This window comes from Gulosibacter sp. 10, assembly GCF_900163695.1.
Lineage (GTDB): Bacteria > Actinomycetota > Actinomycetes > Actinomycetales > Microbacteriaceae > Gulosibacter.
Genome location: NZ_FUIC01000045.1, coordinates 56,952 through 114,622, shown reverse-complemented (window position 1 = coordinate 114,622; position 57,671 = coordinate 56,952). Strand labels below are relative to the sequence as shown.

42 protein-coding genes and 2 pseudogenes (2 of these 44 cut by a window edge) are annotated in these 57,671 nt (G+C 70.0%); 32 read left to right on the top strand and 12 right to left on the bottom strand.

Going from position 1 to position 57,671, the window contains the following annotated elements:
• Together FM112_RS17735 and FM112_RS15220 are read right to left on the bottom strand one after the other, a co-directional pair.
• Window positions 1–512, bottom strand: the 5' end (the start) of a protein-coding gene (locus FM112_RS17735; RefSeq protein ID WP_087009122.1) for an aldo/keto reductase. It extends 1,618 nt beyond the left edge of the window; 512 of the gene's 2,130 nt are visible here — the first part of the coding sequence; it begins with the start codon at window positions 510–512; its stop codon lies beyond the left edge, outside the window.
• 1 nt (window position 513) lies between these two features.
• On the bottom strand, window positions 514–2,061 hold the full coding sequence (locus tag FM112_RS15220) for a Mur ligase family protein (protein WP_176386864.1): 1,548 nt from the start codon (window positions 2,059–2,061) through the stop codon (window positions 514–516).
• A 271-nt stretch (window positions 2,062–2,332) separates the two neighbouring features.
• Here FM112_RS15220 and nrdH point away from each other — a divergent pair, with 271 nt between their 5' ends.
• The 11 genes and pseudogenes from nrdH to FM112_RS17325 all read left to right on the top strand — a co-directional run bounded on the left by nrdH (window position 2,333) and on the right by FM112_RS17325 (window position 13,697).
• Window positions 2,333–2,569, top strand: a complete 237-nt coding sequence (gene nrdH, locus FM112_RS15215; protein WP_087009118.1) for a glutaredoxin-like protein NrdH — start codon at window positions 2,333–2,335, stop codon at window positions 2,567–2,569.
• Window positions 2,570–2,584: 15 nt separating this feature from the next.
• A complete protein-coding gene (gene nrdI / locus FM112_RS15210) occupies window positions 2,585–3,004 on the top strand; it encodes a class Ib ribonucleoside-diphosphate reductase assembly flavoprotein NrdI (RefSeq protein ID WP_087009115.1) in 420 nt (139 codons plus the stop codon).
• Window positions 3,001–5,139: a class 1b ribonucleoside-diphosphate reductase subunit alpha gene (nrdE, locus tag FM112_RS15205; protein WP_254910537.1), complete on the top strand. Its 2,139-nt coding sequence runs from the start codon at window positions 3,001–3,003 to the stop codon at window positions 5,137–5,139. The genes nrdI and nrdE overlap by 4 nt, the downstream gene beginning before the upstream one ends.
• A 103-nt stretch (window positions 5,140–5,242) precedes the next feature.
• On the top strand, window positions 5,243–6,229 hold the full coding sequence (gene nrdF / locus FM112_RS15200; RefSeq protein WP_087009149.1) for a class 1b ribonucleoside-diphosphate reductase subunit beta: 987 nt from the start codon (window positions 5,243–5,245) through the stop codon (window positions 6,227–6,229).
• Window positions 6,230–6,594: 365 nt separating this feature from the next.
• Complete coding sequence (locus tag FM112_RS17630) at window positions 6,595–7,134, top strand: hypothetical protein (protein ID WP_254910533.1); 540 nt, start codon at window positions 6,595–6,597, stop codon at window positions 7,132–7,134.
• An 8-nt stretch (window positions 7,135–7,142) separates the two neighbouring features.
• Window positions 7,143–7,913, top strand: coding sequence for a tyrosine-type recombinase/integrase (locus tag FM112_RS17625; RefSeq protein ID WP_254910536.1), 771 nt, complete (start codon window positions 7,143–7,145; stop codon window positions 7,911–7,913).
• Between the two features lie 574 nt (window positions 7,914–8,487).
• On the top strand, window positions 8,488–8,778 hold the full coding sequence (locus FM112_RS16995; RefSeq protein ID WP_140400721.1) for a DoxX family protein: 291 nt from the start codon (window positions 8,488–8,490) through the stop codon (window positions 8,776–8,778).
• 24 nt (window positions 8,779–8,802) lie between these two features.
• Window positions 8,803–10,096 (top strand): annotated as a pseudogene (locus tag FM112_RS15185) (IS256 family transposase).
• A 225-nt stretch (window positions 10,097–10,321) separates the two neighbouring features.
• Window positions 10,322–11,294: pseudogene (locus FM112_RS15180) on the top strand (IS481 family transposase).
• Between the two features lie 141 nt (window positions 11,295–11,435).
• The gene (locus tag FM112_RS16990; RefSeq protein ID WP_140400720.1) at window positions 11,436–12,452 is read left to right on the top strand and encodes a hypothetical protein; all 1,017 of its coding nucleotides are present in this window, start codon (window positions 11,436–11,438) and stop codon (window positions 12,450–12,452) included.
• Between the two features lie 1,083 nt (window positions 12,453–13,535).
• Entirely contained in the window at window positions 13,536–13,697 is a 162-nt protein-coding gene (locus FM112_RS17325; RefSeq protein WP_176386863.1) for a hypothetical protein, read from the top strand.
• Window positions 13,698–13,810: 113 nt separating this feature from the next.
• On the opposite strand, the gene FM112_RS15175 is transcribed toward FM112_RS17325, so the two are convergent.
• Window positions 13,811–14,107, bottom strand: coding sequence for a DUF1540 domain-containing protein (locus tag FM112_RS15175; protein WP_087009108.1), 297 nt, complete (start codon window positions 14,105–14,107; stop codon window positions 13,811–13,813).
• Window positions 14,108–14,547: 440 nt separating this feature from the next.
• On the opposite strand from FM112_RS15175, the gene FM112_RS15170 reads away from it, so the two are divergent.
• The 3 genes from FM112_RS15170 to FM112_RS15160 all read left to right on the top strand — a co-directional run bounded on the left by FM112_RS15170 (window position 14,548) and on the right by FM112_RS15160 (window position 18,346).
• A complete protein-coding gene (locus FM112_RS15170; protein ID WP_087009106.1) occupies window positions 14,548–16,830 on the top strand; it encodes an ABC transporter permease subunit in 2,283 nt (760 codons plus the stop codon).
• 9 nt (window positions 16,831–16,839) lie between these two features.
• Window positions 16,840–17,619, top strand: a complete 780-nt coding sequence (locus tag FM112_RS15165) for an amino acid ABC transporter ATP-binding protein (protein WP_176386862.1) — start codon at window positions 16,840–16,842, stop codon at window positions 17,617–17,619.
• 94 nt (window positions 17,620–17,713) lie between these two features.
• Window positions 17,714–18,346, top strand: a complete 633-nt coding sequence (locus FM112_RS15160) for a bifunctional 2-polyprenyl-6-hydroxyphenol methylase/3-demethylubiquinol 3-O-methyltransferase UbiG (protein WP_087009100.1) — start codon at window positions 17,714–17,716, stop codon at window positions 18,344–18,346.
• Between the two features lie 9 nt (window positions 18,347–18,355).
• Here FM112_RS15160 and hrpA read toward each other — a convergent pair whose 3' ends face one another.
• Window positions 18,356–22,255: an ATP-dependent RNA helicase HrpA gene (hrpA, locus tag FM112_RS15155; RefSeq protein WP_087009098.1), complete on the bottom strand. Its 3,900-nt coding sequence runs from the start codon at window positions 22,253–22,255 to the stop codon at window positions 18,356–18,358.
• Between the two features lie 39 nt (window positions 22,256–22,294).
• Here hrpA and FM112_RS15150 point away from each other — a divergent pair, with 39 nt between their 5' ends.
• The 9 genes from FM112_RS15150 to FM112_RS15110 all read left to right on the top strand — a co-directional run bounded on the left by FM112_RS15150 (window position 22,295) and on the right by FM112_RS15110 (window position 34,887).
• On the top strand, window positions 22,295–23,974 hold the full coding sequence (locus FM112_RS15150) for a dolichyl-phosphate-mannose--protein mannosyltransferase (protein ID WP_176386861.1): 1,680 nt from the start codon (window positions 22,295–22,297) through the stop codon (window positions 23,972–23,974).
• A 3-nt stretch (window positions 23,975–23,977) separates the two neighbouring features.
• Entirely contained in the window at window positions 23,978–24,796 is an 819-nt protein-coding gene (rsmI, locus tag FM112_RS15145; RefSeq protein WP_087009094.1) for a 16S rRNA (cytidine(1402)-2'-O)-methyltransferase, read from the top strand.
• Window positions 24,797–24,831: 35 nt separating this feature from the next.
• On the top strand, window positions 24,832–26,391 hold the full coding sequence (gene metG / locus FM112_RS15140) for a methionine--tRNA ligase (protein WP_087009092.1): 1,560 nt from the start codon (window positions 24,832–24,834) through the stop codon (window positions 26,389–26,391).
• 10 nt (window positions 26,392–26,401) lie between these two features.
• Window positions 26,402–27,346 carry a TatD family hydrolase gene (locus FM112_RS15135; RefSeq protein WP_087009090.1) on the top strand — a complete coding sequence of 315 codons (945 nt, stop codon included), beginning with the start codon at window positions 26,402–26,404 and terminating at the stop codon, window positions 27,344–27,346.
• On the top strand, window positions 27,339–28,193 hold the full coding sequence (rsmA, locus tag FM112_RS15130) for a 16S rRNA (adenine(1518)-N(6)/adenine(1519)-N(6))-dimethyltransferase RsmA (RefSeq protein WP_254910532.1): 855 nt from the start codon (window positions 27,339–27,341) through the stop codon (window positions 28,191–28,193). Before FM112_RS15135 ends, rsmA begins: the two co-directional genes overlap by 8 nt.
• A gap of 9 nt (window positions 28,194–28,202) precedes the next feature.
• On the top strand, window positions 28,203–29,138 hold the full coding sequence (locus tag FM112_RS15125; protein ID WP_087009086.1) for a 4-(cytidine 5'-diphospho)-2-C-methyl-D-erythritol kinase: 936 nt from the start codon (window positions 28,203–28,205) through the stop codon (window positions 29,136–29,138).
• A gap of 100 nt (window positions 29,139–29,238) precedes the next feature.
• Entirely contained in the window at window positions 29,239–31,095 is a 1,857-nt protein-coding gene (locus tag FM112_RS15120) for a GTP-binding protein (RefSeq protein WP_087009084.1), read from the top strand.
• A 79-nt stretch (window positions 31,096–31,174) separates the two neighbouring features.
• Complete coding sequence (locus tag FM112_RS15115) at window positions 31,175–33,430, top strand: Hsp70 family protein (RefSeq protein ID WP_087009082.1); 2,256 nt, start codon at window positions 31,175–31,177, stop codon at window positions 33,428–33,430.
• Window positions 33,427–34,887, top strand: a complete 1,461-nt coding sequence (locus tag FM112_RS15110; protein WP_087009080.1) for a dynamin family protein — start codon at window positions 33,427–33,429, stop codon at window positions 34,885–34,887. Before FM112_RS15115 ends, FM112_RS15110 begins: the two co-directional genes overlap by 4 nt.
• Before the next feature lie 9 nt (window positions 34,888–34,896).
• Here FM112_RS15110 and FM112_RS15105 read toward each other — a convergent pair whose 3' ends face one another.
• Window positions 34,897–35,565, bottom strand: a complete 669-nt coding sequence (locus tag FM112_RS15105) for a CPBP family intramembrane glutamic endopeptidase (RefSeq protein WP_176386860.1) — start codon at window positions 35,563–35,565, stop codon at window positions 34,897–34,899.
• Between the two features lie 73 nt (window positions 35,566–35,638).
• Here FM112_RS15105 and FM112_RS15100 point away from each other — a divergent pair, with 73 nt between their 5' ends.
• On the top strand, window positions 35,639–36,229 hold the full coding sequence (locus FM112_RS15100; protein ID WP_176386859.1) for a TetR/AcrR family transcriptional regulator: 591 nt from the start codon (window positions 35,639–35,641) through the stop codon (window positions 36,227–36,229).
• A gap of 34 nt (window positions 36,230–36,263) precedes the next feature.
• On the opposite strand, the gene FM112_RS15095 is transcribed toward FM112_RS15100, so the two are convergent.
• From FM112_RS15095 to FM112_RS15075, 5 genes are all read right to left on the bottom strand, one after another.
• Complete coding sequence (locus FM112_RS15095) at window positions 36,264–37,484, bottom strand: App1 family protein (RefSeq protein WP_254910531.1); 1,221 nt, start codon at window positions 37,482–37,484, stop codon at window positions 36,264–36,266.
• Window positions 37,485–37,530: 46 nt separating this feature from the next.
• Window positions 37,531–38,178, bottom strand: a complete 648-nt coding sequence (locus FM112_RS15090; protein ID WP_254910530.1) for a DedA family protein — start codon at window positions 38,176–38,178, stop codon at window positions 37,531–37,533.
• Complete coding sequence (cydC, locus tag FM112_RS15085) at window positions 38,175–41,909, bottom strand: thiol reductant ABC exporter subunit CydC (RefSeq protein ID WP_176386858.1); 3,735 nt, start codon at window positions 41,907–41,909, stop codon at window positions 38,175–38,177. Before cydC ends, FM112_RS15090 begins: the two co-directional genes overlap by 4 nt.
• A gap of 95 nt (window positions 41,910–42,004) precedes the next feature.
• Window positions 42,005–43,057 (bottom strand): cytochrome d ubiquinol oxidase subunit II, encoded by a 1,053-nt coding sequence (gene cydB / locus FM112_RS15080; RefSeq protein WP_087009071.1) that lies wholly within the window; start codon window positions 43,055–43,057, stop codon window positions 42,005–42,007.
• Between the two features lie 25 nt (window positions 43,058–43,082).
• Window positions 43,083–44,669 (bottom strand): cytochrome ubiquinol oxidase subunit I, encoded by a 1,587-nt coding sequence (locus FM112_RS15075; RefSeq protein ID WP_254910529.1) that lies wholly within the window; start codon window positions 44,667–44,669, stop codon window positions 43,083–43,085.
• Between the two features lie 209 nt (window positions 44,670–44,878).
• Here FM112_RS15075 and FM112_RS15070 point away from each other — a divergent pair, with 209 nt between their 5' ends.
• The 8 genes from FM112_RS15070 (at window position 44,879) to holA (ending at window position 55,945) form a co-directional block, all read left to right on the top strand.
• Window positions 44,879–45,244 (top strand): BlaI/MecI/CopY family transcriptional regulator, encoded by a 366-nt coding sequence (locus FM112_RS15070; protein WP_087009070.1) that lies wholly within the window; start codon window positions 44,879–44,881, stop codon window positions 45,242–45,244.
• A 62-nt stretch (window positions 45,245–45,306) separates the two neighbouring features.
• The gene (locus FM112_RS15065; RefSeq protein ID WP_087009067.1) at window positions 45,307–46,260 is read left to right on the top strand and encodes a M56 family metallopeptidase; all 954 of its coding nucleotides are present in this window, start codon (window positions 45,307–45,309) and stop codon (window positions 46,258–46,260) included.
• A 197-nt stretch (window positions 46,261–46,457) separates the two neighbouring features.
• Complete coding sequence (gene leuS / locus FM112_RS15060; protein WP_087009065.1) at window positions 46,458–48,971, top strand: leucine--tRNA ligase; 2,514 nt, start codon at window positions 46,458–46,460, stop codon at window positions 48,969–48,971.
• A 141-nt stretch (window positions 48,972–49,112) separates the two neighbouring features.
• Window positions 49,113–50,429: an MFS transporter gene (locus FM112_RS17320; protein WP_176386857.1), complete on the top strand. Its 1,317-nt coding sequence runs from the start codon at window positions 49,113–49,115 to the stop codon at window positions 50,427–50,429.
• Window positions 50,426–51,730, top strand: coding sequence for an MFS transporter (locus tag FM112_RS15055; protein ID WP_176386856.1), 1,305 nt, complete (start codon window positions 50,426–50,428; stop codon window positions 51,728–51,730). The genes FM112_RS17320 and FM112_RS15055 overlap by 4 nt, the downstream gene beginning before the upstream one ends.
• Window positions 51,731–51,872: 142 nt before the next feature.
• The gene (locus tag FM112_RS15050; protein WP_254910528.1) at window positions 51,873–52,568 is read left to right on the top strand and encodes a helix-hairpin-helix domain-containing protein; all 696 of its coding nucleotides are present in this window, start codon (window positions 51,873–51,875) and stop codon (window positions 52,566–52,568) included.
• A gap of 9 nt (window positions 52,569–52,577) precedes the next feature.
• On the top strand, window positions 52,578–54,908 hold the full coding sequence (locus tag FM112_RS15045) for a ComEC/Rec2 family competence protein (protein ID WP_087009060.1): 2,331 nt from the start codon (window positions 52,578–52,580) through the stop codon (window positions 54,906–54,908).
• Window positions 54,909–54,916: 8 nt separating this feature from the next.
• Complete coding sequence (gene holA / locus FM112_RS15040; RefSeq protein WP_087009058.1) at window positions 54,917–55,945, top strand: DNA polymerase III subunit delta; 1,029 nt, start codon at window positions 54,917–54,919, stop codon at window positions 55,943–55,945.
• 168 nt (window positions 55,946–56,113) lie between these two features.
• On the opposite strand, the gene rpsT is transcribed toward holA, so the two are convergent.
• The gene (gene rpsT, locus FM112_RS15035; RefSeq protein ID WP_087009056.1) at window positions 56,114–56,380 is read right to left on the bottom strand and encodes a 30S ribosomal protein S20; all 267 of its coding nucleotides are present in this window, start codon (window positions 56,378–56,380) and stop codon (window positions 56,114–56,116) included.
• 147 nt (window positions 56,381–56,527) lie between these two features.
• A protein-coding gene (locus FM112_RS15030; protein WP_087009053.1) for a PTS ascorbate transporter subunit IIC crosses the window boundary here: on the bottom strand, window positions 56,528–57,671 show its 3' portion. Its footprint extends 365 nt past the window's final position; 1,144 of the gene's 1,509 nt are visible here — the last part of the coding sequence; the start codon falls outside the window, past its right edge — the gene reads right to left on this strand; its stop codon occupies window positions 56,528–56,530.

The window sequence follows — 57,671 nt, the reverse complement described above, 5'->3', positions numbered from 1 at the left end:
GCGAGGATGCCCGCGGTCGTGTCCCACAGCGCCGCGATGGCGACCGTGGCGAGCGGGCCGAGGATCCAGATGACCTCCTGGAACGTGGCGTCGAAGGAGAACACCGAGCGCAGCTGCCGACCGGAGGCGACCTTCGGGTAGATCGTGCGCACCGCGGGCGGGATCGCCGGCACGGTGAGGCCCGCCAGGAAGGCGAGCGCCGCGGTCGGGGCCATCGGCAGGCGCAGCAGCGCGAGGGCCACGAGCGCGACGGTGCACACGAGCATGGTCGGCACGAGGATCCCCCGCATGCCCGCCCGGCTCATGAGCCGGCCGCCGAGCGGGGCGGAGATGCCCTGCCCGATGCCGTAGGCCGCGATGACCGCGCCGGCCGCGGTGTAGCTCCCGAGGGTCTGCTCGACGTGCACGAGCAGACCGATCGAGAGCATGCCCGCGGGGAAGCGGGCGCACACCTGCGAGAAGAGCAGCCGGGCGACGTTCGGCTTGCGGATCGCCTCGAAGTAGTCCGCCAATCTAGCGCGTGCTCCAACCGTGCTTCGCGAGCGCGGCGCGCGCCGCGTCCTTGACCGAATAGGGGATGAGCCTGCCGCGGACCTCGACGTCCTGCCGGTGGCCGTGGCCGCCCACGAAGATGATGTCGCCCTCCTCGGCCAGAGACACGGCCTTGTCGATGCCCTCCGCCGAGTCGGGGATCTCGTAGTGCTCGAGGCCCGGGAACTCGTCCTCGAGGGTGCGCACGAGCGTGGCGCGGATGGCGGCGGGGTCCTCGAACCGGGGGTTGTAGTCGGTCACGACCACCACGTCGGCGAGGGCGGCGGAGCGGGCCATGTCGGGGCGCTTGGTCGCGTCGCGGTCGCCGTCCGCGCCGAACACCATGAACAGGCGCCCCTTCGTGAACCCGCGCAGCGTGGTGAGCACGGTGCGGAAGGAGGCGGGGGTGTGGCCGTAGTCCACGTAGATGCGCGGACCCTCGCCGCCGGGGTTCACCGGGTCGAGACGGCCGGGGAGGCGCGCCTCGAGCCCGCCGCGCCCGGCCAGCGCGGCGTCGATGCGGTCGAGGTCGTAGCCGATCTCGGTGAGCGCCACGATCGACAGGGCGGTGTCGAGCGCGACGAACCAGCCCGGCTGGTTCACTGCGCTCGAGAGGCTCCGCCCGTCGCGCGCCGTGAGGTCGAACTCGGTGCGATCCAGGCCGACCTCGCGGGTGGCGAGGTGCCAGTCGGCGTCGGCCCCGGGGTCGGTCGAGACGGTGGTCATCGGCACCGCGGCCTCGGCCGCGAGCCGGCGGCCCCACTCGTCGTCGATCAGGGTCACGCCCCGGCGCGAGCGCTCCGGCGTGAACAGCGGCAGCTTGGCGGCGAAGTAGTTGTCGAGCGTGCCGTAGTCGTCGAGGTGGTCCTGGGTGAGGTTGGTGAAGACGGCGACGTCGAACAGGAGCCCGTCGACGCGGTGATGCGTGATCGCCTGCGCCGAGACCTCGAGCGAGGCGGCCTCGACCCGCTCCTCGCGCATCCGGGCGACGAGGCCGTGGAGGTAGTCCGCCTCCGGCGTGGTCAGCCGGCCGCTCAGGCGCGTCTCCACCGCGTGCTCGCCGACGCGCCGCTCGACCGTGCCGGAGAGGCCGTCGCGCACGCCGAGGGCCTCGAAGAGGGCGTGCAGGAGGTAGGTCGTCGTGGTCTTGCCGTTGGTGCCGGTGACCGCGATGAGGCGGGGGTCTCCCGGCTCGGTGCCGTAGACGAAGGCCGCGGCGCGGCCCAGCACCTCGCGGGGCGCGGGGTGGACGACGGTCGGCAGGCCGGCCGCGCGCGTGCGCTCGGCGCCGGCCTCGTCGGTGAGCGCGGCGACGGCGCCGCGCTCGGCGGCAGCGGCGGCGTGCGCCGCGCCGTGGGTCCGGGCTCCGGGGAGCGCGACGAAGAGGCTTCCGGGAACCGCCATGTCGGTGGCGCTGGTTACGCTCGTCACCCGGACGTCGGCGGTGTCGGACGCCACGCCGAGCGCCGCCGCGAGATCCGACAGGAGGCAACCGTCGTGGGCGACCGGTTCCGCGAGATTCTGTGACATGGAGTCCTTCCTTGAGAGGGGGGCGAACCTGGGGATCGCCCTGTGGAGTACTTGTGAACCGTAGTGGAGAACGCCAGCGTAACCCCGGATTTCTGCGGTCGTGCGTGTGGAGAACCAGGGAGTCGTCATGTGGAGAACTACACGCTTGTAATACCGGATCTAGTGGTTTAGGCTCTCACCAGCACTACATCTTGTGGTCGCCTCGCGACTGGCCTTCCTCCGGAGTAGTGCTATTTTGTCCCTTTCCATCCTTCCGTATGAGGCGTATCGCATGACTATTTCCGTTTACAGCAAGCCCTCCTGCGTGCAGTGCACCGCGACCTACCGCGCACTCGACAAGCAGGGTATCGAGTACGAGGTCTTCGACGTCTCGGTCGATGAGAAGGCGCTCGCCGCGGTGAAGGAACTGGGCTACATGCAGGCCCCGGTCGTCGTCACGGAGGACGACCACTGGTCGGGCTTCCGCCCCGACAAGATCTCGGAGCTCGCGCTCGTCAAGAGCGCCTAGCGCGGCGGGGGTGTCGTGACACGGCTCATCTACTTCTCGAGTGTGTCCGGCAACACGCACCGATTCATCGGGAAGCTCGGTCGTGAAGCCCGGCGCATCCCCCTCTACACGCAGGAAGACACGGTCAGGGCCGAGGAGCCCTTCGTGCTCGTCCTCCCGACCTACGGCGGCGGCACCCACGGCGGCGCCGTCCCCAAGCAGGTCATCAAATTTCTCAACGTGCCCGAGAACCGGGCGCTCATCCGAGGCGTGATCGTGGGCGGCAACACCAATTTCGGCGCCGCGTACGGACTTGCGGGCGACGTGGTCGCCCGCAAGTGCGGCGTCCCCGTCCTCTACCGCTTCGAGCTCTTCGGCACCCCCGAAGACGTCCAACGCGTCAACCAAGGATTGGATCAGTTTTGGCAACAGCAGCAGACGGCCGCGACTCCGTGATCGTGCAGGAGCGGAAGAAGGGGCAGAGCTCCGGGCTCGACTACCACGCGCTCAACGCGATGCTGAACCTGTACGACGCCGAGGGCCGCATCCAGTTCGACAAGGACCGCGAAGCCGCTCGCGAGTACTTCCTGCAGCACATCAACCAGAACACGGTGTTCTTCCACGACCTCGAGGAGCGCCTGACCTACCTCGTGGACAACGAGTACTACGAGGCCGAGGTGCTCGAGCAGTACTCGATGGAGTTCATCGGCGCGCTGCGGGACCGCGCCTTCAAGGCGAAGTTCCGCTTCCCGACCTTCCTCGGCGCGTTCAAGTTCTACACCTCGTACGCGCTCAAGACCTTCGACGGCAAGCGCTACCTCGAGCGGTTCGAGGACCGGGTGCTCATGGTGGCCCTCGGCCTCGCGCGCGGCGACGAGCAGCTCGCGACCGAGCTGGTGGACGAGATGATCGCGGGCCGCTTCCAGCCCGCGACCCCGACCTTCCTCAACGTGGGCAAGAAGCAGCGCGGCGAGTTCGTGAGCTGCTTCCTGCTGCGCATCGAGGACAACATGGAGTCGATCGGCCGGTCGATCAACTCGGCGCTGCAGCTCTCGAAGCGCGGCGGCGGCGTGGCCTTCAACCTCTCGAACGTGCGCGAGGCCGGCGCGCCGATCAAGCAGATCGAGAACCAGTCGAGCGGCATCATCCCCATCATGAAGCTGCTCGAGGACTCGTTCAGCTACGCGAACCAGCTCGGCGCGCGTCAGGGCGCGGGCGCGGTCTACCTCAACGCCCACCACCCCGACATCCTCCGCTTCCTCGACACCAAGCGCGAGAACGCCGACGAGAAGATCCGCATCAAGACCCTCTCCCTCGGCGTGGTCATCCCGGACATCACCTTCCACCTCGCCAAGCGCAAGGAGCCGATGTACCTCTTCTCGCCGTACGACGTGGAGCGCGTCTACGGCAAGCCCTTCGGCGACATCTCGGTGACGGACAAGTACCAGGAGATGGTCGACGACCCGCGCATCAGCAAGACGAAGATCGACGCGCGCGAGTTCTTCCAGACGCTCGCCGAGATCCAGTTCGAGTCGGGCTACCCGTACATCATGTACGAGGACACCGTGAACCGCGCGAACCCGATCGCCGGCCGGGTCAACATGTCGAACCTCTGCAGCGAGATCCTGCAGGTGAACACGCCCTCCACCTACAACGACGACCTCTCCTACGACGAGGTCGGCGAGGACATCTCCTGCAACCTCGGCTCGATGAACATCGCGCTGGCGATGGACTCGGACGACCTCGGCAAGGCCGTGGAGACCGCGATCCGGGGGCTCACGGCGGTGAGCGACATGTCGAGCATCGACTCGGTGCCCTCGATCCGCTACGGCAACAGCCGCTCGCACGCGATCGGCCTCGGGCAGATGAACCTCCACGGCTACCTCGGCCGCGAGCACGTGCACTACGGCTCCGAGGAGGGCATCGACTTCACGAACATCTACTTCTACACGGTGGTGTACCACGCGGTGCGCGCCTCGATGAACCTCGCCCGCGAGCGCGGCGTGCGCTTCGCCGGCTTCGAGGAGTCGAAGTACGCGAGCGGGGAGTACTTCGACAAGTACACCGAGCAGGAGTGGGCGCCGCAGACCGAGCGCGTGCGCGAGCTCTTCGAGGGCCACCGCATCCCCACGCGGGAGGACTGGCTCGCGCTGAAGGCCGACGTGCAGCAGCACGGCATGTACAACCGCAACCTGCAGGCCGTGCCGCCGACCGGGTCCATCTCCTACATCAACAACTCGACCTCCTCGATCCACCCGATCGCCTCCAAGGTCGAGATCCGCAAGGAGGGCAAGATCGGCCGGGTCTACTACCCGGCGCCGTTCATGGACAACGACAACCTCGAGTACTTCGAGGACGCGTACGAGATCGGCTACGAGAAGATCATCGACACGTACGCCGCCGCGACGCAGCACGTCGACCAGGGCCTGTCGCTCACGCTGTTCTTCAAGGACACCGCGACGACCCGCGACATCAACCGCGCGCAGATCTACGCGTGGCGCAAGGGCATCAAGACCCTGTACTACATTCGACTGCGTCAGCTCGCGCTCGAGGGAACCGAGATCGAGGGGTGCGTCAGCTGCATGCTGTAGCCCGATGACCGCGCGGTGCCGTCCCGGACGGCACCGCGCGGTCATGTCACGCACGAAGACCGTGTCACGCACGAAGAAACCGGAAGGGAACCGCACCGCCATGATGACCGAGCAGTCGAAGCGCGACCAGCACGCGCAGTACATCGACGCGATCAACTGGAACCGAATCCAGGACGACAAGGACCTGGAGGTGTGGAACCGGCTCACGAACAACTTCTGGCTGCCCGAGAAGGTGCCGCTGTCGAACGACATCCAGTCGTGGAACACGCTCACGGAGGAGGAGCAGACCGTGACGATGCGCGTGTTCACGGGTCTCACGCTGCTCGACACCATCCAGGGCACCGTCGGCGCCGTCACGATGATCCCGGACGCCACCACGCTGCACGAGGAGGCGGTCTACACCAACATCGCCTTCATGGAGTCGGTGCACGCCAAGAGCTACTCCTCGATCTTCTCCACGCTCGCGAACACCCCGCAGATCGACGAGGCCTTCCGCTGGGCCCGGGAGAACGAGAACCTGCAGAACAAGGCGAAGATCATCGTCGACTACTACAACGGCGACGACCCGCTCAAGCGCAAGGTGGCCTCGACCATCCTCGAGTCCTTCCTCTTCTACTCGGGCTTCTACCTGCCGATGTACTGGTCGGCCCACGCGAAGCTCACGAACACGGCCGACCTCATCCGCCTCATCATCCGCGACGAGGCCGTGCACGGCTACTACATCGGCTACAAGTACCAGCGCGCGCTCGAGCGGATCAGCGACCCCGAGCGCAAGGCCGAGCTCAAGGACTGGACGTTCTCGCTGCTGCTCGACCTCTACGACAACGAGGTGCAGTTCACCCACGACCTCTACGACGGCGTGGGCTGGTCGGAGGACGTCAAGAAGTTCCTCCACTACAACGCGAACAAGGCGCTCATGAATCTCGGGTACGAGGCGATGTTCCCCTCGAGCGTGACCGACGTGAACCCCGCGATCCTCGCGGCGCTCTCGCCCGGCTCCGACGAGAACCACGACTTCTTCTCGGGCTCCGGATCGTCCTACGTCATCGGCGTGGCCGAGAACACCGAGGACGAGGACTGGGAGTTCTAAGACCCCAGAGCTTGCTCGAGGCCCGAAAGGGCTGATGGGAGGCCCGGACCTGCAGGTTTCTGCAGGTCCGGGCCTCTTTTCGTGCCTCCATCCGAAGGACAGAGGAGAGCACAGATGAACATCAGCACCCGTTCGGTATGGCACGGGGGTGGCACGAGCACACCTTCCAGCCAAGCGCGGGGTGGCTCGCAGCCCGAAATTTGGGGGCAGCGCGACACCGGCTGCGTCCCACAGCGTGCCATTCGGCTCGCGTCGAGGCCCGTAAAAGGCCAGGTGAGAGGCAGGTTCGATGGGATTGCACGACCTAGTGGCACGGAGTGGCACGACGGTCCGCGTGAGTCCAATCGCGGCACCTGGAGGACACGATGAGCACCACGAAGAAGCGTGAAACGGCGGCAAAGCGCGAGACCTGGGGAAGCCTTCGGAAGCTCCCGTCAGGACGGTGGCAGGCACGCTACCCGGCCCCCGGCGGGCAGATGCACTCGGCCCGCACGGAGGACGACAAGCCGTTGACGTTCCTCACCAAGACAGACGCCCGCACATGGCTCGCTGGCACGCATACGAAAATCGCGCGTGGAGAATGGGAGTCAGCCTCGACCATCGCGTCTCGCCGTCGAGCAGAGGCGGAAGCCGAGGAAGCGAGGTCGATCGGTTTCGCTGAGTACGCCGAGCGCTGGATTGATTTCGTGCGCGTCGAACCGACCCGCGGCGGAAAGAAGCGAGCGATCGCCACGGTGCGTTCTTACAAGAGCAAGGTCATCGGATACCTGATTCCAGAGTTCGGCGACACGGAGATCCGACACATTGACGTGGCTCGCATTCGGATCATGACCCATCGTCTGGATCAGATTCCGGCGCCGCTGATCCGAAGTCGAAGTTCAACGGCATCACCCGTCCGGTCCTGATCGTGCTCATGATGATCCTGCGACAGGCAGCTCGAGACGGGATCATTCCGGCGGCACCTCCCATTTCGATCCCCAAGCAGGAATCGGTACGGCACGATCACGACCACGACCAGAAGATGACGTTGCAAATCCTGAACAGGTCGAAGCACTCTGCGCGGCGACGCCGGATCTGTACTCGATCATGGTCCTGCTGGCCGCCTGGTGTCAGCTGCGCCGAGGCGAGTGAGTGCCTCGGACTGCAGCGCCGGGACATCCAGTGGCACGACGACGGCACTGCCACTCTGCATGTGCGCCGGCAGTTCAACGCGAACACGGGCGAGATGTCGGGCCCGAAGAGCGAAGCTGGAAAGCGAACGCTGAGCGTTCCCCGGGTCATGGTGGAGCGTCTCAAGGATCATCTGCGAGATAACGTCGCGCCCGAGGCGAAGGCTCCAGTCGTTCCCTCCAGCATCCGTGGCAGCGTGCCCCTGTCTCGCACAAAGTGGGGACACCTCTGGGGTGATTCCCGCGATGCCGTCAAGAGCACGCCGCTGGGTTTCCGGTTCCATGATCTTCGACACACAGGCCTGACCCTATTTGCGCAGGAAGGCGCAACGTTGGCCGAGTTGATGCGTCGCGGGGGTCACGCTGACATGCAGGTCGTGATCTGCTATCAGCATTCCACGATGACCCGAGACCGCGAGTTGGCCAACCGGATGAGTGACCGTGTCAAGGCACAGCTCGACAACAAGACTAGTGAGTCAGCAGAGTCTTCACCGGACACCGATGGACACCTATGAAGGGAGAGGAACCTGCTGGCTGAAAGGACAGGTCATGGACGTTCGGAGTCGATCAGAATCATCGGGACCCGACTTGGTGTCGATTGCGGAAGCGGCGGATCAGTTCGGCGTCTCGGTCAAGACGCTGCGGCGTAGGATCTCATATGGCTCAATTCACCGATATCGCGTAGGGCGTCTCATCAGTGTCGATATGAAGGAGCTGCGTGAACGGCTACTGGTTGAAATGCCGACGGTGAGATGATTCCACAATTAGTGGCGCGCAGGAGGCATTCCCACCTCTCATTAACAATCCCTTCTACCGCTGATGGAAGGCGCTGGGGGACAGCCGCAGAGAAGCCGGACGTCCCCCGGTTGCATCCCCTAGTCTTCGTTGTAGATTTCGAGCAGCGCGGTCGATGATTCCTGGCTGGGCCCCTCACGGAAGGCGCAGGAGAACGAGGTCACTGTTCCCGATCGGGGCCGGATTCCTTACACCGCGTTCGACGCCTACACCACCGCCCACTGATTCCACGTCGACGAGCCAAAGTATGGCGGCGACGGTCACGTTCTCCTCCCGGTGGCCATCATAGGGCGCATGAACAGTCACCGCATCACCTACCAACTGGCCCGGACCGTGCCCTTCGCAGACACAGCTCTCAAAGGACTCACCGTTGCGTACGTTCTCACCAACAGTTTCGAGGTTATCGCCAAGGTCCAGAAAGAGCGATTCGTCCTCGATAATGCGGAACAGGCCGGAGTCCCGGAAACGACAATCCCGTACCTGGCCGTGATTGAGGATGCCGGCACAGCCGGGCTCGTCCTCGGTCTGACCGGTTGGTGCCGCGTAGGGTTCGCAGGCGGGGACTGTCAGAAAAACGGTGTGTGAGGGTTCGGCTTGATCCGAAAGGAGATGGCCGTGGCTGACACGGCCGAACTATTGGAAAACGAGATCATTGATCCTGTGACCGGGGAGATCATCGATCAGAAGGAACTCGCGGAGCGGCTGCTCCAGCAAGCGAAAGAACAGGGCGTGAGTCTCGTCGGGCCTGGTGGCTTGCTGAGCCAACTCACGAAGAACGTCTTGGAGACCGCTCTGGACGCGGAACTGGCCGAGCATCTCGGCCACGAGCCTGGTGGGATCCCGATCGGCGAGAACATACGCAACGGGACTCGAACGAAGACGGTGCTGACCGAGATCGGCCCGGTCGAGATCGAGGTCCCCAGAGACCGTGACGGCTCGTTCGAACCGGTGATCGTTCCGAAACGGAAGCGTCGCCTGGACGGGGTCGATCAGATCGTTCTGTCGCTCACGGCTCGGGGGGCTCACGACTGGTGAGGTCGCGGCGCACTTCGACGAGGTCTACGGGGCGAAGGTTTCTAGAGACACGATCAGCCGGATCACCGAGAAAGTCACCGGAGAGCTGGCTGAATGGGCGAGCAGGCCGCTAGATGCGATCTATCCGGTGATCTTCGTCGACGCGATCGTGGTGAAAGTTCGTGACGGGCAGGTGCGGAACACCCCGTTCTATGTCGTGATGGGCGTCACCGTGAACGGGGAACGCGACATCCTCGGGATCTGGGCCGGGGACGGCGCGGAAGGCGCGAGGTTCTGGTTGCAGGTATTCACCGAGCTGAAGAACCGCGGTGTTGAGGACGTGCTCATTGCGGTCTGCGACGGGATCAAGGGACTGACCGAGGCGATCAACACCACCTGGGAACAGACCGTCGTGCAGCAATGCATCGTCCACCTCATCCGCAACTCGTTCCGTTACGCCGGCCGGCAGCATCGGGATGCGATCGTGAAGTCCCTCAAACCGGTCTACACGGCTCCGTCCGAGCAGTCGGCAAAGGATCGGTTCGCCGAGTTCGCCGCCGAGTGGGGCGACCGGTATCCCGCGATCGTGCAGCTCTGGAAGAGCAGCTGGGCGGAGTTCGTGCCGTTCCTCGAGTACGACGGCGAGATCCGGCGGGTGATCTGCACGACGAACGCGATCGAGTCGATCAACGCCCGCTACCGCAGGGCCGTGAGGGCGCGCGGGCATTTCCCGAACGAGCAAGCCGCTCTGAATTGCCTGTACCTCGTGACGCGATCGCTTGACCCGACCGGCGGGGGCAGGGCACGCTGGGTGATGAGGTGGAAGCCCGCGCTGAACGCGTTCGCGATCACCTTCGCCGGACGGTTCGAAAGAACCACCCACTCATGAAAACCGCCGGACCCTCACACACCGTTAATCAGACAGACCCGCAGGCGCGATCACTTTGGACGAGTCCGTTGCTCGGAATCACCACTACAGCCGCGCTGCCTCGGGTCGTTGCTGGCCACGTTTGTACCTGGCCAGGACGTGGGTAGCAGTGCGCCTGCTTGAACAAACGAGAACCTCCGGATGGGATGTGGCTTGTCTAAGGCCCACTCCGAACTTGAGGTTCTCGTGCCCCACGGTAATGCCCGTACTACGGTCCATGTCCGGCTACTGATTGTCCAGCGGCATCGAGCTGGCTGGCCCCAAGCTCATATCGCTGCGGCGGGAGATGGGAGTCTCTGGCAAGTGTGTGAAGACCTGGCTCGACCGGTTTGCCACCGAGGACCTGGCTGGTCTGCAGGACCGGTCCTCGCGCCCACACCCGAGTCCGACACGGACCGACGCCGCGACCGAAACCGCAGTCATCGAACTGCGCACGAGGGAACGGATCGGCCCCGATGAGATCGGCCAGCGGCTCGGTGTCCCTGCCCGGACCATCTCCCGGGTGCTGGCCCGTCAAGGCCTGCCCAGGCTCGCCTCGCTGGACCCGATCACCGGTGAGGTCATCCGAGCCTCGAAGGCGACTACCGTGCGCTACGAGCACCCGCATCCGGGCTCGTTGGTCCACATGGACGTCAAGAAGTTCGGCCGGATTCCTGACGGTGGAGGCTGGAAGGCCCACGACCGCGCCACCGGTTCGATCCAGCGGGATCGCTCGGCCCGGGCGGGGTTCGACTACGTCCACTCATTAGTCGATGATCACTCCCGCCTCGCCTACTCAGAGGTCCTCCCCGATGAGAGGGGCCCGACCTGCGCAGGCTTCCTCGAACGAGCCCTGGTCTACTTCGCCGTCCGTGGCATCACACGAATTGAACGGCTGATGACCCACAACGCCTGGGCCTACAAGTGGTCACTGCGGCAGGTCTGCGAGGACTATGGCCAGATCAAACAGGTCTTCATCAAGCCCCACTGCCCCTGGCAGAACGGCAAGGTGGAGAAGTTCAACCGGACCCTGCTCACCGAGTGGGCCCACCGCCAGGCGTTCATCACCAACGACGCCCGCACCGCCACCCTTGCGCCCCTGCTCGAGCACTACAACAATCAACGACGCCACTCAGTACTCGGAGGACGCCCACCGATCAGCCGACTGCTACCAACGTGATGGCCAGGTACATCTAGACCAGTTCCAGCAATGCAACTATTGTCGGACGAGGCCGGTCCACTTCGATGGGCGGCCGATGACTGGCCTCCACGTTTGCGTCAGTTGTTCCGCGAGCGCTAGCAGATAGGATTAGAGGAAGACATGACAGGAATGGTTACCTTTCAACTATCCCCCCTCCATACTTATCAGCGTAGACTCGGAAATGAAGAGATCGATCGCGCAAGCAGCGATGCGCACCTCTATGTGATCAGCAGGCGACGGCGCACTGTCGTTTCGAAAGGCGGGGCTTTTAGTCCGAGTGCACTTATTGCTCAAACCCACGCGGGGGCGTCAGGTAGAGAGCTTAAGTTTATCGTCAATGATATCCGCGATGCCGAAGTGTTTGACAATGGATCCTATTGGAGTGGATATTATCGCGGTGCGCGGGTTCATGGCGAGGCCTGGCATCTCGCTGCGATGGCTTCGCATCGCAAGATTGAGGTCTCCGCACAGGAGGTGCTTTATGTCGGGCAGGCGTTTGGAACGGAGGGGAGTAGGAATGCATCAATTCGCGCCAAGTCGCATAGCATGCTTATTCGGGCATACGAAGAGAATTACGCGTCAGATTGGGATGTCTTCTTCACTCCCATTGTGGTGGAGCAGACGAGTGTCTCGAATGATGATCACATTACTCTTGATGATGGGAACTGGAAATGGGTCGACGAGTTTTGCGAGTTATTTAGCCCTGATGGGAGGCGAACGAACGGGCTTTCGGTCGATATTCTCGAGCACATGCTAATTGCCTATTTTGAACCGACCATGAACACCAAATTGCTTAAGTGGACCGCAACCAAGGCGAATCGCACCCTCAAGGAACTTGGTCTCCGCCTGCTTTCCGTGCAGTTTTATTCCCTTCATGAGTTGTCGGCGTTCTTCTCTAAGAAAAGGCATCCATCTCTATCGCATGCCATAGCGGCCGAAATTCCAGGATCTATACATGGAGGAGGATTTACGCTCGGGGAATATTCCGATTTGCAAACCCGTCCACAATCTTTCACCAATATTGTTGGAAAGTCGATGAACTCCATCGCTGAAATGGCGAGCAATTCGCCAGCAATATTGCGGATTTTCGGAGAGGCCCGCCCTCCACTTAATCCAGATTTTAGCGCATGGAGATGATGTGAGTCGTCCGTGAATTTCTCTACATCGAATTTTAAGAAGCTAATGCCGACATGAGGGCGTAGCAGGGTTATGTCTTGACGAGGAGGATTCGGTAGAGTTTAACTATTTGGCGTTGCTACTAATTTTCGGATCTGCGGCGACCGCGAGTTTGGTATTCTCGATGATGTTGCCCGGGACGTAGCGGACCTGCCTCGCGAGCGCCCCGGGAGGCGCGGTCACGCTTCATCGCACAGGTGAAGACGTCTGGGTCCCGGTAGCGAGGTCGATGTCCGAGTCGCAGCGTCGCCTCGTGCTCGATCGGAGCGGGAGCGTGGGCGGTCTCGCTGGCGAAGCTGCGGGCGGCAACGGCCTCCAATGCTCGTGCGCCATTCCGTCAGGTGCCAGCAATCACCGTCAGGGCACCCGCATGCTTGTAATACTCCAACATATCGGGAGCGTCTCCGTGCACAATGTGGGCTTGCGAGGAATGGCGCACGAACGCCGGAGGGTCGATGTTGCGCCGCCTCCATCCTCCACAAAAGTGGTGGCGGCATCCGTGGGCACGTCAGAAGCGGAGCGCTCGAGTGTTCTCTGGACCGCTAGGACCCCCGTCATATCTCTCGGTGATGCCGTGCTCACCCAAGGCATCGAAGATGTGCCGGAGGAAGAGAGGTGTGCGGATTGTCGACAGAGTGGGGCGACTCGGCGACATTCGAGCCGAACGCCCGACCCAGTGTCATTTACTCGCGCTCGCCGTCGCCGCCATTAAGCCCCCGATGTACTGGCGGTAGACTAGGACTGTGCGATAGTAGCGATCTGGCTGGCGAGACCGGCTTCGATCGCGGGTAGCACGAGCGGCCGTCCGAGCTGGAGGGACCACAGGATTTTCCGCCTCTCATCAGGGAGGACGAGGACTGGGAGTTCTAGAGCCGGAGCTCTTCGAGGTCCGACCCGTACGGGGCGGATAGCCCGCGCATCCGCGTATCCGGATTCGCGCGGCTATCCGCCCCGTTCGTCGTCGACCCGGACCGGCCGGATGTCCTCCCGAACCCACCCGAAAGGGTGAGGGGGCGATCCTCGCCGGTGAATAGGCTTCACGATATGAACGCTTTCCTGATCATCCTCATCGTCATCGCCATCGTGATCGCCATCGTCGGCAGTCTGGTGGAGGCGGTGAACTTCCTCATCTGGGTCGGGATCGCGCTGCTGGTGCTCGCGGTGATCGCGTGGCTCCTGCGCACCATCACGGGACGGAAGCGCTAGCCCCGGACGACCGCGTCGGAGGGCGCGCACCGGCTCCATCGGAACGACACACCGGAGACGAAGGCGGGGCGCCCCGGCAATGCCGGGGCGCCCCGCCTTCCTCGTCGACGCCCCTAGGCGGCGATCTCCGCCGAGACCTCGAAGTTCGAGCACTCGGCGCTGTTGCCGCGCACCGAGATGGTGGCCGCGGTGCACATGAGGTTCTTGTTGTGGACGCATTCGGTCATCTGGCACGCGCCGACGTGGGCGTCCGCGGTGGGGAGGCCACCGTCCGCGTCCAGGGAGATGAAGGTGCCGCATGCGGCGCGGTTGCCGTCGCGGCTCATCGTGATCGCCGGAGCCGTGCAACCGTTGTGGTTGAAGGCGCAGGCGGTTGCGTCGCAGGAGCTGATCGTCGTGAGTTCGTTCATGATCTCGCCTTTCTTCTCGAGTGGGGTACTCGCCGTTACACCTATGACGATAGGGCACTTGACAACGTTGCGATAGCAAGGTAAGGCTCCCCTCGCAAGCCGTTCGGCCTGTCGTATAGCGGGATGCGGAGACCTGAAGTACGGCTTGCCTCACCGGATTCGGGGGTCCGCACGGCGAGGCGCGCCGACGCGGGCGGAACGCCGGGCGCACGGCGTCTCCGAACGCGGTCGCACCTCCGGAGGAAGACCGTTCGAACGCCCTCGGCGCCGCTCCGGACCGCTCCGATCGGAGAACGGGCGCAACAGGGATGCAACGATTGCGTTGCAAGCCAGGGGTCGAGCACGGGCGAACCGTTGCGAAGTCGACCGTTTCGCGTAAGTTGTTAGGCGTTGCTGTGAATTCGCAGCCATTCGATGGTCAACGACGACAAGAGGACTCAATGACTCTCATCCGACAATCCGCGAGCTGGTGGCGCGAGAACCGGACCTCCGCGCTCGCGAGCATCACCGCGCTGCTCATCCTGCTGTTCACGATCGGCGGCGCCGTCGGCGCGGCCAACGCGCTCGCGAAGCCGAAGACGGTCGAAGGCGAGACCTTCACCATCGCGACCGATACGACCTGGGCGCCCTTCGAGTTCGAACGGGACGGCGAGCTCCGAGGCATCGACATCGACCTCATCAACGCCATCGCCGAGGACCAGGGCTTCAACGTCGAGATCGACGTGCTCGGATTCGACGGCGCGCTCTCCGCGGTCCAGGCCGGACAGGCCGACGCGGTCATGGCGGGCATGTCGATCACGCCCGAGCGCGAAGAGGTCTTCGACTTCTCGAACCCGTACTTCGATTCGGGCATCCAGATGGCCGTGGCCGAGAACGACGACTCCATCCAGGGGTACGAGGACCTCGAGGGCCAGACGGTCTCCGCGAAGACCGGCACCGAGGGCTACGCCTTCGCCGAGGAGCTCGGGCAGGAGTACGGCTTCACCGTCACCGGCTTCCAGGACGCCGCCGACGCCTACAGCGACGTGACCTCCGGCAACTCGGTGGCCGTGTTCGACGACTACCCGATCCTCGCCTACGGCATCGCGACCGGCAACGTCGACCTCAAGACGGTCACCGAGCAGGAGAAGGCGTCGAGCTACGGCATGGGCGTCAAGAAGGGCGAGAACGCCGAACTGCTCCAGGCCTTCAACGAAGGCCTCAAGAACCTCATCGCGGACGGGACCTATCAGGCCATCCTCGACGACTACCTCGGCGACGACGCACCCGAGGCCGAGACGATCGGCAGCGGGCAGGCCGCCCTCGGCAACGAGGAACTCGACCTCGGCGAGCCGGGCGAGCTGCCCGAGCACCCGAACTTCGCCACCGACACCCCGAAGACGAACGGCACGTTCGTGATCGCGACCGACACGACCTTCGCACCGTTCATCTATCAGGAGGGCGGCAAGAACGTCGGCATCGACATGGACCTCATCCAGGCGATCGCCGCGAACCAGGGCTTCGAGATCGAGGTGCAGACGCTCGGCTTCGACGCGGCGCTGCAGGCGGTCCAATCCGGGCAGGCCGACGGCGTGATCGCAGGCATGGGCATCACGGACGAGCGCGCCGAGGTCTTCGACTTCTCCGACCCGTACTTCGAGTCCGGCACCCAGATGGCCGTGGCCGAGAACAGCGACATCACCTCCTACGAGGACCTCGCCGGGCAGTCCGTGGCCGTGAAGACGGGCACGACCGGCTCCGACTTCGCGCAGGAGCTGAGCCAGGAGATCGGCTTCGAGGTCAACTCGTTCCAGGACTCGGCGGACATGTACAACGACGTGGCGACCGGCAACTCGGTGGCGGCGTTCGAAGACGCCCCCGTGCTGCAGTTCGGCATCGCCTCGGGCAACGTGCCGCTCAAGATCGTCACCGAGCCGGAGCCCGGCGCCGACTACGGCTTCGCGGTCCTCAAGGGCCAGAACGCCGAGCTCCTCGAGATGTTCAACGAGGGACTGAAGAACGCGCAGGACAGCGGCGTCTACCAGATGATCGTCGACCGCTACCTCTCGATCGAGGAGGGCGAGGGCTCCGGCACCACGTTCTTCGACCTGCTCGGCGCATCCATGCCGGCCCTCATGCAGGGTCTGCTGCTGACGCTGCTGGCCACCGCGCTCGCGATCTTCTTCGCGATGGTGCTCGGCATCATCTTCGGCATCCTCAAACTCTCCGGCAATATCTTCCTGCGGATGCTGGCGGGCGCCTACGTCAACATCTTCCGCGGCACACCGGTGCTGGTGCAGGCATTCTTCTTCTACTTCGGCGTGCCGGCGGTGACCGGGCAGCCGCTCGACGCGCTGACCGCAGGCGTGATCACGCTCTCGCTCAACGCGGGCGCGTACATCACCGAGGTCGTGCGAGGCGGCGTGCAGTCGGTGGATCCTGGGCAGATGGAGGCCTCCCGCTCGCTCGGCCTCGGCTGGGGCGCGTCCATGCGCCGCGTCGTGATGCCGCAGGCGTTCAAGATCATGACGCCCAACCTCATCAACCAGTTCATCATCACGCTGAAGGACACCTCGCTGCTCTCGGTGCTCGGCTTCGCCGAGCTCACCTACCAGGGCCGCATCGTGATCGCCTCGACGTTCCGCTCCTTCGAGATCTGGATCGTCGTCGGCCTCATGTACTTCATCGTGATCTGGCTGCTCACGCTGCTGTCCAACTGGTTCGACCGGAAGTTCAACAAGTAGGGGATGACGATGACGAACAACGATCCTGCATTCACGCGCCCGGTCGCCACGGTGGACGGCGACCCCATCGTGGTCAAGGACCTGCACAAGTCCTTCGGCAAGAACCACGTGCTCACCGGCATCGACCTCACCGTCGCGAACGGCGAGGTCGTCGCCGTGATCGGGCCCTCGGGCTCCGGAAAGTCGACGCTGCTGCGCTGCCTCAACCGCCTCGAGGAGGTGACCGACGGCGAGGTGTTCATCGTCGGCGAGAACATCGCCACGGCGAAGGGCAAGGACCTCGACACCGTGCGCCAGCGCGTCGGCATGGTGTTCCAGCACTTCAACCTGTTCCCGCACATGACGGCGCTCGAGAACGTGGCGCTCGCGCCCACCGAGCTCAAGAAGCTCAGCAGGTCGGAGGCGCGCAAGCGCGCGACCGAGCTGCTCGAGCGGGTCGGGCTCGGCGACAAGGCGGATGCGCGGCCGGCCTCGCTGTCCGGCGGGCAGAAGCAGCGCGTGGCCATCGCCCGCGCGCTCGCGATGAGCCCCGAGATCATGCTCTTCGACGAGGCGACCAGCGCGCTGGACCCGGAGATGGTCGGCGAGGTGCTGCAGGTGATCCGCGATCTCGCCGCCTCGGGCATGACGATGGTGCTGGTCACCCACGAGATGGGCTTCGCGCGCGAGGTCGCCGACCGCGTCGTGTTCATGGCCGACGGCAAGGTCGTCGAGTCGGGGCCGCCCTCCGACCTCTTCGACAGCCCGAAGGAGTCGCGCACGAAGGACTTCCTCTCGAAGGTCCTCTGACGGCCCCTGCCGCACGACGAGCGAGCCGCGTCCCATGCCGGGGCGCGGCTCGCCCGCGCTGCGCGAGCAGGCCGGCACTGGAATACTGGTGGGCATGACCGCTCCACAGGAAAACGTGTGGCTCGCCGCGCTGCGCACCAACCCCGACCACTCCCGCAACTACGCCGAGCGCTGGCGCGCCTTCGAGGAGCAGGGCCGCGACATCTACGGCGAGGCTCGGCTCATCGACGCGATGGCGGAGCGGGGGAGCCGCATCCTCGACGCCGGCTGCGGCACCGGACGCATCGGCGGCTGGCTCGCCGACCGGGGCCACCGGGTGGTCGGCATCGACCTCGACGAGCACCTCATCGAGGTCGCGCGCGAGGCGCATCCCGGGGCGGAGTGGGTGGTCGGGAACCTCGCCACGACGAGCCTTGACGACGAGACCGGCGATCTCGCGGAGTTCGACCTCATCGTCTCGGCGGGCAACGTCATGACCTTCCTCGCGGAGGAGGAGCGCCTCCCTGCGCTGCAGCGGATGCGCGCGCACCTGGCGCCCACCGGCCGGCTGGTCGCGGGCTTCGGCGCCGGCCGGGGCTACGACTTCGTCGACTTCGGCGCGGACGCGTTCAGGGCCGGGTTCGCCCTCGAGCAGCACTACTCGACGTGGCAGCTGCACCCGCCCGCGGACGATTTCATCGTGGCGGTGCTCGCCCCGATCCCCGCCCCGCTCGAGCAGGACGAGTAGCGCGCCGGATCAGCCGGGCAGCGCCGCGCGGATACGCTTGAGCGACACGGACTGCGCGGTGCCGAGCTGCTGGGCGAACAGGCTCACGCGGAACTCCTCGAGCAGCCAGCGCACCTGCACGAGCCCGGGGTCGTCGTCGGGCCCCGCCGGGATCGTGCCGCCCGCGGCGGCGTAGAGCTCCAGGGCGCGCTCGAGCTCGAGCATGCCGGCGCGCTCCTTGGCCGCGTTCACCGTGAGCCGCTCGAGGCGGTAGGACACGGCGCGGAGATAGCGCGGCAGATGCCGCAGCCGCTCCATCCCCGTGCGCGAGACGAATCCGTCGAAGACGAGTCCCTCGAGCTGCGCCCGCGCGTCCGTGAGCGAGCCGAGGTGCGCGAGCGCGTTCACCGCCTTCACCGAGGCGAGCGCCGCGCGGTGCGCCGCGAGCACTTCGGCGACGAGCTTCACCGCGTCGAACATCGAGTCGACGAGCGAGGCGTTGAACGCGTCCCGCAGCGCCGAGAACCGGGCGCGGGTGCGCACGGGCTCCTCGGGCATCGCGTCGGAGGCCAGCGCGGCGAGCACGTCGGCCAGCAGCGCGTCCGTCGACCGGTAGGGGCTCGCGGCGAGCGAGAGCTTCTCGGCCGCGGTGAGGTGCTCCTGCACGTAGCCGGCCGGGGTCGGCACCGACCTCGCGAGCAGCGCGGCCACCGCGCGGCCGTGCTCGCGACGCTGGTCGGCGCCGGTGGTGGAGAGGGTCAGGTCGATCGGAGATGCAGCGGGCTTCGAGGGATCGCGGAGCTGCAGCGTGGGCCACGCGCGGATGACGCCGTGCCTGCGCTTGATCTCGAAGGACTCCGGCAGCTCGTCGGCGGGCCACTCCCGCACGTCCTTCCGGTCGAACCGCGAGTCGGCGACGGGGCCGTCCTGCGCCGGCTCGGCGGGCGCGCCCCCTCCGCCCCGTCGCGGCGCCGCCCCCGCATCCGCGCCCGTGGCGTGCACGAGCGAGGCCTCGGAGGCGCGCTTGAGCCGCTGCTGCAGCGCGATGAGGTCGCTGCCGGCCGCGAGCTCGCGGCCGCGGTCGTCGACCACGCGGAATCGCATCATCAGGTGCGCGGGGATCTTCGCGAGGTCGAACTCGTCGACGTCGAAGCGGATGCCCGCGGCGCGCTGCATGTGCCCGCGCAGCACCTCCACGAGCGGCGCGGGCACGTGCGCCCCGCGATCCGGGCGCGCCTCGGCGATCGAGCCGCCGCCCTCGACGCCGGCGTCCTCGGCGAGCAGGCGCGAGGCCCAGTCGGCGGCGGGCACGAAGTTGCGGCGGATGACCTTGGGCAGGGAGCGGAGCAGCGCGGTGACGAGCTCCGCCCGCATGCCGGGCACGAGCCAGTCGAAGCCGTCCGGCGTCAGCATCGCGAGCAGGGGGAGCGGTACCGCGGCGGTGACGCCGTCCTCGGGCGAATCCGGGTCGAAGCGGTAGCGGAGCTTGACCTGCTGCTCGCCTTGGCGCCAGACCTGGGGGAAGGCCTCCGCGTCCGTCTCCTCGGCGTCCTCGCCGAGCAGGTCCGCGCGCGTGAGCGTGAGCAGGTCGGGGTCGCGCTTCGAGGCCTCGCGCCACCAGCGGTCGAACACGGGCTGCGAGACGACCTCGTCGGGGATGCGCTCGGCGAAGAACTCGACGAGGGCCTCGTCGTCCTCGACCAGCCCGCGCCGGCGGGTGCGCTCCTCGAGCTCCTCGATCTCGCGGCGCAGGGCGCGGTTCTTGCGGTCGAAGGGGTACCGGGCGTTCCAATCGCCCTCGACGAGCGCGTGGCGGATGAAGAGGTCGCGGCTCCACGCCGGATCGATCTTCGCGAAGCCGACGCGGCGGTCGCGCACGAGCGGCACCCCGTAGAGCGTGACGGTCTCGCGCGCCACCGCCTGCCCCTGCTTGCGCTCCCAGTGCGGCTCGTGGTGCTGCCGCTTCACGAGATCGCCGGCGAGCCGCTCCGCCCACGCCGGGTCGATCTTCGCCACGGTGCGGGCGAACAGCTGCGAGGTCTCCACGAGCTCCGCGGCCATCACGGCGTCCGGGCGGGACTTCGCGAGGCCCGAGCCGGGGAAGATGCGGAAGCGCGTGTTCCGGGCGCCCCGGTAGTCGCGCTTGAGCTCGTCGTAGACGCCGATGTGGCTGAGCAGCCCGGTCAGCAGCGCGGTGTGCACCGCATCCGCGTCGGCGCCCGGCTCGGCGGCGGGCTCGAGCGACCGGGAGGCCGGCTTGCGGATGCGCAGACCCAGGCCGCGCGTGGCCTCGCGCAGCTGCCGGTAGAGGTCCTGCCACTCCCGGAAACGCACGAAGTTGAGGAACTCGCGCTTGCACAGCCGGCGGAACGCGCTCGAGCCGAGCTCCTGCGACTGGGCCTCGAGGTAGTTCCAGAGGTTGAGCAGCGTGAAGAAGTCGCTCGACGGATCGCGGAAGCGCGCGTGCAGCTGATCCGCGTGCTGCCGCTGCTCGAGCGGGCGCTCGCGGATGTCCTGCACCGTGAGCCCCGCCACGATGACGAGCACCTCGCGGGCGACGTCGAGGTCCTTGGAGGCGAGGATCATCCGCCCGTAGCGGGGGTCGACGGGGAGGTGAGCGAGCTCGCGGCCGATGCGGGTGAGCTTCGGCGGCTGGCGGGTGCCGCGGCCGCCGCGGATCGCCCCGAGCTCGCGCAGCAGGTCGACGCCGTCCTTCACGCCGCGGCTGTCCGGGGGAGTGAGGAAGGGGAAGTCCTCGATCGCGCCGAGGCCGAGCACGAGCATCTGCAGCAGCACGCTCGCGAGGTTGGTGCGCAGGATCTCGGGGTCGGTGAACTCGGGCCGGCGCGCGTAGTCCTCCTCGCCGTAGAGGCGGATCGCGATGCCCGCGCGCGTGCGGCCGGAGCGGCCCGAGCGCTGGTTCGCCGAGGCCTGGCTGATCGGCTCGATCGGCAGCCGCTGCACCTTCGCCCGCGTGGAGTAGCGGGAGATGCGCGCGAGCCCCGCGTCGATGACGTAGGCGATGCCCGGCACGGTGAGCGAGGTCTCGGCGACGTTGGTCGCGAGCACGACACGCCTCCGCACACCGGGCTTCCGGGTCCGCTCGAACACCCGGTGCTGGTCCCGGGCGCTCAGCCGGCCGTAGAGCGGCAGCACCTCCGTGAACTCGCCGCGCCGGCCGCGCAGGTGTCCGCGGATCGCGTCCTCCGCGTCGCGGATCTCCCGCTCGCCCGGCAGGAAGACCAGCACGTCCCCCGGATCCTCCGGCTCGAGCTCGTCGAGCGCCGCGGCGATGCCCTCGAAGACGTCGCGATCCCGCTCGGGCGCGTCCGGGTCCTCGGCATCCGCGACGAGCGGGCGGTAGCGCACCTCCACGGGATAGGTGCGCCCCGAGACCTCGATGATCGGCGCGTCGAAGAAGTGCTTCGAGAAGGACTCCGGGTCGATGGTCGCGGAGGTGATGATCACCTTGAGGTCCGGCCGCTTCGGCAGCAGCCGGCGCAGGTACCCGAGGAGGAAGTCGACGTTGAGCGAGCGCTCGTGCGCCTCGTCGATGATGATCGTGTCGTAGCGGCGCAGGTCCCGGTCGCCGCGCAGCTCGGCGAGCAGGATGCCGTCGGTCATGAGCTTGATCCGCGTCGACTCGCTCGACTCGTCGGTGAAGCGTACCTGGTAGCCCACGAGGTCGCCGACCCCGGTGCCGAGCTCCTCGGCCACCCGCTCCGCGATCGTCCGGGCGGCGATGCGGCGCGGCTGCGTGTGCGCGATGGCCGTGCGGCCCAGCTCGAGGCAGATCTTCGGGAGCTGGGTGGTCTTGCCCGAACCGGTCTCGCCGGCGACGATGACGACCTGGTGCTCGGCGATCGCCTTCGCGATCTCGTCGCGGCGCTGCGAGACCGGGAGTTCGGGCGGATACGTGATGTCAGGCATGGAGTCACCAGTCTAGGGCGAACGCCTACCATGGGGCGCGTGACTTCGACCATCAGCCCGATCCGCACGGGCGCGCACCGCATGCGGCCGCCCGGCGGCTCGTGGCTCGACGACCTCTGGGCCGGATGGACGGCCACGCCCGGGCTCCGGCGCCGCACCGAGCTCGTCGTCGTCGGCCTCATCACCCTCATTGGCGTGCTGGTGCGGTTCATCCGGCTCGGCCACCCGCCCAGGATCGTCTTCGACGAGGTCTACTACGTGCTCGAGGGCTGGACGATCTCCAACCTCGGCTACGAGGCGGAATGGCCCGAGAACGGGCAGGAGCTGTTCGAGGCGGGGCAGGTGGACGCCTACGGCACCGCCGGGAAGTACGTCGTGCACCCGCCGCTCGGCAAGTACCTCATCGGCTGGGGCATGCAGCTCTTCGGCGCGGAGCACGCCTTCGCGTGGCGCATCTCGGTCGCGATCATCGGGGCGCTCGCGGTGCCGCTGCTGTACCTGGTCGGGCGCAAGCTGTTCCGCTCGATCGGGATGGCGGCGATCGCCGCGGGCTTCCTCGCGCTCGACGGCCACGCCATCGTCACGAGCCGCATCTCGATCCTCGACGGCCCGCTCATGTTCTTCGTGCTGCTGGGCTTCCTGTTCATCCTCTACGACCGCGAGCAGCAGACCCGGCAGATCGCCGAATGGGCCGCGGACTGGCGGGTGCGGGCCCACGCGAAGGATCCGAGCATCCCGCTCGAGGCGAAGCCCTCGCGCTGGAGCCTCACCGTGCGCCGCCCGCGGACGCGCGCTCCCGGCCCCGACTGGGGCCCCATCCTGTGGTTCCGCCCCTGGCTCGTGGCCGCCGCGGTGACGCTCGCCCTGGCGACCAGCATCAAATGGTCGGGCCTCTACTTCCTCGCGGCCTTCTGCCTGCTCACCATCGGCTTCGACGCGGCGGCGCGCAAGCAGGCCGGCATCACCTACTGGCTCTCGGCCGCCGTGCTCAAGCAGGGCTGGGCCTCGTTCCTGCTGACGATCCCCGCGGCGATCCTCGTCTACCTCGCGACCTTCATCGGCTGGTTCCGCAGCTCGGAGGGGTACTACGCGGACTGGGCGCAGTCCGATCCGTCGCGGCCCTGGGGCGGGCTGCTCGAGGGCGTGCCGCTGTCCTTCCAGAACTTCTGGCACTACCAGTCCGAGATCCTCCAGTTCCACTCCACGCTCGGCGCCGACCACCCCTACGCCTCCGCGCCGATCGAGTGGCCCTTCCTCATCCGCCCCACCGCGTTCAAGTACGATTACTACGGGCCGAATCAGGAGTACGTCGAGGCGGTCACCTCGATCTCGAACCCGCTGATGTTCTGGCTGGGCACGATCGCGGTCGTCTTCCTCGTAATGATGCTGTTCGTCAAGCCGCGCTGGCAGTACGCCGCGATCCTCACCGGCTACGCCGCGGGCTATCTGCCGTGGCTCATCACGGGGCGCACCGCCGTCTACCACTTCTACGCCATCGCCTGGCTGCCGTTCATGTTCCTCGCCGCCGCGGTGGCCATCGAGACGATCGCGGGATCGGCGAAGGACGACCGGCGGATGCGCACGCCGGCCGTGAACATCGCCACGGGCTTCCTCGTGCTGACCGTGCTCGTGTCGATCCTCTTCTATCCCGTCTGGACGGGACTCATGATCCCCGAATGGTATTGGAGCCTGACTCACTGGCTCCCGAGCTGGAGGTAGCCCGTGCTCATCCTCGCCGGAACGCCCATCGGCAACCTCGGCGACGCGTCCGCGCGGCTCGTCGCCACGCTTCGGGAGGCCGAGGTGCTCGCGTGCGAGGACACGCGCACCTCGCTCAAGCTGCTCTCGCTGCTCGAGGTGGAGTCGCGGCCGCGGCTCATCGCGCTGCACGAGCACAACGAGCGCGCGCTCGCCGAGGAGATCGCCGTGCTCGCGGCGGCGCAGGACGTGGTGCTGGTCTCGGACGCGGGCATGCCGGCGATCTCGGACCCGGGCTACCCGGTCGTCCGCGCCTGCATCGAGGCCGGGGTCGACATCACCTCGGTGCCCGGGCCCAGCGCCGTGATCACCGCGCTCGCCGTCTCGGGGCTGCCGACCGACCGCTTCGCCTTCGAGGGGTTCGCGCCGCGGCGGGCGGGGGATCGGGCGTCGATGGTCCGCGCGCTCGCGCAGGAGCCGCGCACGAGCGTCTTCTACGAGTCGCCGCATCGCCTCGCGGCCACCCTCGAGGCGATCGCCGCCGAACTGCCCGACCGGGCGGTGGCGGTGTGCCGCGAGCTCACCAAGCTGCACGAGGAGGTGGTGCGCGGCACCGCCGCCGAACTCGCCGGCTGGGCCGCCGAGGGCGTGCGGGGCGAGATCGTGCTCGTCGTCGGCGGCGCCGAGCCGGGCACCGCCGACGAGGGCGCGGCGCTCGCCCGCGTGCAGGAGCTCGTGGGCAAGGGCATGCGCCTCAAGGACGCCGCGGCCGAGGTCGCCGCCGCCACGGGCCTGCGCAAGCGCGACCTGTACGAGGCGGCCCTGGCATCGCGCGACCGGTGACGGGGGCGCGTCGCGGACGCAGTAGACTGGCGGGCATGGCTTCTGGCGAATCGTTCTACGTCACCACCCCCATCTTCTACGTCAACGACGTGCCGCACATCGGTCACGCGTACGCGGAGGTCGCCGCCGACGTCCTCGCCCGCTGGCACCGCCAGCGGGGCAACGACACGTGGTTCCTCACCGGCACCGACGAGCACGGGCAGAAGATCATGCGCTCCGCGATCGCGAACGGCATGGAGCCGCAGGAGTGGGCGGACAAGCTCGTCGACGAGGCGTGGCGCCCGATGCTCAAGACGCTGAACATCTCGAACGACGACTTCATCCGCACCACCGAGGAGCGCCACGAGTCGCGCGTGCAGCGCTTCCTCATCCAGCTCAACGAGGCCGGGTACATCTACGAGGACGAGTTCGAGGCGCTCTACTGCGTGGGCTGCGAGGAGTTCAAGCCCGAGTCCGAGATCGTGCCGGGCGAGGGGCAGTACGAGGGCCAGAAGGTCTGCGTCATCCACTCGAAGCCGATGGAGCTGCTCAAGGAGCGCAACTACTTCTTCAAGCTCTCGGCGTTCCAGGACCGCCTGCTCCAGTACTTCGACGAGCACCCCGACTTCATCCAGCCGGCCTCGGCGCGCAACGAGGTCGTGAGCTTCGTCCAGTCCGGGCTGCACGACCTCTCGATCTCGCGCACCAGCTTCGACTGGGGCATCCGCGTGCCCTGGGACGAGGAGCACGTGGTCTACGTGTGGGTGGACGCCCTGCTCAACTACTTCACCGCGATCGGCTACGGCGACGAGGACGGCCAGTTCGAGCGCCGCTGGCCCGCGAACCACATCGTCGGCAAGGACATCCTCCGATTCCACGCCGTGATCTGGCCGGCCATGCTCATGGCCGCGGACGTCGCCCCGCCCAAGCGCGTGTTCGCCACCGGCTGGCTGCTCGTCGGCGGCGAGAAGATGTCGAAGTCGAAGCTCACCGGCATCGAGCCGCAGGAGATCACCGACACGTTCGGCTCGGACGCGTTCCGCTACTACTTCATGCGCGCGATCCACTTCGGTCAGGACGGCTCGTTCTCGTGGGAGGATCTCTCCGCCCGGTACCACGCGGAGCTCGCGAACGGCTTCGGCAACCTCGCCTCCCGGGTGATCTCGATGGTGAAGAAGTACTTCGACGGGGAGGTCCCCGCCGAGGTCGTCGCCCACGTGGACGACGAGGCCCTGCTCGAGATCGCCCGCACGGCGATCCGCGACGCGGAGTCCGCGATCGACGAGTTCGCGATCGACCGCGCCATCGCCGCCGTGTGGAAGCTCGTGGACGCGCTCAACCTGTACGTGACCGAGCAGCAGCCCTGGGTGCTCGCGAAGGACGAGGGCAACCGCGATCGCCTCGCCGCGGTGCTCGCGACGGCCACCCGCGGCCTCGGCGTGCTCGCGGTGCTGCTCAACCCCGTCACGCCCATCGCCACGGGCAGGCTCTGGGGCGCCATCGGCGGCGAGGGCGACCTCGGCGCGATCGCCCCCGTGCAGGCGCTCGACTGGCGCGGCAGCGGCCGGGTCGGCGATCTCGCATCGCTCTTCCCGCGCATCGAGCAGGAGAGCTGATCGGGGCCGGATGGTGATCTCCAAGCATCCGCGGCGCCGCGACGCGAAGGCCGAGAACGGCGCGCGCCGCGACCTGCAGTACCCGGAGCCGCCGGAGCCGCTCGGCGTCGCGTGCTACGACAACCACACGCACCTCGAGATCGAGGACGGCGAGGCCGGGCTCGAGATCGGCGAGCACATGGATCTCGCGGCGGCGGCGAACATCCGCGGGGCCATCACGGTCGGCGGCGACGTGGAGTCGAGCCGCTGGCAGGTGCGGGCCGCGAACGAGGACGAGTGGCTGCTCGCCGCCGTCGCGATCCACCCCAACGAGGCGCCGAACGTGGCGGCCGCGGGCGAGCTCGACGCGCACCTCGCGGAGATCGAGTCCCTCGCCTGCGACGAGCGCGTGGCCGCGATCGGCGAGACCGGCCTCGACTTCTTCCGCACGGAGGGGGCCGAGGCGCTGTCGGCGCAGTTCGAGTCCTTCGAGGCGCACATCGGCATCGCCAAGCGGCTCGGGCTGCCGATGCAGATCCACGACCGGGACGCGCACGACGACGTCGTCGCGACGCTGCGCCGGGTCGGCGCGCCGGAGGGCACGGTGCTCCACTGCTTCTCGGGCGGGCCGGAGCTCGCGCGCATCTGCGCCGAGGAGGGCTGGTACTGCTCCTTCGCGGGCAATGTGACGTTCAAGAACGCCGAGAACCTCCGGGAGGCCCTCGACGTGCTGCCGCGGGAGCGCATCCTCGTCGAGACCGACGCGCCCTTCCTCACCCCGGTGCCGCTCCGCGGCCGCCCCAACGCGCCGTACCTCGTCCCGCACACCGTGCGGTTCATGGCCGATCGGCTCGGCATCGAGGCGGATGCGCTCGCGCAGCGCATCGCGGAGAACACCCTCGGGCTCTACGGCCCCTTCGACCGGGCGGAGCGCGCGGCATGGCGGGCCCGCGGGGCCGGGGCCCGGCGTGGCTGACGTCCGGCTGCTCGGCCCGAACGAGATCCGCTCCCTCGCGGCCGAACTCGACGTGCAGCCCACGAAGAAGCTCGGCCAGAACTTCGTGCACGACCACGGCACGGTGCGGCGCATCGTGTCCACGGCCGAGGTCGAGCCCGATCAGCGCATCCTCGAGGTCGGCCCCGGGCTCGGCTCGCTCACCCTGGCCCTGCTCGAGGCGGGGGCGCGGGTGACCGCGGTCGAGATCGACGGCCGGCTCGCCGAGCGGCTGCCGCGGACGGCCCGCGAGTTCGCCGGGCCCGAGGCGCGCCTGCGCGTCGTGCACGAGGACGCGCTGCGGGTGCGGGCGGAGGCGCTTCGCGATGAGGGCGGCGCCGCTCCGACGGCGCTCGTCGCCAACCTCCCGTACAACGTCTCGGTGCCGGTGCTGCTGCACCTGCTCGCCGAGCTGCCCTCGCTCCGGCGCGGCGTGGTGATGGTGCAGCACGAGGTGGGGGAGCGCCTCGCGGCCGGCCCCGGATCGAAGGTGTACGGCGCCCCCAGCGTCAAGGCGGCGTGGTACGGGACGTGGCGGACCGCGGGGCTCGTGGGGCGGCGGGTGTTCTGGCCCGTCCCGAACGTGGACTCCGTGCTCGTCGCCTTCGAGGCGCACGGGACCCCGCCGGGCGACGAGGCGATGCGCGGCCGGCTGTTCCGGATCGTCGACGCCGCGTTCGGCCAGCGGCGCAAGATGCTGCGGCAGGCCCTCTCCGGGGTCTACGGCTCCGCCGCCGCGGCCAGCGAGGCGCTCGAGGCCGCGGGGATCGCGCCCACCGCGCGGGGCGAATCACTGGGCGTCGAGGAATTCGTCCGGCTCGCCCGGTAGCTTGGGAGCATGACTGAGCGCTTCGCGCACGCCGCCGCCCCGGTGACGGCCACCGCCCCCGGCAAGGTCAATCTCACCCTCGCGGTCGGCGACCTCGCCGCGGACGGCTATCACCCGCTGGCCACCACCTTCATGGCGCTCGACCTCTACGAGGAGGTCGTCGCCGTCGAGGGGGAGGGGCTGCGCCTCGAATACGCGCCGGGGCCGATCGACGTCTCGCGGCTCGAGACCGGCGAGACGAACCTCGCGATCCGCGCCGCGCGCCTGCTCGCGGAGGCGACCGGGCACGCCGCCGACGCGCATCTGCGCATCACGAAGCGCGTGCCCATCGCGGGCGGCATGGGCGGGGGCTCTGCGGACGCGGCGGCGGCGCTCCTCGCGTGCGACGCCCTGTGGGGGACCCGGCTGACCGCTGAGGACCTCCGGGCCCTCGCCGCCAAGCTCGGCAGCGACGTGCCCTTCGCGCTGCTGGGTGGCGCCGCCGTCGGCGCCGGCCGCGGCGACGAGCTCACCTCGGCGCTCGCGGAGGGCGAGTTCCACTGGGTGCTGCGGTTCAGCGGGCGCGGCCTCTCGACGCCGGCCGTCTACCGCGCGCTCGACGAGCACCGGACGCGCTTCGCCGCCGACCTCGGCCCGACCCCCGAACCCCTCGTGCCCGAGGCCGTGCTGCACGCGCTGCGCAGCGGCGACGTCCGCCTGCTCGCCGAGCTGCTGCAGAACGACCTGCAGGCACCGGTGCTGCGGCGGCGCCCCGACATCGCCGAGGCCCTGGAGTTCGGGGAGACGCGCGGGGCGCTGGGCGGCGTCGTGTCGGGTTCCGGCCCCACGCTCGCCTTCCTCGTCGAGGGGCGCGACGAGGCGGATGCGCTCGCGGCCGAGTTCGCGGCGCGGGGCGATCGCGCGCTGCGCGCGGTCGGCCCCGCCACCGGCGCGAGGGTGGGCTGACGCGGCCGGCGCCGGCCCCGCGCGTCCGCGCATGGTTGTACATCCGCTGCGCCCCGCGTCGGTAGCCACGGAGCGGGCCGACGCACTACGGTAAGAGACCATGAGCACCCACGCCCGAGCGACCGCGAGCGCCCAGAAGCCGAATTCGGCGACGCTCGCGTTCCGTCAGCTCGGGGCGGCGGCGAAGGCCCACGGGCTCGGCGAGCAGTTCAGCGGCATCGCCCGGATGATCAAGGATTCGCAGGGTCGGCTGCCGAGCGTCGTGGTCGTGGGCGAGATGAACCGGGGCAAGTCCACGCTCGTGAACGCGGTGCTCGGCGCGCCCGGCGCCGCACCGGTCGACCCGACCGAGACGACGGGGCTGGCGGTGAACTTCATCCCCGCGCACGAGAAGTTCCCGCTCGGCCAGGCCGAACTCGAATTCGCGACGCCGCCGAACCGCCGCCGCATCGCCGCGCCGGAGCTCGAGCAGTGGGTCCGCATCGACTCGCCGACCCTCCTGGGCGCGGAGGAGCCGCCGCTGCAGGCCTCGCTCGCCGTGCGCGAGTATCCGCTCGGCAAGGCGGTGCTCGTCGACACGCCGGGTTCGGGCGGGCTGAGCGAGGCGTATGCCATGCGGGCCATCGCGCGGGCGCGGGACGCGAGCGTGCTGCTCATCGTCACCGACGCCTCGGGGCGGATCACGCGGCCGGCGCTCGAGTTCGTGGCCCACTGCAGCACGATGGTGCAGTCGGTCGTGCTCGCGGTGACGAAGATCGACCTCTACCGCGCGAACTACCGGGCCGTGCTCGAGGAGAACCGGCAGATCCTCACGGCCCACGACCCGAGGCTCGGGCGGGTGCCCATGATCCCGGTATCCGGGCTGTGGGGGGAGCGGGCCGCCGGCGAGCAGGACCCGAGCCGGCGCGCGAAGCTCTACGAGCGCAGCGGCGTGCCGGAGCTCGTCGAGGTGCTGCGAGAGCCGCTCGCGCGCTCCTCGCGCCTGCCGACGCTGAACGCGCTGCGGCAGGGCATCGGGCTGCTCGAGCAGCCGCTGGTGGCGCTGCAGGCGGAGCGCGAGGCGCTCGGCGGCGTGGTGCAGAAGCAGGACTCGCTGATCGCGGTGCGCGAGCATCGCGAGAAGCTGCTGCGCACCTTCGAGGACTCGAAGTACGACTGGAGCGCGCAGGTGGACCGCGTGCGGGTCGAGCTCACGTCGGCGAACTCGCGCCTCTCGCGCGAGTTCGGGGCGCACTGGCGCGATCGCGTGCAGAAGTTCGGGGCGGGCATGAGCGAGGGTCAGAGCGTCTCGCTGCAGAACGAGATGGCCGCCGATCTCGAGGTGCAGGTGAACCGCGCCCTGTACGGGGTCGTCCGCCGCTCCTCGGGCCTGCTCCGCGACCTGTACTCCGCCGCGGGCATGGACCCTCAGACGAGCCTGCTGCAGGAGGTCGAGCGCCGCGCCGTCGAGGCGGGCAAGGGGCCGCGAGCGGACATCGACCGCTCGGCCGCCTCCATCGACCCGCGCATGCTCATGTCCGGCTGGGCGATGGGCATGGGCGTCGGCGGCCTGCTGGTACCGGTAGTCGGGCTGGCCGCGCCGGTGGTCGGCGTCGCCGCGATGGGCGGCCTGCTGACCCTGCTCGCGAAGCGCCAGGCCAAGAAGCAGTCGATGCTGCAGACCGTGAGCGACGCGACCGTCGAGCTGCGCGAGCTGCTGGACCGCGCGGTGCGGGGCGTGCTCGGGGTCGTCTCCACCGATGCCAAGAAGGTTTTCGACCGTGACCTCCGGCAGTCGGCGACCGATGCGAAGGCGGAGCTGCAGCGCCTCGAGTCGGCACGGCGGGCGAGCGAATCGGAGCGGCAGCGCCGGCTCGGGCAGATCAACCCGAAGATCGAGCAGCTCGAGCAGGCGATCGACGCCGCGCGGCAGGAAATAGCGCGACTTTCGGACAATTCCGCGGCGGGGAAACCCTGAAGCCGTATCCTCTAATACAGCGTGCGGTCCCGAGCGGACCGCGACCCGGGAACCCACACTACGGATAGGAACGGTGCACATGGCCTGGCGCCTCTCAATCGACTTCGGCACGTCGAACACCGCCGCCGCCATCGATGCGCAGGGAGCCATCCGACCGATCTCCTTGAGCGAGAGCGGCACGTCGATGCCCTCCGCCATCGTGCTCACCCCGAACGGCTTCCGCGTGGGCGAGGAGGCCGTCAACGCGCAGCTGCGGCACCCCGACGGCTTCGAGCGCTCGCCGAAGATGCTCGTGGGCCGCGGCGAGGTCGTGCTCGCCGGCGAGATCGTGAGCCCGAACGACATCGTGCGCGAGATCTACTCGTACGTGCGCGCCGCGGCCCTGCGGCGGCAGGACGGCGAGCCGCCCGTCGAGGTCTGGCTCACGCATCCCGTCGCCTGGGCGCCGTCCCAGATCGAGGCCCTGCGCGAGGGCGCCGTGGCCGCCGGGTTCTCGGCCGAGAGCATCCGCACCGTGAACGAGCCGATCGCGGCGGCCGCGCACTACGCGCGCAACCATCGAGCGGCGCCCGGCTCCCGGGTGGCCGTGTTCGACTTCGGCGGCGGCACGCTCGACCTCGCGGTGCTCGAGCGCGCGCCGCAGCTGCCCGAGGGCTACCGCGTGCTCGCCTACGGCGGCGACCCCGTGCTCGGCGGGCGCACCTTCGACGCGCGCCTGCTCGACTGGACGCTCGAGACCCTCGCCCGCCGCGGCCACTCGGAGCTCGCCGATCGCCTGCACCGGCCGAAGACGATGTCGGAGCTGCGCGCGCAGACCACGCTGAGCCGCGCGGTGACCTCCGCGAAGATCGAGCTGTCCACGCGGCCCGACGCCGACATCGCCGTGAGCCTCGGCGAGGAGGACGCCGTGGTCACCATCACCCGCAAGGAGTACGAGCGGCTCATCGCCGACGACCTCGACCGCGCGGGCAAGCTCCTCAACGACGTCTTCGACCAGGTCGTGGGGCTCTCGCCCGAGGTGCTCTACCTCACGGGCGGCTCCTCGCGCACGCCGGCCATCAGCCACATGATCCGGGACCGCACCGGCATCCGCATCGCGACGCTCGACGACCCGAAGCTGGTCGTCGCCGAGGGCGCGCTGCACGTGGCGCCGGTCGGCGCGGTGCGGGCCGCGAAGCCGCTCAAGCCCTCCCACTCGGCGCCCTCCGGCGCCCCGATCCAGCCCCCCGCGGCGGCCCCGACGCCGCTGCCGTTCACGGGGCAGGACCCCGCCACGCAACCCTTCCAGCCGCAGCAGCGGGCGCCGGGGCAGGCCCCCGGGCCCGGCGGCGGCCCGGGCGGCCCCCAGGCGGCGAACACTTCCGGGAATCCGGCGGCGCCGGCCCGGCCGGGACAGGACGTCAACGCCACGGGCGCGATGCCGCGGCTTCCCAACCAGGACCAGCGCCCTCCCGCGGGTGGGCACTCCGCCCCGCCGCCCCATCCGGCGACGGGGCAGCAGCCCGGGCACTTCGCGCCCCGTGCGGATCAGCAGCGTGCGGATCAGCAGCGTGCGGATCAGCAGGGGCAGGGCCCCGCGGCGCGGCCCGCGGCCGCCTCCGCGCACGGCGGACCGGGCATGCCGGGTCAGCAGCCGGGTCCGCAGTCCGGGCAGCCGCACGGCTTCGCCGCCGCCAACGGTCCCCAGCAGCCCGCGAAGAAGCCGAAGAACAAGAAGCTGCTCATCGGCGGCATCATCGGCGCGGTGGTGCTCGTGGTGGGCGGCATCTTCGGCGGCATCGCGCTGTTCGGCAACCAGGGCGGCGAGGAGCCCGAGCCGACGAAGTACGACGACACGGTCGTGGTGGCCGACGGCCCGCTCGAGTGCTGGGACGGCACGAACGTGGACGGCGGCGAGAACTGCGCCGACCTCACCGGCCAGGAGGCGCTCGACTGGCTCGTCGCGTTCCAGGGGGCGTCCTGCGAGGCGGAGCCCGGCCAGGTCGAGCAGAAGGCGTGCAGCTGGTACGACCGCCCGAACGACCACGTCTACGTGATGGAGTTCGAGAGCTACGACGCGGCCGTCGGCTACGCGCAGAGCCTCTACAGCACCGACAGCGTGGACTGGCAGGTCGAGGGCGAGGTCGCCGGCCCGCACTGGGAGGGCGAGTTCACCGAGGGCGGCGGCGGGTACTCGCACGTCTACCTGTGGGAGGGCCAGCCCTACGGCATCTTCGTGCGGCTCGACAAGGACGACGCCGGCCAGTACGGCAGCATCGAGGACATCCAGTCGCGGTTCACCCCGCGGCCGCTCAGCGAAGTCGCGCACGCGGTCGCCAGCACGGATCGCGTATGAGCGGATCCATCCAGGTCAGCGAGGGGATGCGCAGGGCCGTCTTCGACCTCTGCGACGCCTTCGACCGGGTCGACCGCCGGGGGACCGGCCGGACCACCGACACGGTGCGCCGCTCCCTGGACGAGACCATCCGCCTCGCGGTGGTCGGCCGCGTCAAGGCGGGGAAGTCCACCCTCGTCAACGCCCTGGTGGGCCGAGTGGTCGCCCCCACGGCCGCGGTCGAGTGCACGCGCATCACGACCCACTACACCTTCGGCGGGCCCGAGCGGGGCGAGGTCGTGACCCGCAACGGCCAGCGCGTGCCGTTCGACCTCGTCAACGGCTGCCTGCCGGAGCACCTGCCGGTGCCCATCGAGCACGTGGCGCACGCCGTCGTGTACCTGCAGTCCGAAGTGCTGCGCGACATGACCCTCATCGACACCCCCGGGCTCGCGACCACGACGACGGCGAACGAGGAGGCCACCCGCCGCACGGTGCTCGGGCACGAGGGCGTGCGGGCCGCGGACGCGCTGCTGTGCGTGTTCCGCGACATGCCCATGCGCGACGACATGGACTTCCTGCGGGAGTGGGCCTCGGTGACGAACACCCCGGCCGAGGCGGCCGCTCACGCGATCGGGGTGCTCACGCACGCCGACACCTACGGCGGATCCCCGTGGAGCGGCGAGGACCCGATCGAGGCGGCGAGAGGCGGGGCCGCGCGCTTCGCGCAGCAGCACGGCGCGCATCTGGGCAACGTCATCGCGGTGGCCGGCAACATGGCCCAGGCCGCCCGCGCGGGGCTCGTGCGGGAGCACGACGCGACGATGCTCGGGCAGCTCACCGACGTGGACGAGCTCGACCTCGAGCTGCGCGACCCGAACTTCCTCGGGGAGCTCGCGCCGGGCATCCTCAACCTCGAGGTCTCGCGGCTCGCCGAGCTCATCGGCGAGTACGGCATCCGCTTCGGCCGCGACGTCTCGCGGCAGGGCGCCCGTGCCCTGAGCGACTGGCTCGGCCGCGCCTCGGGAATCGACGACCTGCGGCGCGCGCTCGCGGTCCGCTACGTGGGCCGGTACGTGCACGTCAAGGCGCGGCGCGCGATGGAGGTGCTCCAGCGGCTCGCGTGGTCCGAGGGTGCGCCGATGCCGCTGCGCGGGCTCGTGGCCGAGGCCAAGCTCCGCCCCGAGCTGCACCCGCTCGAGGAGCTCGACGCGCTCGAGCGGCTGGCGGCGATCGAGCCGAACCACCCGCTGGTCGCGATGCTCGACTGTCAGCTCTCGGCGCGCAACGACGCCGAGCGGCTCGCGATGTCGCCGGCGAGCACCCCCGAGCAGCTCCGCACGCAGGCGCTCACCTGGAGCATGGAGGCCCGCCGGGCCGCGGTGGTGGAGCCCTACCCCGAGCGGCAGAACGCGTACAACGTGCTCGACCGCTCGTTCACGCTGCTGGCGATGCGCCTCGGGCGCCCGCGCGGCTAGCCGTACGGTCTAACCGGCGCCGCCCGCGCGTGAGTGCCGCTCGGGCGCCGCCTCGCGCCAGCTCCCGTTCACCGAGCTCAGCAGCAGCCACGGCTCGATCACGAGATTGATCGCGATGTGCGCGACGATCGCGGGCAGGACCAGCCGGTCGGAGGCGAGGTAGGTGAGGGCGAGCGCCATCCCGAGGGCCGTGGTGGCGGCCGCCACGGGGAGGATGATGCGGGCATCGCGCGAGAAGAGCACCCAGACCGAGTGGGTGAGCCCGAAGCCGATGCCGGACGCGAGCACGGCGAGTACGGCCGGCGTGCCGACGGCGTCCAGCCAGTCCATCAGGAACTTGCGGAAGACGAGCTCCTCGAGCGTGCCCGAGGCCAGGGCCAACGGGATCGCGAGCGCCTTGAGGCCGGTGCACGAGCGCGCGTTCCGGCGCACGGACGGCACCGCCCAGAACGTATAGGCCGTGTAGGCGACCACGACGATCGCGCAGAGCGCCCAGCCCCACGGGATCGATCCGAGCGGGCCGCCCAGCCCCAGCGTCTCGAGGAGGAAGCGCTGCGGGTCGCGCAGCAGCCAGACGGCGAGGGGGATGAGCATGCCTGCGGTCGTGCCCAGCACGAGCAGGGCGGTCCAGGCCTCGGGCGATAGGCGCCGCTTGCGGGGATCGGATGCGGAGGTCACGGATCCATAATCGCACAGTCGTGCGAAATAGTTCGTGTGTACGATGATGCTCGGCTGGGAGTCGGGAGGGCGCATGCCGAAGATCGTGGATTACGACGCGCGCCGGACGGCGATCGGCCGGGCCGTCGCCCGCCTCATCGAGCGGGAGGGGCTCGGCGCCGTGTCCGTGCGGGCCGTCGCCGGGGAGGCCGGCATGGAGCCCTCGACGCTCCGGCACTACTTCCCGAGCAGCGACGAGATGCTCGGCTTCGCGCTGTCGCTGCTCAGGCGCGACCAGGAGGCGCGGCTCGCGGCGCTGCCCCGCACGGGCGATGCGCTCGCGGACCTCCGGGCGGCCTGGCTGCAGTCGATGCCGCTCGACGCCGCGAGGCGGACGGAGTGCCACGTCTGGGTGGCCGTCACGGCCGCCGCGCGGACGCCGCTGCTGCGCGGGATGCTCGAGGAGGTCGACGAGGGGCTCGACCACCTCAGCCGGGCGACGGTGGCGGCCTGCGGGGTGCGCGGCGACGCCGGGCTCGAGGCCATGGGACTGCGGGCGTTCACCGACGGGCTGGCGCTGAACGCCGTGACGCAGCCCGAGGTCTTCACCCCCGAGCTCGTCGAGCGGCTGCTCGACTCCAGGCTCCGGAGGCTCCGCGACGAGGGCGCGGCGGGCGGGCGTTGAGCGGGCCGATGGGATCGGGCGCGCTCGACGGCGCCTAGACCGCCGAGCGGCCGTCGGGGTACTGCGTGGGCGGGTACGGCATCGCCTTGCGCACGTCCGCGAGGCTCTCGGAGAGGTCCACGAGCTCGGCGGCGGCCGCATCGCGGTCGAGGATGCCGATGCGGGCGAACTCCTGGATGAGCTTCGCGCCGTTCGGGCCGTGCACCCACGGGACGGGCTTGTCGCGGCGCCAGCGCGCCGAGGTGCTCGCGCGGCCGCCCGCGAGCACCGACTCGGTGTTCGAGAGCTGCCGGATCGCGACCGCCACGACGGCGTCGGGATGCTCGCGCGTGAACTCCCCGTAGAGCTTGGCGTCGTGCTGCCCGTCGTCGCCGATGAGGATCCACTTGACGTCCGGGAAGTCCTCGATCAGCCGCCGCAGATTGGCGCGCTTGTGCTCCGTGCCGGAGCGGAAGAGCCGCTTCGGCGTCGGCCCCCAGTCGGTGAGCAGGAGCGGCCCGAAGGGGAAGAGGTTGCGGCCGAGGAACCGGCTCAGGGTGGGGGCCACGTTCCAGGAGCCCGTCGAGAGGTAGAGCACGGGAGTCGTGTCCTGGCCGAACTTCGCCGTGAGCCGCTCGTAGAGGACGTTCATGCCGGGCACGGCGGAGCGCGCGTGCTCGTCGAGCACGAACGTGTTCCACGCGGCCAGCAGCGGGCGGGGGAGCGAGGTGACCATGACGGTGTCGTCCACGTCCGAGATGATGCCCACGCGCTGCTCCTCGGGCATGATGAAGATCGGCGCCTCGCTGAGCTGCCCGTCGACACTCTCGAAGGTGATGGTCCGCCAGCCGGGCTGCAGGTCCACGTCGATGCGCTGATCGATGATCCCGCCGCGATCGGCCTCGAACTCGTAGACGGCGTCGTCCACGTGCACCTTCACGCGGCTGTACGGCACGGCGACGTGCGTGAAGCTCCGCCAGCCGCGGACGGCCTTCTCCGTGTTCCCGCCGAGCAGCCGGGAGGGGAACCGCCGGCGCCCGGTGCGTCGCAGCGCGATCGGGAGCATCTGCACCCGGCCGAGCACGCGGATCCGGCGGGTCGAGCCGTACCCCGTGTAGGCCTCGACGGCTTCCATGTACCCGTGCTGCTGAGCGCGCCGCATGCGGAAGCGCTTGAACGAGTCCTCGAGCCGGAACGCGTTGTTGATCACGACTCGGCTCAGGGGGAAGCCCGCGACGAGTTCGCCGAGGGTGGGCATGCGGCGCTTCGGGGTCACCGGTTCATCCTGCCATGTGCGGGCGCGTGCGGGTCACGGGCACACCCTAGTCGGTGGAATCGAGCTCTTCCGCAACGCGCCGGCTCAGCCAGCGCTTGACGAGCCACACGAGCACGACGAACACCACGATGATGCCGATGAACACGTACCCGGCCCAGCTCAGCTGCTGGCTGAGCTGCTCGTAGCTGGCCGTCGCGAGCGCGCCCGCCGAGACGTAGGCGAGCGACCAGATCACGCAGGCGGGGAGCGTCCAGCCGAAGAACTTGCGGAAGGGCATGCCGGTGATGCCCGCCGTCACGGGCACGAGCGAGTGCAGCACGGGCAGGAAGCGGGAGATGAAGACGGCGATGCCGCCCCGGCGCTGCAGGAACTCGTGGGCGCGGTCCCAGTTCTCCGCGCCGATCTTGCGGCCCACCCAGGACCGCTTGAGCGGGGCGCCGAGCACCGTGCCGATCCAGTAGCCGATCGACTCGCCGATGAGGGCGCCGACGATGCTCGAGAGGACGACTGCGGCCCACAGGCCCCAGTCGGAGACGCCCATCGACGCGACGAGCAGGATCGTGTCGCCCGGGACGACGAGCCCGACGAGCACGCTCGTCTCGAGCAGGACGCCGAGTCCGGCGAAGACCACCAGGAGGGTCGGATCGAGCTGCTGCACGGTGCCGATCACCCAGTCGAGGAGGTCGTTGATCATCGCGACAGCCTACGCCCGCATTCCTGTGCGCCGGTCCAGTCCGACTCCGGCGCAGCCCGCCGATCCGTGCCCGCCCGCAGCGCACGGCGGATGTCGCCGGGTCGGATGTCGCCGCTGCGATGGGTCACGCAGACGACTGCGGCATCCCGCAGCGCGCGGCGGAGATCTTCCGATAATTCCGCGGCCCCCGTCTCGTCGAGATGCGCGGTCGGCTCGTCGAGCAGCACGACGGGAGCGCCGGTGAGCAGCGTGCGCGCGACGGCGACGCGCTGTCGCTGCCCGCCGGACAGGTGCCCGCCGGAGGCTCCGATCCGAGTGTCGAGCCCATCCGCGAGCCCGTCGAGCAGCGGACCGAGCCCGACGCGCTCGAGCGCGGATCGCATCTCGGCCTCGTCGGGCCTGCGCGATGCGGGCCTCGCGAGCAGCAGGTTCGCGCGGAGCGTCGAATCGAAGAGGTGCGCGTCCTGCGGGCACCAGGCGATCCTCCCGGACACGTCCGGCTCGACCGGCAGGCCGCCGGCCCTCACCTCGCCGCGCTCCGGAGGCAGATGCCCGAGTATCACCGCGAGCAGCGTCGACTTCCCGGACCCGGAGGGGCCGGTCACCGTCAGCCACTCGCCGGGACGGACCCGCTCGCTCAGCCCGGCGATCACCGGCCGGCGCTGCCCCGGCCAGCGCGCCGTCACGTCGTCGAGCTCGAGCCCGGCAGCGGGATCCTCGGCGTCGACGTCGGGGGCGGGGGCGGGTGCGGCGGAGGCGGCCGTGGCGGGGTCCGCTCGCAGCCGCGCACGCACCTCCGCAACCCGCGACAGCGCCGAGGCGAGGGAGCCCGAGCGCTGCACCGCGGTCACGGCGTCGAGCAGCGGCTCGGCCAGCGCGAGCGTCGCGAGCGCGAAGACCGCGAGGAGCTTGCCGTCTCCGTGCGCGGCGCCGCCGAGGGGCGCGGCGGTGGCGATGATCGCGCATGCCGCTCCCACCGAGGCGAGCACGGCGAGCGCCTGCCCGAGCCCCTCGGCCCATGCCGAGCGCCGCGACGAGCGTCCGGCCTCGGACTCGAGGGCGTCGAGCCGGGCGACGACCGAATCGGAGACGCCGTGCACGTGCAGCTCGGGGGCAGCCGACAGCGCCGAGGCGAACACGCCGCCGAGGCGAGACTTCGCGGCGTGCTCGCGCTCGGCCGCGCGGCGGTCGGCGAAGCGCGCCATCAGCGGCGCGAGCAGCAGACCGATCAGGGCGAGGAGGAGCAGCGGCGGCAGCGCGCTCGGCAGCACCAGGGCGGCGGCGATCCCGAGCCCGGCGAGCGTCGCCGCGGCCACGACGGGCGGCAGCAGGACCCGGGGTACCTCGTCGCGTATCCGATCCACGTCGCCGATGAACAGGCCGAAGGTCTGATCGCTGCGCCGGAGGCCGGAGAAGCGCAGCCCGGAGGTCGCCATCTCGTCCCACAGCCGGGTCCGCAGCGATCCGGCGCCTCGGAAGACGGCGTCGTGAAGGGCGATCCGTTCCGCGTATCGCAGCGCCGCCCGGCCGATGCCGAAGAAGCGCACGCCGACGATCGCGACCGTCAGCAGCATGATCGGCGGCTGCTCGGCCGCGCTGACGATGAGCCAGCCGGACAGCGCGGTCTGCGCGATCCCGAAGCCGACCGCGAGGGTTCCGAGCAGCGCGGCGAGGATGAAGCGCCATCGCGCAGGGCGGAGGAAGCGGCCGAGCTCCTGCAGCGCGGCGCCGCGGGAGGCGGCGCCGTCGGCGGGGTCGGAAGCCCGCCCTGCGCGGGCGGCGCCCGGACCGGGGGGAGCGTCGGCGGCTCGGCGGCTCGGAGCCGGGCCGGGTTCGGCCCAGTCCGCTCCGGCGCGGCTTCTTGGGGCGTCGGGGGGCTCCGTGGCCGTGTCGCGCTCGGCGGCCTCCGCACCGTCCCCGACCGTCGCGGTGCTGCGCGCCGTCGCGGCCCAAGCCGCCGTGCCGTCCGATACCGCACCGCTCGGCACCGAGATGCGGAGCCCGCACAGACGCTGCGCGAGGGGGTCGTGCGATGCGATGACCGTGGTCAGGCGCTGCTCCGAGCCGCTGCGCCCGGCGATCGCGGCTCGGACGCGCTGCGCGCTCACCGGGTCGAGGTGCGCGGTGGGCTCGTCGCACAGCAGCAGGGTCGCGCCCTCGTCCACCCGCAGCAGCGCGCGGGCGATCGCGAGTCGCCGCAACTCGCCCGGGCTGAGCGTCGCGGGCGATCGTTCGGGATCGCCGAGGCCGAGCTCCGCGAGCACTCCGACCGCCCGCTCCCGAAGCCCCTCGGCCTCGCGGGGGGTCGGACCGGCCCCCGCGACGTGCAGGATCAGCTCGCCCGCGAGCGTCTCGGCGAAGGTGCGCGGATGCTGCGGCACCCACGCGATGAGCCCGGGGTCCACCCCCAGCACTCGTCCCGAGACCCGCGGCGCCTCGGGCGGGGGCGGATCCGTGCTCCGGTCGGATGCCGCGGCTTCGGCACGATCGTGCTCCGCGGATCGCCGGCCGGCCCGGGGGGCGTCCTCCGCACCACTGCCCAGGCGCCCGGCGAGCACGTCGAGCAGCGTCGACTTCCCCGAACCGCTGGGCCCGTCGAGCAGCACCGTGGAGCCGGCGGGGATCGTGCAGGAGAAGTCCGCGAAGAGCGGGGCCCGCCCGGGGAAGGCGACGCCGAGCTCCCGCACCGAGATCTCCCGGTCCGCCGGGGCCGCGGCCCCCGAGCCCGCCCCGCCCATCCCGTCATCGGACGTATCCGCCGACGCGAACAGCGGCCGCTGCCCGGCGCGCTCGAGCACGGCCCGCACGCGCCGCAGCGCGTTCACCCCGTCCTCGGAGGCGTGATACGCCGCCCCGGCCTCGCGGAACGGCGCATAGCACTCGGCCGCGAGGATCAGCACCAGCAGCCCGGTGCCGAGGTCCATCGAGCCGTACACGAGCCGCAGTCCGATGAACACCGCGACGACGGCGACTGACACCGTCGAGATGAGCTCGAGGGCGAGCGACGACATGAACGCGGTGCGAAGCGTGCGCATGGTGCGCACCCGGTGCTCATCCGACAGCCGCGACAGCGCGCGGTCCTGCTCGCGCACCCGGCCGAGCCCGACGAGCACGGGCAGGCCGCGCGCCAGCTCCACGAGATGCTCCGAGAGCCGCAGCAGCGCATTCGAGGCGCGGGCCGCCTCGTCGCGCGTGTGCTGGCCGATGAGGACCATGAACACCGGTACGAGCGGAATCGTCACCGCGATGATCGCCGCGCTCAGCCAGTCGGCGGCGAGGATCCACGCGCCGATCGACACCGGCACCACGAGCGCGTTCGCGAGCGCGGGCAGGAACGTCGTGAAGTAGGCGTCGAGCTCGTCGAGGCTCTTCGTGCCGAGCGCGGTCATCGCCCCGACATGGGGGTCTCGGGACGACATCAGACGCTTGGCGAGCTCGCCCCGCAATTCCGCTTTGCTCGCGCTGGTCGTGCGCCTCGCGACCACGCGGGTCGCCCAGACGAGCGCGCCGCGCAGCACCGCCCCTGCGAGGCCGAGGATCACCGCGCCGCGCCAGGCGCCGGTGCCGTCCGCAGCCGTCCCGTCCACGATCGCGACGATGCCCGCCGTCACCGCCTCGGCGATGAGGATCAGCGCGACCGCCTTCAGCGCCGAGAGCACGGCGAGCAGCACGAGCGCGCGCCTGCCGCTGCGTCCCAGCAGCGCCGCCGGCGAGCGCGCGCCGCCGGTCATGCGGGCCCGTCGCGACGCGCGGGCCCGATCGGACGCACCGGCGGGCCCCCTCCCCGCGTCTCGCCTCCGTCGCGCGTCGGGTTCACGAGCGCCGGTCATGCGTCGTGCGTATCCGTCGCCGCGCCCCGTACCGCGGGTACCACGTCGTGCGGCTCGGGCATGTGCCGGACCCCGAGCCTGCGCCGGAAGATCCAGTAGCTCCAGCCCTGCGCCGCGAGCACCCCGGGCAGGCCGAACGCCGTCACCCAGGTCATCACCGTGAGCGTGTAGGTCCCGCTCGCGGCGTTCCACACCGTGAGATCGAAGGCGGGGTCGATCGTCGAGGGCAGCAGCACCGGATGGACGGCGGCGAAGATGGATGCGGTGCCCGCGAGCAGGAATGCTCCCAGGTACGCGAAGGCCTGCCCCTCGCGTCCGGCGCGGCTGCGCGCCCACGACGCCGCGAGCGCGACCACCGCGAGGGCGACGAGCGCGTAGGTGAGGGGAGAGCCCGACTGCCACTGCACGATGAGCACCCAGGCCACGAGCGGCAGCACGAGCGGAACCGCCCAGCGCTGCGCGAAGCGGTTCGCCCGCTCGCGCACCGCGCCCTCGGACTTCAGCGCGAGGAAGAAGGCGCCGTGCAGCAGGCTGAAGCAGACGAGCGCGAGTCCGCCGACCACCGCGGGCAGCGTCAGCCAGGCGAGCGGCCCGCCCACGCGGTCGCCGTTCTCGTTGAGCGGCAGCCCCGTCGTCGTCGCGGCGAGCATCGCGCCCACGCAGAAGGAGGCGATGAGCGACCCGGTTGCGATCCCGACATCCCACATGAACGTCCAGCGCGGGCTCGCGAGCTTGCTGCGCCACTCGATCGCGACCGCGCGCACGATGAGCGCGAGCAGCATGAGGACGATCGGCAGGTAGAGCGCCGAGACCAGCGAGGCGTACCAGAACGGGAACGCCGCGAAGATCGCCGCCCCGGCGGTGATGAGCCATACCTCGTTGCCGTCCCAGACCGGGCCGATCGTGTTGATGAGCACGCGGCGATCGCGCGCATCGCGCGCGATCCCGAACAGATGCATCCCCACGCCCATGTCGAAGCATTCCAGGAACAGGTAGCCGAACCAGAGCACGGCGATGAACACGAACCAGACGGTCGGCAGCGATTCCACGGGGTCTCCGTTTCAGTAGACGAATTCAATAGGCGAACGAGAGCACATCGTCGTCGCGGTCCGCGCTATCGGGACCTCCGGGGTCCGCCGGGTCGGGGTCTCGGCCCAACTCAGGCATCGCCGAGGCGATCCCGCCGCGCACATACCGGGACATCAGGATGATCTCGACCACGAGCAGCACCCCGTAGATGACCAGGAACGACAGCAGCGAGAAGAGCATCTCGCCTGCGCTCACGCCGGGAGAGAGGGCTGCGGCGGTGAACATGAACACCCCGTCCATCGCCTCCGGATTGGGCACCACGACGAACGGCTGCCGCCCCATCTCCGTGAACACCCACCCGGCCGTGTTCGCGATGAACGGGGCGGCGATGCTGAGTATGGCCGCCTGCATCAGCGGCTTGCTGGCATGCGCGGTGCCCTTCCGGGTGAACCACAGCCCGGCGAGGCAGGCGAGGGCGCTGATCCCGCCGAAGCCGATCATCGCGCGGAAGCCCCAGTAGGTCACCTCGATGAGCGGAAGGTAGTCGACGGGCTCGCCCGAGCGCTCGCCGTAGAGCTCGCTCTCCGGCAGATGGGTGCCGTAGAGCTCCTCGTAGACGGGCAGCAGCTCGTTGATCCCGGGGACGTCGGTCGTGAAATCGCCTTTCGCGAGGAAGGAGAGCATGCCCGGTATCTCGAGGATCGGCACGATGTCGTCGCAGTCCTTCGAGCCGAGCTTGCCGATCGAGAGCACCGAGAAGTCGGTGCCCGTGTGGCAGGCGGCCTCGGCGCTCGCCATCTTCAGCGGCTGCTGCTCGTACATGAGCTTGCCGAGGAAATCGCCGGTGAGCGCGGTGCCGCCGAAGGCGAGGATCCCGATGACCGCCCCGATGCGCAGCGAGCGCAGCCACACCGTGTGGTCCGTGCGGTCGCGGCCCGGGATCTCGGGCGCCTCCCCGACGACGACCTTGCCGTTCTCGTCGACCGTGTCGATGCCGTCGCGCCGCCGCTGCCAGAGGTGGTAGTAGGCGATCGCGACGACGAAGCCGCCGCCGACGAGCAGCGAGGCGAAGACGGCGTGCGTGAACGCCCATACCGCGGTGTTGTTCGTCAGCACGGCGACGATGTCGTTCATCACCGGGCGGCCGTCGATGAGCTCCACCCCGACGGGGTGCTGCATCCAGGAGTTCGCGACGATGATGAAGTAGGCGGAGAGCACGGAGGCGCCGACGGCCATGACGAGGCTGAAGAGGTGCACCTTCTTCGGCAGGCGATCCCAGCCGAAGATCCAGATCCCGAGGAAGATCGACTCGGTGAAGAAGGCGAGCAGCCCCTCCATCGCGAGCGGCGCCCCGAAGACGTCGCCGACGAAGCGGGAGTACTCGCTCCAGGCGAGGCCGAACTGGAACTCCTGGACGATGCCCGTCGCGACGCCCATGATGAAGTTGATGAGGAAGAGCTTGCCCCAGAACTTCGTCATGCGCTTGTAGCGCGCGTGCCCGGTCCTCACGTAGAGGCTCTGGAACAGCACGACGATCGGCCCGAGGCCGAGCGTCAGCGGCACCATCCAGAAGTGGTAGACGGTGGTGATGCCGAACTGCCAACGGGCGATTTCGAGCGGGTCGAGTTCCACGCGAACTCCTTCAACGCGTACGAGGCATCGTGCTGAAGCCGTCGCGCCGGAGGGCGATCGATCGACTTCTACGATCGGTAGAATTTAGAGCTCTACGATACAGCGAACTCAGTTCTACCGCCAGTAGAGTAACCGATGGGGAGGCGGTAGACTGCCCACCAGGGAAATCGCGGACGCGAGCATGCTCTCCGCGGGAAAGGCACGGTGGCATGGGCGAGCTGGAACGGAAGATCATGGATCTTCTGTGGGACGCGGACGGATCGCTCTCGGCTCAGGAGATCCGGGAGGCGCTCGTCGACGGCGACGCCTCGAAGCCGGACACCTACCCGGCCATCACCACGATCCTCACCGTGCTGAAGCGCCTGCAGCGCAAGGATCTGCTCATCCGGCTCGGCTCGAAGCGGCCCTACCGATACTCTCCCAGCCGCCCCCGCGCCGAGCACATGGCCTCGCTGATGCACGAGGTCCTGCAGGCCTCGAGCGAACGCGAGGCCGTGCTCGCCATGTTCGTCAGCAACGTCGGCAGCTCGGACACCGAGACGCTCCGCCGGCTCCTCCGCGAGCAGGCCGGATAGCCGTCCCCGGTCCGCGGCGCTTCGCGCCGACGGCGGCACCTGCCCGGCGACATACTTGGGTCATGACGATTTCGGCACTGATGCTCGCGGCTGTCGCCTTCGCACTCGCGTGGCCCGTGCCGATCCTGCTCGATCGCAGACGGTGGACCTTCCGGTCGCCCGAGATCGCGCTCGTGCTGTGGCAGGCGATCGCGCTGAGCGGCGGGGTCGCGATGATCGCGAGCCTCGCCCTGTTCGGCCTGGCCCCGTTCGGGGGAGGGGCCTTCGGGGCGCTCGGCCGGTTCATCGCGGCGATACCGGGCAACGACTGGCCGGACGGCTTCACCGCGCTGCACGCCTTCTCGCTCATCAGCGCCGCGCTCCTGTTCACGCACCTGCTGCTCAACCTCATCGTGACGACGGTGAAGACCGCCCGCACGCGGCGCCGGCACCGCGAGATGCTCACGCTGCTCAGCAGCCCGGTACCGGGCAGGCCCCGCACCCGGATCATCACCGAGGACGTCCCGCTCGCGTACTGCATCCCGGACGCCCTGCACGGCACCACCGTCGTGTCCGAGGGCCTCGTGCGGCGGCTGGATCCCGCGCAGCTCGAGGCCGTCATCGAGCATGAACGGGCCCATCTCAGCCAGCGCCATACCGTCGTGCTCACCCTGTTCGCCTCATGGGCGAGCGCCCTGCCCTGGTTCCCGATCGCGAACCGGGCGCTGCTCTCCGTGGAGCTGCTGATCGAGGCCCTCGCCGACGACACCGCGGGGCGCAGGGTGCCCCGCCGCGTCGTCGGCGAGGCGATCCAGGCCGTATCCCTGCACGACGGGGTGCGGGGCGGGGCCGAGGCGCAGCCGGCCGGCAGCGAGGGGAGGACGAAGATCGCGAGCTACGAGGCCGCGCTCGCGATCCGGGTCTCGCGCCTCGGAGTACCGCCGGCGCCGCTCCATCCGCTGTCCAGGGTGTGCGTGATCGGGGTCTCGGGACTGCTCTTCCTCGGCACGATCGCCCTCGCCCTCTGGCCGATGTGAAAGGGCTCTCGGCTCGAGCGGCGGGACGGGCGGGGCATCGCCGCGGAACGGGGGCGCCCCGGACGGCGCCGGGGGCGCGATCGTCATCTCGCGCACGCCGAGCGGCCCGCGGCCGCCGACGGGCCGCATCCGCATCGGGTCCTGGCTAGACTGGGCAGGTTGCATCCGCATCCGCCGATACGCGTCTGCCGAAAGAAGTGACCGCAGTGACTGCTGAACGCCCCGAGGACACCTACGATTTCCGCCGCCTCGAAGCCAAGTGGCGTCCCGTCTGGGACGAGCTCGAGCCCTTCGACACGTCGGAGCTCGACGCCGAGCGCCCGCGGAAGTACGTGCTCGACATGTTCCCCTACCCCTCGGGCGACCTGCACATGGGGCACGCCGAGCAGTACGCGCTGGGCGACGCGGTCGCGCGCTACTGGCGCCACCGCGGCTTCCAGGTGCTGCACCCCATCGGCTGGGACTCCTTCGGCCTGCCCGCCGAGAACGCGGCCATCAAGCGCGGCGGCGACCCCCGCGAGTGGACCTACGAGAACATCGCGCAGCAGCGCGACTCGATGCGCCGCTACGCCGCGAGCTTCGACTGGAACCGGGTGCTGCACACCTCCGACCCGGAGTACTACCGCTGGAACCAGTGGCTCTTCCTGAAGATGTACGAGAAGGGGCTCGCCTACCGGCGCGAGTCGAGCGTGAACTGGGACCCGGTGGACCAGACGGTGCTCGCGAACGAGCAGGTGCTGCCAGACGGCACGAGCGAGCGCTCGGGCGCCGTGGTCGTCAAGAAGAAGCTCACGCAGTGGTTCCTGCGCATCACCGACTACGCCGACCGGCTGCTCGAGGACCTCGACCAGCTCGAGGGCACGTGGCCGGCGAAGGTGCTCACGATGCAGCGCAACTGGATCGGCCGCTCCTTCGGCGCGGACGTGGACTTCGTCATCGAGGGCCGGGAGGCGCCCGTCACGGTGTTCACCACCCGCCCCGACACGCTCTTCGGCGCCACCTTCATGGTGGTCGCCCCGGACAGCGACCTCGCGGCCGAGCTCGCGGAGCAGGCGTCCGAGGAGACCCGGGCCCGCTTCGCCGAGTACCTGACCGAGACCCAGTCGATGGGCGCGATCGACCGCCAGAGCACCGACCGCCCGAAGACCGGCCTGTTCCTCGAGCGCTACGGCGTGAACCCGATGACGGGGGAGCGCCTGCCGATCTGGACCTCCGACTACGTGCTCGCCGATTACGGCCACGGCGCGATCATGGCCGTGCCCGCCCACGACCAGCGCGACCTCGACTTCGCCCGGCGGTTCGATCTGCCGGTCGAGGTCGTCGTCGAGCCCGAGCCCGCGGAGGGCGAGGAGATCGACCTCGATCCCGCCGCATCCGGCATCGCGCTGGTCGGCGACGGCCGCCTGGTCAACTCCGGCGAGCTCGACGGGCTCTCGAAGGACGAGGCCATCGCGCGCGCCATCGAGGTGCTCCTCGAGCGCGGCACCGGCCGCGCCGCGAAGAACTACCGGCTGCGCGACTGGCTGATCTCCCGCCAGCGGTACTGGGGCACGCCCATCCCGATCGTCTACGACGAGGACGGCGAGGAGATCGCCGTGCCCGAATCGGAGCTGCCCGTGCGGCTGCCCGACGGCGGGGGGCTCGACCTGAAGCCCAAGGGCAGCTCGCCGCTGGGGGCCGCGACGGAGTGGAAGACCACGACGACGCCGGACGGCCGGCCCGCGGTGCGCGACACCGACACGATGGACACCTTCGTGGACTCCTCCTGGTACTTCCTGCGCTTCCTCTCGCCGAACGACGAGACGCGGCCCTTCGACCCCGAGCAGCTCGAGCAGTGGGCGCCGGTGGACCAGTACATCGGCGGGGTCGAGCACGCGATCCTCCACCTGCTGTACGCGCGCTTCATCACCAAGGTGCTCTACGACCTCGGCTACGTGGGCTTCACCGAGCCCTTCAAGGCGCTGCTCAACCAGGGCATGGTCGTGCTGAACGGCGCGAAGATGTCGAAGTCGAAGGGCAACTTCGTCAAGCTCGGCGACGAGCTCGACGAGCACGGCGTGGACGCGGTGCGCACCACGATGCTCTTCGCCTCGCCGCCCGAGGAGGACGTGGACTGGGCCGACGTCTCGGTGGCCGGCTCCGGCAAGTTCCTGGCGCGCGCCTGGCGGCTCGCGAAGGACGTCTCCTCGGAGCCGGGCGCGGACCTCTCCGCGGGCGACCCGTCGCTGCGCCGCGTGACCGCGCGCGTGCTCGACGAGGTGCCCAGGCTGGGGGAGTCGTTCAAGTACAACGTCATCATCGCCCGGCTCATGGAGCTCACCAACGCGGCCCGCAAGGCCGTCGACGGCGCGGCGGGGCCCGCGGATCCGGCCGTGCGCGAGGCGGCCGAGACCCTCGCGATGATGCTCGACCTGTTCGCCCCATACGTGGCGGAGGACATGTGGCAGCAGCTCGGCCACGAGCCCTCGGTGTCGCAGGCGGTCTGGCCCGAGGCCGAGCCCGCCCTGCTCGTGGACGAGTCGGTGACCGCGGTCGTGCAGGTCAACGGCAAGGTGCGCGACAAGATCGAGGTGGCGCCCGGCATCGACGAGGAGTCCTTCAAGGAGCTCGCGCTCGCGTCGAGCGGCGCGAAGCGCACCATCGGCGAGAAGGAGATCGTGAAGATCATCGCCAAGGCGCCGAAGTTCGTGAACATCGTCGTCAAGGGCTGAGCCGGGGCGCGCCCGGGAGCACCGCACCCCGGGCGCATCCCGAAGCCGTCGGCCCGCGAAGACGGCCCGGGCGACGGAGACCTTCCCGGCCCGCGATCCGAGGCCGGCGGCGGACGGGACGCGGTACGGGGAGCTGGCGGGATGACGATCGACAAGCGCCGGATCGCGGCCGCGATCCGGCGCGCCCAGCTGCTGATGATTGGCGGCCTGCTCGCCGCGTACCTCGGCGCCCAGATCGTCGAGGGCTCGGTCTCCGGGATGATCGCGCTCGGCGTGATCGGCGTCGCGTGGCTGCCGGCGTATCAGACCCTCACGCAGGTCGAGGACGCGCTGGCGGTGCTCGTGTCGAAGGGGGTCGAGCGGCGGCCGCCAGGAGCCGTGCTCGTGGTCTGCGAGGCCTGCACGCTCCTGCTCGCCCTCGCCGCCCTCCTCGTCGTCTGGCTCGCGCCCGCATGGGCGGTCCCCGTGATCATCGCCTATCTGGTGCTCACCTCGATCTTCCCGCTGCTCGCGGACCTGGCGGAGGAGTTCTACCTCAACGACCTCGCCCGGTACGACGCGCGCGCCACGATCCGGGGAAACGTGCTGATGACCACGGGCATCTCGGCGGCGGGACTGATCCTCGGGCGGCCGCTCGGCGCGCTGGCGACCGCCGAGGGGCTGCTGCTCGTGCTCGCCGCCGCGGCGGCATGCGCCCTGCTCGCGCTGATCCTCCGATGGGCGTCCGCGCGGACCTTCTCCCCGGACCACGCGCTCGATGAGGACGAGGAGCCGCGGGAAGCGGCGGCATCGCGGGAGGCCGCCGAGGACAGCCGGATCGGCACCCGTACCCGGCTCCGGCGACTGCTCCGCCCGCTGCGCGCCCACGGGGCGCTGTCGCCGTTGATCAGCGGCTGGGTCTCGCTCATCACGGGCATCGTCGGCGGCTACCTGGCGCTGTGGATCGCGGGGCACGGGGCGCGGGCGGGCGAGCGCCTGTCGCTGGTCCTCCTCGTCACGGGCGTCGCGGCCACGGTCGTGCCGGTGCTGGTCGGGCACGCCTTCCGGCGACGCCCGGAACGGGCGCGATCGGGGCTTAGGGGACTCGTCGCGGTCGCATGCTCCGGCTATCCGCTCATGCTGCTGTCGGCGATGCTGCACGGGGAGTACGGAATCGACCGGCTGTGGACGCTCGCGGGCCTGACGGTGATGAACGGCGCCTGGCTCGCGGTCTCCTTCGCGATCAGCACCGCCCGGCAGCTCGAGCTCGACGGGGGCGAGTTCCGGCGGGTCATCGGCTGGACGTTCAGCCTCTCCGCGCTCGGCGCGATCGCGGGGGCGTGGGCCGGGTACGCCATGAGCGCGGCGGCGGAGCCGCTGCCCGCACTGGGCGTCGGCGCGGTCCTCTCGGCCGGCCTCCTCGGCGCGCTCGTCGTGCTCGAGCGGCGACGGAGACGGAGCGGGGCGGTCGGGCGATGAGCGTCTTCTCGAGGCTCCGCGGAAGCGGGTACCTGCGCCTCGTCGCGGCGCAGGCGGGCAGCGCCGGCTCGGAGTTCTTCATCGAGAGCCTCACGAAGGTCTCGCTCGCCGTGGTCCTCCCGGGCGGCGGGGCCGTCGTCGGTCTCGCCGCCTCCAACGCGGCCAATTCGCTCCCGCGACTCGTGCTGCCGCCGCTGGCGGGCCGCATGGCCGACTTCTCCGATCGGGCGCTCCTGCTCCGGGCCTCGATCCTGGCGAGGGCCGTCATCGCGGTGCTGCTGCTCGGGTTCACGATCGCGGCGGGGGAGACCTCCACGGCCTTCGCGGTCGCGATCGTCGCGGTATCGCTGCTGACGGTGTCGGCGGCGCAGTGCTTCAACGTCGCCCGCCAGTCCTACGCGCAGGCGATCATCCCTCCCGAGGCCAGGCCGGACGCCGCGTCCCTCTCGATGTTCGCGCTGACGGGCATCGCCGTCATCGCCTCGGCGCTCGCCCCGGGCCTTTACGGCGTCATCGGCGCGTCGGGCGTGATCGTCCTCGCCGTCGCGCTGGAGCTGCTCGCCCTCGCGATCCTGCGCCCGGCGCGGGATCCGGCGGGCCGGCGCGGGGTGCGGCTGCGCGAGCGCGGGGCACGGGCCGCCGCGGGCCCGGCGGGCGGGTCCCGCCGGCTCGCGGCGCGCACGAGGAGCGTGCCGGGAGTGCGCCTCGTCTTCGGCATCGCGGGCACGTACGCGGTCTGCACCGGGGCGGTGAACCTCGTCCTGCCGCTCTACGCGCTGCGCACGCGGGAGCTCGCGATCTGGGAGTACGGCGTCGTCACCGGCGCCTTCGCGGCGGGCGGCATCCTCGGCGCCCTCGCGACCGCGCGCATCGTGCACCGGCTCGGGGCGGCCCGGTCACTCGCGATGTCGGCCGGGCTCGCCGCGCTCGGCTACGTCGCCTTCGCGGCGGTGCCGAGCCTCTGGCCCATGGCGCTCGCGATGGTCTTCATCGGGGCGTGCGTGTCGGTGCTCGGCGCCTCGCAGGGGCCGCTGCTCCAGGAGCTCGTGCCGAACGCGGTGATGGGAAGAATCTTCGGCCGGCTGACGGTGGTGAACACGGCCTGGATGATCGTGGGCACCGGGCTCGGCGTGCTGCTCGTCCTCGGAGTCCCGACGGCGACCGCCGCGACGGCGGAGGGGATGTACGTCGCGACCATCGCGGCGGCCGCGGCGGTGCTGCTCCTCGGCACCGCACTCGCGGCCCTGGCGCATCGCCGGGCCGGGAGTGCGGAGGACGGCGGGGCGCCGGCCCGCCGGTGAAGACCCGGGCGCGCCGCCGGTCGGCCCGCTTCGCGGCGCGGCGCACGCGCGACGGCCGACCTCGGCGCTGTGGATACGCGTCGCCCCACAGGCTGGCCTTCCGGCTCCGCGGCGGGGCGGGCGGCCCGGCTACGGTGCCCGCGTGAACGACATCAAGGCGCCCGAGGGCGAGCCCGATCCGGATATCGAGGACCTCTTCTCGGCATCGCAGCGCCCGCGCTGGAAGCTCGGCGCCGGCGCGGCGGTCGTCCTCGCCCTCGTGGCCTGCGCGGTCGTCGTGCTCATGATGGCGCTGCGACCGCAGTCGAGCGGGGTGCCCGCCCTGGCCGATCCCGCCGCCACCCCGACCGTACTCGCGGAGTCTGGGAGCGCGGACCCCGCGCCGACCCCGGAAGGCGTGCTGGTGCACGTGCTCGGAGCCGTCGAGCATCCCGGCGTGTACGAGCTCGGCCCGGGCGCGCGGGTCGTCGACGCGATCGGCGCCGCGGGCGGGCTCACCGCGGAGGCGGACTCCTCCCAGGTGAACCTCGCGCGCCCCGCGGTGGACGGCGAGCAGATCTACGTCCCCGAGGCGGGAGAGACCCCGCCCGCCCAGGAGCACCCCGCCGAGCCGGGAGCGCAGCCCCCGTCGGATCCGGGCGGAGGAGCCCTCGTGAACCTCAACACTGCCTCCGCGAGCGAGCTGGAGACGCTGCCCCGCATCGGCCCCGCCATGTCGCAGCGCATCATCGACTACCGGGAGGCGAACGGCGGATTCTCGTCCGTGGAGGAGCTCATGGAGGTCTCGGGCATCGGCGACGCGATCTTCGAGCAGCTGCGCGACCTCGTCACGGTGTGAGCGACGGCCGTGCTCGACAACGGAGACTGGCGGCTCGTCGGCCCGGCGGCCGCGGCCTGGCTCGCCGCGTGGTGCGCGACCCAGTTCCCCGGGCTCGCGATGTGGCTCTCCATCGGGCTCGGCGCGCTCGGGCTCCTCACCGCGGCGTTCGCCAGGGCCCACGCGCTCATCGCCGCGGGATGCGTCGCGCTCGCGGCCTGCGCGCTCGTCGCGGGCGCCGCGGCGATGCAGGGGGAGCAGCGCATCCCCGAGCCGCTCGACGCGGCCCTCGGCGAGAGCGGGACCGTGGAGGTGCGGATCGCGCCGACCGGGCTCGCGAAACCAGGCGGCTACGGCTGGCGGGTGCCCGCCCGGCTCATCGCGATCGACGGCGCGCCCGCCTCCGCCCCCGTGATGCTGTTCGCCGAGCTCCCCGACCCGCGGCCCGGCATCGGCGCCGAACTGCTCGTCGAGGGCAGCCTCGAGGCCACCGATCCCGGCGACCGGACCGTCGCGCTCGTCTTCGCCGATGAGGTCCCCGAGCAGGTCGCCGCGCCGCACCCCGTCGCGGAGCTCGGCAATCGGCTGCGCTCGGGGTTCGTGGACCTCGCCGCGCAGCTCCCGAGGCCCGGCGCGATGCTCGTCCCCGGGCTGGCCGTCGGCGACGAGTCCCTCGTCGACGACGCCCTCGACGGCGCGATGAAGACGAGCTCGCTCAGCCACCTGACCGCGGTATCCGGATCGAACATCGCGATCATCGTCGTGGGCATCGTCTGGCTGGGGCGCCTCGCCGGCTGGTCCAGAACGGTGCGGATCGCCGCGGCCGGGCTCGCCCTCGCCGTGTTCGTGCTGCTCGTCACGCCGCAGGGATCGGTGATCCGCGCGACCGCGATGGCGGTCCTCGTCCTCGTGCTCGAGGCCGTCTCGCGACCGGTCGGCGGCGTGCCCGTCCTCGCGCTCGCGGTCATCGCGCTGCTGGCCGTCGATCCGTGGCTCTCCCACGACTACGGATTCGCCCTCTCGGCCGCCGCCACCGCGGGGCTGCTCTTCGGCACCCGCCCGCTCTCGCAGCGGCTCGAGCGCTGGCTTCCGCCGCCGCTCGCGATGGTCATCGCCGTCCCCCTCGCCGCGCAGCTGGCCTGCCAGCCGATCCTCCTCATGCTCGAGCCCGCCATCCCGCTCTACGGCGTGGTCGCGAACCTGCTCGCGGCGCCGGCCGCGCCGCCGGCCACCGTGATCGGCCTGCTCGCCTGCCTGCTCGGCGCGGTCTGGGAGCCCGCAGGGCTCGCCCTCGCCTGGGTCGCCTGGCTGCCCGCGCAGTGGATCGCGCTCATCGCCCAGGCCGTGGAGCGGCTGCCGGGTGCGGCGCTGCCCTGGTTCGAGGGCGGGATCGGCGTGCTGAGCTGGCTGGCGCTGAGCGTCGCCGCCGTCATCCTGCTGGCCCGGGCCGGGCCACGACGGCTCCGCCGCGCGGTGGCGCTCCTGCTCGCGCTCGCGCTGACGGTGCTCGCGGGCCGGCTGACCGCGGATGCGCTCATCCGGGCGCGGGACCTGCCGGAGCACTGGCGCGTCCTCGCGTGCGATATCGGCCAGGGCGACGCGGTGCTCGTCCGCGGCGGCGGGGCCACCGTGCTCATCGACACGGGCGAGGACGCCGAGCTCCTCCACGCCTGCTTCGCGGAGTTCGGCATCGGCCGGGTGGATCTGCTGGTGCTCAGCCACTTCGACATCGACCATTCCGGCGGAGTCGAGGGGCTCCGGGTGCCGGTCGGCGCGGCGTGGGTCCCCGACACCCTCGAGGCGCGGGCGGAGCCGACCACGCACCGGCTGCAGCAGGCGGGGGTGCCGGTGCACTTCGGCGCGCGCGGAGACGTCATCGCCCTCGGCGACCTCGTCTGGACCGCGCTGAGCCCGCCGCGGGCCCCGGACGGCGGCCCCTCGACCCTCGAGGGCAACGACTCGAGCCTCGCCGTCCACGCCGCGCCGACGGCGGACTGCGTCGAATCCTGCCTGAGCCTCGTCTCGCTCGGAGACCTCGGCGAGCGCGCCCAGCGCGAGCTGCTCGTCGGCGCGGACTCGCCGGAAGGGCCGGGCATCGCCCTCGACGCGGACGTCGTCAAGGTGTCCCATCACGGCTCCCGCGACCAGCATGCGGAGCTCTACTCGCGCGTGCGCGCCCGCATCGGCCTCATCTCGGTCGGGGCGGGCAACGGCTACGGGCACCCCACCGACGACGTCCTCGCGATGCTCGCTGCCGCGGGCACGCCGTGGCTGCGCACCGACCTGCACGGCCACGCCGCGGTCTTCGTCCGGGACGGCGAGCTCGCCGTCTGGACCTCCCGTACCATTGAGGCTCGATAGGAGGTCCGGTGGCTGCGAAGAAACCAGCGCGCTCGAAGACGCGGATCCAGCAGGTGCATTGGCGCGAGGTCCGCCCGGCGCCGGTCGTGCTCGTCTCGGGCGCGGAGGACTTCTTCGCCGAGGAGGCCATCACGGGGCTGCGGACCATGCTCCGCACCGAGGACCCCGCCCTCGAGGTGCACGAGCTCGACGCGAGCTCCTACACGGCGGGGGAGCTCACGACCGTGGTGAGCCCCTCGCTCTTCCTCGAGCCCAGGCTCGTGGTCGTCGACCGGGTCCACCAGGGCGTGGACGCGCTCATGCAGGAGGCGCTCGCCTACGCCGAGGCCCCGGTCGAGGGCACGACGCTCGTGCTGCGCCACGCCTCCGGGGTGCGCGGCAAGAAGCTGCTCGAGACGGTCCGGGCCATGGAGGACGCCGTCGAGATCCAATGCAAGCCGCTCAAGGCCAACGAGCTGTTCGAGTTCGCGATGGGGGAGTTCCGCTACCAGCGGCGCCGCGCCCAGCCGCAGGCGGTGCAGGCGCTCGTGGCGGCGTTCAACACGGACCTCGCCGAGCTCGCGGCCGCCTGCCGGCAGCTCATGAGCGTGGCGCCCGAGGAGGAGATCTCGACCGAGCTCGTCGACCGGTACTACGGCGGACGCGTCGAGACCACCGGCTTCAAGATCGCCGACGCCGCGATCGCCGGCCGGCTGGCCGAGGCGCTCCGGCTGGTCCGCGCCGGGCTCGACACGGGCCTCAACGCCGTGCCGATCGTCGGGGCCATCGCGGCCAAGCTCCGGACCATGGCGAAGGTCTACGGCCTCGCGGGCTCGGACGCCCAGCTCGCCGGGCAGGTCGGCGGCGCGCCCTGGCAGATCGGCGCCGCCAGACGCGAACTCCGCGGCTGGAGCGAGCCCGAGCTCGGCGCGGCGATCCGCCTCACCGCCGAGACCGACTACCTCGTGAAAGGCGGCTCCCGGTCGCCCGAATTCGCGGTCGAGCGCCTCGTGCGATGCATCGCCGCCCGCGACTTCTCCTCCGTCCGCTCGGGCTAGCCCGGCATGCCCGCGCGGCGGGCCCCGGCGCAGACCGCGGCCGGGACCGCGCCGCGCGGTTCGGCGGCCCCGGCGTCGGGCGCTTCCGGCGCGAGCGATCCGGGCGCCGCAATGCGGAAGGCCCCGCATCCGAACGGATGCGGGGCCTGGTCCGAAGCGCTCGGCGCGCTACGCCTCGATCGAGTTCACCAGCTTGGCGATCGACGACTTGCGGTTCGCGGCCTGGTTCTTGTGGATGACGCCCTTCGACACGGCCTTGTCGAGCTTCTTCGACGCGAGCGCGAGCGCGGCGTTCGCCTGCTCGGCGTCGCCCGCCTCGACGGCGCGGCGCACGTTGCGGATGAGCGTGCGGAGCTCCGACTTGTAGGCGCGGTTGCGCTCGGTTGCCTTGCGGTTGGTGCCAATGCGCTTGATCTGCGACTTGATGTTTGCCACGTTGTGTCTTTCTTGGAAGTGAACGATTACTTTTCACGCCCGCGGGTAGAGGGGCCGCGAGACGCATCGCGTCGAGTGGGGTACGCGTAAAGCCAAACATCGATTTTAGCAGTACACGGCGGCGACGCAATGCGCCTCGCGGTCGGATCAGGCCTCCGGCTTCTTCGAGGCGGTGGCGGCCTTGGCCTTCGCCTTCTCCTCGGCCTTCAGCTCGTCCACGAACCGCTGGTGCTCCGCGCCCGGCACCCAGCCCTTGTCGACCACGCGCACCTGCCACAGCGCGGCGAGGACGAGCAGGACCACGCCGATCACGACCGCGACGATCGCGCCCGCGACCTGCGAGTCGAGCTGCACCGAGAGTCCGATGATCGAGCCGAACCAGCCGAAGTCGGCGTCGCCGAAGGTCGAGCCGCGCAGGCCCACGCTCTCCATCACCTGGTAGAGGATCGCCGGCAGCAGCGTGATGAGCACGCCGTTCACGAAGCCGCCGAGCATCGCGCCGCGGCGACCGCCCGTGGCGTTGCCGTAGACGCCCGCGCCACCACCGGTGAAGAAGTGGGGCACCATGCCCGGCAGGATGAGCGCCAGGCCGAACGCCGGCCCGAGCCAGGTCGCGAGCAGGAGCAGCATCACCAGTCCGCCGACGAAGGAGGACAGGAATCCGATTAGCACCGCGTTCTGGCCGTAGGGGAACACGATCGGCACGTCGAGCGCCGCCTTGGCCCCGGGGACCACCTTCTTCGCGATGCCCTGGAACGCCGGGATCAGCTCGCCGAGGAAGGTGCGGACGCCGAACAGGATGACCGAGACGCCCACGCCGAACATGAGGCCGTTCATGAGCGAGTTCATGATGAACGCGCCGCCGTCCTCCGAGCCCGGCATGTGCTCGAGCGCGCCGTCGCCGAGGGTGATGAGCCCCCAGATCGCGAACACGAGGTAGATGAGCACCATCGAGAGCGCCGTGGCGACCATCGAGTCGCGGAGGAACGCGAGTCCCTTCGGGAACTTGATGTCCTCCGTGGACTTCGAGCGCTTGCCCACGGCCTGGCCGACGGCTCCGGCGGCGATGTAGCCGACGGTGCCGAAGTGGCCGATCGCGACGGTGTCGTTCCCGGTCACGCGCTTCGTCCACGGATGGGCGAAGGCGGGCATGGCCACCATCATGACCGCGAGCAGGAACGCGCCGATGATCACGGTCATCCAGAGGTTGTCGCCGCCGAAGCCGATCGAGAGCAGCACGGCGAGCATCATGGCCATGAACACCATGTGATGCCCCGTGAGGAACACGTAC

Excerpts from the sequence above, each read along its gene's own strand:
- nrdH (WP_087009118.1), top strand. The coding sequence starts at position 2,333 with ATGACTATTTCCGTTTACAGCAAGCCCTCCTGCGTGCAGTGCACCGCG.
- FM112_RS15220 (WP_176386864.1), bottom strand. The coding sequence starts at position 2,061 with ATGTCACAGAATCTCGCGGAACCGGTCGCCCACGACGGTTGCCTCCTG.
- FM112_RS15160 (WP_087009100.1), top strand. The coding sequence starts at position 17,714 with ATGACCGCTCCACAGGAAAACGTGTGGCTCGCCGCGCTGCGCACCAAC.
- FM112_RS15125 (WP_087009086.1), top strand. The coding sequence starts at position 28,203 with ATGACTGAGCGCTTCGCGCACGCCGCCGCCCCGGTGACGGCCACCGCC.
- FM112_RS15170 (WP_087009106.1), top strand. The coding sequence starts at position 14,548 with ATGACTCTCATCCGACAATCCGCGAGCTGGTGGCGCGAGAACCGGACC.
- FM112_RS15115 (WP_087009082.1), top strand. The coding sequence starts at position 31,175 with ATGGCCTGGCGCCTCTCAATCGACTTCGGCACGTCGAACACCGCCGCC.
- FM112_RS15070 (WP_087009070.1), top strand. The coding sequence starts at position 44,879 with ATGGGCGAGCTGGAACGGAAGATCATGGATCTTCTGTGGGACGCGGAC.
- FM112_RS15120 (WP_087009084.1), top strand. The coding sequence starts at position 29,239 with ATGAGCACCCACGCCCGAGCGACCGCGAGCGCCCAGAAGCCGAATTCG.
- FM112_RS15135 (WP_087009090.1), top strand. The coding sequence starts at position 26,402 with ATGGTGATCTCCAAGCATCCGCGGCGCCGCGACGCGAAGGCCGAGAAC.
- nrdF (WP_087009149.1), top strand. The coding sequence starts at position 5,243 with ATGACCGAGCAGTCGAAGCGCGACCAGCACGCGCAGTACATCGACGCG.
- FM112_RS17320 (WP_176386857.1), top strand. The coding sequence starts at position 49,113 with ATGACGATCGACAAGCGCCGGATCGCGGCCGCGATCCGGCGCGCCCAG.
- hrpA (WP_087009098.1), bottom strand. The coding sequence starts at position 22,255 with ATGCCTGACATCACGTATCCGCCCGAACTCCCGGTCTCGCAGCGCCGC.
- FM112_RS17325 (WP_176386863.1), top strand. The coding sequence starts at position 13,536 with ATGAACGCTTTCCTGATCATCCTCATCGTCATCGCCATCGTGATCGCC.
- FM112_RS16995 (WP_140400721.1), top strand. The coding sequence starts at position 8,488 with ATGAACAGTCACCGCATCACCTACCAACTGGCCCGGACCGTGCCCTTC.
- FM112_RS15100 (WP_176386859.1), top strand. The coding sequence starts at position 35,639 with ATGCCGAAGATCGTGGATTACGACGCGCGCCGGACGGCGATCGGCCGG.
- cydC (WP_176386858.1), bottom strand. The coding sequence starts at position 41,909 with ATGACCGGCGGCGCGCGCTCGCCGGCGGCGCTGCTGGGACGCAGCGGC.
- FM112_RS17630 (WP_254910533.1), top strand. The coding sequence starts at position 6,595 with ATGAGCACCACGAAGAAGCGTGAAACGGCGGCAAAGCGCGAGACCTGG.
- FM112_RS15065 (WP_087009067.1), top strand. The coding sequence starts at position 45,307 with ATGACGATTTCGGCACTGATGCTCGCGGCTGTCGCCTTCGCACTCGCG.
- FM112_RS16990 (WP_140400720.1), top strand. The coding sequence starts at position 11,436 with ATGACAGGAATGGTTACCTTTCAACTATCCCCCCTCCATACTTATCAG.
- FM112_RS15090 (WP_254910530.1), bottom strand. The coding sequence starts at position 38,178 with ATGATCAACGACCTCCTCGACTGGGTGATCGGCACCGTGCAGCAGCTC.
- FM112_RS17625 (WP_254910536.1), top strand. The coding sequence starts at position 7,143 with ATGATGATCCTGCGACAGGCAGCTCGAGACGGGATCATTCCGGCGGCA.
- FM112_RS15055 (WP_176386856.1), top strand. The coding sequence starts at position 50,426 with ATGAGCGTCTTCTCGAGGCTCCGCGGAAGCGGGTACCTGCGCCTCGTC.
- FM112_RS15165 (WP_176386862.1), top strand. The coding sequence starts at position 16,840 with ATGACGAACAACGATCCTGCATTCACGCGCCCGGTCGCCACGGTGGAC.
- metG (WP_087009092.1), top strand. The coding sequence starts at position 24,832 with ATGGCTTCTGGCGAATCGTTCTACGTCACCACCCCCATCTTCTACGTC.
- FM112_RS15110 (WP_087009080.1), top strand. The coding sequence starts at position 33,427 with ATGAGCGGATCCATCCAGGTCAGCGAGGGGATGCGCAGGGCCGTCTTC.
- FM112_RS15175 (WP_087009108.1), bottom strand. The coding sequence starts at position 14,107 with ATGAACGAACTCACGACGATCAGCTCCTGCGACGCAACCGCCTGCGCC.